The 57,454-nt window shown below is 49.6% G+C and carries 53 protein-coding genes (1 of these 53 cut by a window edge); 39 read left to right on the top strand and 14 right to left on the bottom strand.

Annotated elements, in window-relative coordinates:
* Positions 1 to 66: 66 nt before the first annotated feature.
* From V7P87_RS03125 to argH, 8 genes are all read left to right on the top strand, one after another.
* Positions 67 to 270, top strand: coding sequence for a hypothetical protein (locus tag V7P87_RS03125; RefSeq protein ID WP_333796124.1), 204 nt, complete (start codon positions 67 to 69; stop codon positions 268 to 270).
* A 33-nt stretch (positions 271 to 303) separates the two neighbouring features.
* Positions 304 to 897 carry a hypothetical protein gene (locus tag V7P87_RS03130; RefSeq protein WP_333796125.1) on the top strand — a complete coding sequence of 198 codons (594 nt, stop codon included), beginning with the start codon at positions 304 to 306 and terminating at the stop codon, positions 895 to 897.
* A 115-nt stretch (positions 898 to 1,012) separates the two neighbouring features.
* Positions 1,013 to 2,785 carry a C4-dicarboxylic acid transporter DauA gene (dauA, locus tag V7P87_RS03135; RefSeq protein ID WP_333796126.1) on the top strand — a complete coding sequence of 591 codons (1,773 nt, stop codon included), beginning with the start codon at positions 1,013 to 1,015 and terminating at the stop codon, positions 2,783 to 2,785.
* A 410-nt stretch (positions 2,786 to 3,195) separates the two neighbouring features.
* Positions 3,196 to 4,242, top strand: a complete 1,047-nt coding sequence (argC, locus tag V7P87_RS03140) for an N-acetyl-gamma-glutamyl-phosphate reductase (RefSeq protein ID WP_333796127.1) — start codon at positions 3,196 to 3,198, stop codon at positions 4,240 to 4,242.
* Positions 4,242 to 5,033, top strand: coding sequence for an acetylglutamate kinase (gene argB / locus V7P87_RS03145; protein WP_296295532.1), 792 nt, complete (start codon positions 4,242 to 4,244; stop codon positions 5,031 to 5,033). Before argC ends, argB begins: the two co-directional genes overlap by 1 nt.
* 129 nt (positions 5,034 to 5,162) lie before the next feature.
* A complete protein-coding gene (locus tag V7P87_RS03150; RefSeq protein WP_333796128.1) occupies positions 5,163 to 6,077 on the top strand; it encodes an ornithine carbamoyltransferase in 915 nt (304 codons plus the stop codon).
* Between the two features lie 8 nt (positions 6,078 to 6,085).
* A complete protein-coding gene (locus tag V7P87_RS03155; RefSeq protein ID WP_296295537.1) occupies positions 6,086 to 7,303 on the top strand; it encodes an argininosuccinate synthase in 1,218 nt (405 codons plus the stop codon).
* Between the two features lie 96 nt (positions 7,304 to 7,399).
* Positions 7,400 to 8,779 carry an argininosuccinate lyase gene (gene argH, locus V7P87_RS03160; RefSeq protein WP_333796129.1) on the top strand — a complete coding sequence of 460 codons (1,380 nt, stop codon included), beginning with the start codon at positions 7,400 to 7,402 and terminating at the stop codon, positions 8,777 to 8,779.
* A 101-nt stretch (positions 8,780 to 8,880) separates the two neighbouring features.
* Here argH and V7P87_RS03165 read toward each other — a convergent pair whose 3' ends face one another.
* On the bottom strand, positions 8,881 to 11,289 hold the full coding sequence (locus V7P87_RS03165) for a penicillin-binding protein 1A (protein WP_333796130.1): 2,409 nt from the start codon (positions 11,287 to 11,289) through the stop codon (positions 8,881 to 8,883).
* 294 nt (positions 11,290 to 11,583) lie between these two features.
* Between V7P87_RS03165 and V7P87_RS03170 the strand changes: the two genes are divergently transcribed.
* The 9 genes from V7P87_RS03170 (at position 11,584) to V7P87_RS03210 (ending at position 20,698) form a co-directional block, all read left to right on the top strand.
* Positions 11,584 to 12,663, top strand: coding sequence for a pilus assembly protein PilM (locus tag V7P87_RS03170; protein ID WP_333796131.1), 1,080 nt, complete (start codon positions 11,584 to 11,586; stop codon positions 12,661 to 12,663).
* Complete coding sequence (locus tag V7P87_RS03175; protein ID WP_333796132.1) at positions 12,651 to 13,262, top strand: PilN domain-containing protein; 612 nt, start codon at positions 12,651 to 12,653, stop codon at positions 13,260 to 13,262. Before V7P87_RS03170 ends, V7P87_RS03175 begins: the two co-directional genes overlap by 13 nt.
* On the top strand, positions 13,259 to 13,849 hold the full coding sequence (locus V7P87_RS03180; protein WP_333796133.1) for a type 4a pilus biogenesis protein PilO: 591 nt from the start codon (positions 13,259 to 13,261) through the stop codon (positions 13,847 to 13,849). Before V7P87_RS03175 ends, V7P87_RS03180 begins: the two co-directional genes overlap by 4 nt.
* Positions 13,849 to 14,385: a pilus assembly protein PilP gene (locus tag V7P87_RS03185; RefSeq protein WP_333796134.1), complete on the top strand. Its 537-nt coding sequence runs from the start codon at positions 13,849 to 13,851 to the stop codon at positions 14,383 to 14,385. Before V7P87_RS03180 ends, V7P87_RS03185 begins: the two co-directional genes overlap by 1 nt.
* Before the next feature lie 16 nt (positions 14,386 to 14,401).
* A complete protein-coding gene (locus V7P87_RS03190) occupies positions 14,402 to 16,462 on the top strand; it encodes a type IV pilus secretin PilQ (RefSeq protein WP_333796135.1) in 2,061 nt (686 codons plus the stop codon).
* Positions 16,463 to 16,621: 159 nt separating this feature from the next.
* Positions 16,622 to 17,140, top strand: coding sequence for a shikimate kinase AroK (aroK, locus tag V7P87_RS03195; RefSeq protein ID WP_260655951.1), 519 nt, complete (start codon positions 16,622 to 16,624; stop codon positions 17,138 to 17,140).
* Between the two features lie 24 nt (positions 17,141 to 17,164).
* Complete coding sequence (gene aroB / locus V7P87_RS03200) at positions 17,165 to 18,244, top strand: 3-dehydroquinate synthase (RefSeq protein WP_333796136.1); 1,080 nt, start codon at positions 17,165 to 17,167, stop codon at positions 18,242 to 18,244.
* Positions 18,245 to 19,843 carry an AAA family ATPase gene (locus tag V7P87_RS03205; protein WP_333796137.1) on the top strand — a complete coding sequence of 533 codons (1,599 nt, stop codon included), beginning with the start codon at positions 18,245 to 18,247 and terminating at the stop codon, positions 19,841 to 19,843.
* 15 nt (positions 19,844 to 19,858) lie between these two features.
* Complete coding sequence (locus V7P87_RS03210) at positions 19,859 to 20,698, top strand: Dam family site-specific DNA-(adenine-N6)-methyltransferase (RefSeq protein WP_333796138.1); 840 nt, start codon at positions 19,859 to 19,861, stop codon at positions 20,696 to 20,698.
* 13 nt (positions 20,699 to 20,711) lie between these two features.
* Here the strand turns inward: V7P87_RS03210 and V7P87_RS03215 are convergent, their stop codons facing one another.
* From V7P87_RS03215 to V7P87_RS03225, 3 genes are all read right to left on the bottom strand, one after another.
* A complete protein-coding gene (locus V7P87_RS03215) occupies positions 20,712 to 20,903 on the bottom strand; it encodes a DUF2970 domain-containing protein (protein WP_333796139.1) in 192 nt (63 codons plus the stop codon).
* Positions 20,900 to 21,175 (bottom strand): hypothetical protein, encoded by a 276-nt coding sequence (locus tag V7P87_RS03220; RefSeq protein ID WP_333796140.1) that lies wholly within the window; start codon positions 21,173 to 21,175, stop codon positions 20,900 to 20,902. The genes V7P87_RS03215 and V7P87_RS03220 overlap by 4 nt, the downstream gene beginning before the upstream one ends.
* Positions 21,176 to 21,339: 164 nt before the next feature.
* Positions 21,340 to 22,089: a TorF family putative porin gene (locus V7P87_RS03225; protein WP_333796141.1), complete on the bottom strand. Its 750-nt coding sequence runs from the start codon at positions 22,087 to 22,089 to the stop codon at positions 21,340 to 21,342.
* A gap of 240 nt (positions 22,090 to 22,329) precedes the next feature.
* On the opposite strand from V7P87_RS03225, the gene rpe reads away from it, so the two are divergent.
* On the top strand, positions 22,330 to 23,004 hold the full coding sequence (gene rpe / locus V7P87_RS03230; protein ID WP_442967922.1) for a ribulose-phosphate 3-epimerase: 675 nt from the start codon (positions 22,330 to 22,332) through the stop codon (positions 23,002 to 23,004).
* An 89-nt stretch (positions 23,005 to 23,093) separates the two neighbouring features.
* Complete coding sequence (trpS, locus tag V7P87_RS03235) at positions 23,094 to 24,104, top strand: tryptophan--tRNA ligase (RefSeq protein ID WP_333796142.1); 1,011 nt, start codon at positions 23,094 to 23,096, stop codon at positions 24,102 to 24,104.
* Between the two features lie 117 nt (positions 24,105 to 24,221).
* Here trpS and plsY read toward each other — a convergent pair whose 3' ends face one another.
* Positions 24,222 to 24,830 carry a glycerol-3-phosphate 1-O-acyltransferase PlsY gene (gene plsY, locus V7P87_RS03240; RefSeq protein ID WP_296295567.1) on the bottom strand — a complete coding sequence of 203 codons (609 nt, stop codon included), beginning with the start codon at positions 24,828 to 24,830 and terminating at the stop codon, positions 24,222 to 24,224.
* Between the two features lie 138 nt (positions 24,831 to 24,968).
* On the opposite strand from plsY, the gene folB reads away from it, so the two are divergent.
* From folB to V7P87_RS03260, 4 genes are all read left to right on the top strand, one after another.
* Complete coding sequence (gene folB, locus V7P87_RS03245) at positions 24,969 to 25,322, top strand: dihydroneopterin aldolase (protein ID WP_333796143.1); 354 nt, start codon at positions 24,969 to 24,971, stop codon at positions 25,320 to 25,322.
* Positions 25,322 to 25,804, top strand: coding sequence for a 2-amino-4-hydroxy-6-hydroxymethyldihydropteridine diphosphokinase (folK, locus tag V7P87_RS03250; RefSeq protein WP_333796144.1), 483 nt, complete (start codon positions 25,322 to 25,324; stop codon positions 25,802 to 25,804). Before folB ends, folK begins: the two co-directional genes overlap by 1 nt.
* Positions 25,805 to 26,021: 217 nt before the next feature.
* The gene (locus tag V7P87_RS03255) at positions 26,022 to 27,146 is read left to right on the top strand and encodes an efflux RND transporter periplasmic adaptor subunit (RefSeq protein WP_333796145.1); all 1,125 of its coding nucleotides are present in this window, start codon (positions 26,022 to 26,024) and stop codon (positions 27,144 to 27,146) included.
* 40 nt (positions 27,147 to 27,186) lie between these two features.
* Positions 27,187 to 30,273: an efflux RND transporter permease subunit gene (locus tag V7P87_RS03260; protein WP_333796146.1), complete on the top strand. Its 3,087-nt coding sequence runs from the start codon at positions 27,187 to 27,189 to the stop codon at positions 30,271 to 30,273.
* A 96-nt stretch (positions 30,274 to 30,369) separates the two neighbouring features.
* Here the strand turns inward: V7P87_RS03260 and V7P87_RS03265 are convergent, their stop codons facing one another.
* Positions 30,370 to 31,632: a multifunctional CCA addition/repair protein gene (locus V7P87_RS03265; RefSeq protein ID WP_333796147.1), complete on the bottom strand. Its 1,263-nt coding sequence runs from the start codon at positions 31,630 to 31,632 to the stop codon at positions 30,370 to 30,372.
* A 77-nt stretch (positions 31,633 to 31,709) separates the two neighbouring features.
* On the opposite strand from V7P87_RS03265, the gene V7P87_RS03270 reads away from it, so the two are divergent.
* Both V7P87_RS03270 and V7P87_RS03275 read left to right on the top strand, forming a co-directional pair.
* Complete coding sequence (locus tag V7P87_RS03270) at positions 31,710 to 32,666, top strand: ExeA family protein (protein ID WP_333796148.1); 957 nt, start codon at positions 31,710 to 31,712, stop codon at positions 32,664 to 32,666.
* Positions 32,667 to 32,669: 3 nt separating this feature from the next.
* Entirely contained in the window at positions 32,670 to 33,596 is a 927-nt protein-coding gene (locus V7P87_RS03275; RefSeq protein WP_333796149.1) for a general secretion pathway protein GspB, read from the top strand.
* Between the two features lie 106 nt (positions 33,597 to 33,702).
* Here the strand turns inward: V7P87_RS03275 and V7P87_RS03280 are convergent, their stop codons facing one another.
* From V7P87_RS03280 to putA, 3 genes are all read right to left on the bottom strand, one after another.
* A complete protein-coding gene (locus V7P87_RS03280) occupies positions 33,703 to 34,809 on the bottom strand; it encodes an HD-GYP domain-containing protein (protein ID WP_333796150.1) in 1,107 nt (368 codons plus the stop codon).
* On the bottom strand, positions 34,784 to 35,002 hold the full coding sequence (locus tag V7P87_RS03285) for a hypothetical protein (RefSeq protein ID WP_333796151.1): 219 nt from the start codon (positions 35,000 to 35,002) through the stop codon (positions 34,784 to 34,786). The genes V7P87_RS03280 and V7P87_RS03285 overlap by 26 nt, the downstream gene beginning before the upstream one ends.
* 93 nt (positions 35,003 to 35,095) lie before the next feature.
* Complete coding sequence (putA, locus tag V7P87_RS03290; RefSeq protein WP_333796152.1) at positions 35,096 to 38,875, bottom strand: bifunctional proline dehydrogenase/L-glutamate gamma-semialdehyde dehydrogenase PutA; 3,780 nt, start codon at positions 38,873 to 38,875, stop codon at positions 35,096 to 35,098.
* A gap of 132 nt (positions 38,876 to 39,007) precedes the next feature.
* On the opposite strand from putA, the gene V7P87_RS03295 reads away from it, so the two are divergent.
* Positions 39,008 to 39,484: a winged helix-turn-helix transcriptional regulator gene (locus V7P87_RS03295; RefSeq protein WP_306519604.1), complete on the top strand. Its 477-nt coding sequence runs from the start codon at positions 39,008 to 39,010 to the stop codon at positions 39,482 to 39,484.
* 115 nt (positions 39,485 to 39,599) lie between these two features.
* Here V7P87_RS03295 and V7P87_RS03300 read toward each other — a convergent pair whose 3' ends face one another.
* Positions 39,600 to 40,415 carry a substrate-binding periplasmic protein gene (locus V7P87_RS03300; protein WP_333796153.1) on the bottom strand — a complete coding sequence of 272 codons (816 nt, stop codon included), beginning with the start codon at positions 40,413 to 40,415 and terminating at the stop codon, positions 39,600 to 39,602.
* Between the two features lie 396 nt (positions 40,416 to 40,811).
* Here V7P87_RS03300 and V7P87_RS03305 point away from each other — a divergent pair, with 396 nt between their 5' ends.
* The 5 genes from V7P87_RS03305 to V7P87_RS03325 all read left to right on the top strand — a co-directional run bounded on the left by V7P87_RS03305 (position 40,812) and on the right by V7P87_RS03325 (position 44,588).
* Entirely contained in the window at positions 40,812 to 41,258 is a 447-nt protein-coding gene (locus V7P87_RS03305; protein ID WP_333796154.1) for a DoxX family protein, read from the top strand.
* A gap of 111 nt (positions 41,259 to 41,369) precedes the next feature.
* Positions 41,370 to 42,065 (top strand): pirin family protein, encoded by a 696-nt coding sequence (locus tag V7P87_RS03310; protein ID WP_333796155.1) that lies wholly within the window; start codon positions 41,370 to 41,372, stop codon positions 42,063 to 42,065.
* Positions 42,066 to 42,243: 178 nt separating this feature from the next.
* Positions 42,244 to 42,975, top strand: a complete 732-nt coding sequence (locus V7P87_RS03315) for a TSUP family transporter (RefSeq protein ID WP_333796156.1) — start codon at positions 42,244 to 42,246, stop codon at positions 42,973 to 42,975.
* 84 nt (positions 42,976 to 43,059) lie between these two features.
* Positions 43,060 to 43,938 carry a LysR family transcriptional regulator gene (locus tag V7P87_RS03320; protein WP_333796157.1) on the top strand — a complete coding sequence of 293 codons (879 nt, stop codon included), beginning with the start codon at positions 43,060 to 43,062 and terminating at the stop codon, positions 43,936 to 43,938.
* 80 nt (positions 43,939 to 44,018) lie between these two features.
* A complete protein-coding gene (locus V7P87_RS03325; RefSeq protein ID WP_333796158.1) occupies positions 44,019 to 44,588 on the top strand; it encodes a DUF4287 domain-containing protein in 570 nt (189 codons plus the stop codon).
* Positions 44,589 to 44,738: 150 nt separating this feature from the next.
* On the opposite strand, the gene V7P87_RS03330 is transcribed toward V7P87_RS03325, so the two are convergent.
* A complete protein-coding gene (locus V7P87_RS03330; RefSeq protein ID WP_333796159.1) occupies positions 44,739 to 45,452 on the bottom strand; it encodes a TIGR04211 family SH3 domain-containing protein in 714 nt (237 codons plus the stop codon).
* Between the two features lie 147 nt (positions 45,453 to 45,599).
* Here V7P87_RS03330 and V7P87_RS03335 point away from each other — a divergent pair, with 147 nt between their 5' ends.
* Positions 45,600 to 46,634, top strand: a complete 1,035-nt coding sequence (locus V7P87_RS03335; protein WP_333796160.1) for a CYTH domain-containing protein — start codon at positions 45,600 to 45,602, stop codon at positions 46,632 to 46,634.
* Complete coding sequence (gene glnE / locus V7P87_RS03340) at positions 46,631 to 49,453, top strand: bifunctional [glutamate--ammonia ligase]-adenylyl-L-tyrosine phosphorylase/[glutamate--ammonia-ligase] adenylyltransferase (RefSeq protein ID WP_333796161.1); 2,823 nt, start codon at positions 46,631 to 46,633, stop codon at positions 49,451 to 49,453. Before V7P87_RS03335 ends, glnE begins: the two co-directional genes overlap by 4 nt.
* Here the strand turns inward: glnE and V7P87_RS03345 are convergent.
* The 3 genes from V7P87_RS03345 to tolC all read right to left on the bottom strand — a co-directional run bounded on the left by V7P87_RS03345 (position 49,395) and on the right by tolC (position 52,512).
* Positions 49,395 to 50,042, bottom strand: coding sequence for a TcpQ domain-containing protein (locus V7P87_RS03345; RefSeq protein WP_333796162.1), 648 nt, complete (start codon positions 50,040 to 50,042; stop codon positions 49,395 to 49,397). The genes glnE and V7P87_RS03345 overlap by 59 nt on opposite strands.
* A gap of 141 nt (positions 50,043 to 50,183) precedes the next feature.
* Positions 50,184 to 51,107 (bottom strand): LpxL/LpxP family Kdo(2)-lipid IV(A) lauroyl/palmitoleoyl acyltransferase, encoded by a 924-nt coding sequence (lpxL, locus tag V7P87_RS03350; protein ID WP_333796163.1) that lies wholly within the window; start codon positions 51,105 to 51,107, stop codon positions 50,184 to 50,186.
* A 103-nt stretch (positions 51,108 to 51,210) separates the two neighbouring features.
* Positions 51,211 to 52,512 (bottom strand): outer membrane channel protein TolC, encoded by a 1,302-nt coding sequence (gene tolC, locus V7P87_RS03355; protein ID WP_333796164.1) that lies wholly within the window; start codon positions 52,510 to 52,512, stop codon positions 51,211 to 51,213.
* A gap of 115 nt (positions 52,513 to 52,627) precedes the next feature.
* Between tolC and nudF the strand changes: the two genes are divergently transcribed.
* From nudF to V7P87_RS03385, 6 genes are all read left to right on the top strand, one after another.
* The gene (gene nudF, locus V7P87_RS03360; protein ID WP_333796165.1) at positions 52,628 to 53,263 is read left to right on the top strand and encodes an ADP-ribose diphosphatase; all 636 of its coding nucleotides are present in this window, start codon (positions 52,628 to 52,630) and stop codon (positions 53,261 to 53,263) included.
* A gap of 6 nt (positions 53,264 to 53,269) precedes the next feature.
* Positions 53,270 to 53,731: a DUF1249 domain-containing protein gene (locus V7P87_RS03365; protein ID WP_296295625.1), complete on the top strand. Its 462-nt coding sequence runs from the start codon at positions 53,270 to 53,272 to the stop codon at positions 53,729 to 53,731.
* Entirely contained in the window at positions 53,731 to 54,528 is a 798-nt protein-coding gene (locus V7P87_RS03370; RefSeq protein ID WP_333796166.1) for a metallophosphoesterase, read from the top strand. The genes V7P87_RS03365 and V7P87_RS03370 overlap by 1 nt, the downstream gene beginning before the upstream one ends.
* Complete coding sequence (locus tag V7P87_RS03375; RefSeq protein ID WP_333796167.1) at positions 54,525 to 55,100, top strand: YqiA/YcfP family alpha/beta fold hydrolase; 576 nt, start codon at positions 54,525 to 54,527, stop codon at positions 55,098 to 55,100. Before V7P87_RS03370 ends, V7P87_RS03375 begins: the two co-directional genes overlap by 4 nt.
* An 81-nt stretch (positions 55,101 to 55,181) precedes the next feature.
* Positions 55,182 to 57,074, top strand: coding sequence for a DNA topoisomerase IV subunit B (gene parE / locus V7P87_RS03380; RefSeq protein ID WP_296295631.1), 1,893 nt, complete (start codon positions 55,182 to 55,184; stop codon positions 57,072 to 57,074).
* A gap of 145 nt (positions 57,075 to 57,219) precedes the next feature.
* A protein-coding gene (locus tag V7P87_RS03385; RefSeq protein WP_333796168.1) for a tetratricopeptide repeat protein crosses the window boundary here: on the top strand, positions 57,220 to 57,454 show its start. 1,100 nt of this gene lie beyond the right edge of the window; only the first 235 of its 1,335 coding nucleotides appear in the window; its start codon is at positions 57,220 to 57,222; its stop codon lies off the right edge, out of view.

A 57,454-nucleotide genomic window follows, 5' to 3' on the forward strand; every position in this document is an offset into this window, starting at 1 on the left:
CGGAAATGGGCACAAGTATTCAGAGAAGTCTAACAAATAAACTTACAAATTAGGGATTTACTCACTATGCAAATCAATGCACAATCAGGCATCAACGCGCCTTTATTTGACGTTCAAACGAAAAAAAATACAGCGTTAGAAAAACAACCCTTACCAGCAGCACAGGACAAAGTCACTTTGTCTGCTGAAGCATTAGCACTGGCAAGTGGTGGCGGTCAGGTACAAACTTTAGGTGGCAGCTGGCCAAAATGGCCAACCATTCCAGCCTAATAAGTTGAGGTTGTAGTGCATGAAATAAAAAGCATGGCTGTAAATATTGCCATCACACTTTGTTGTGTTGTGTCTTTGGCAGCCACTTTTTATTTCAAGCTGGACCAGATCGAGCTCCTTGCTGTGGCTGTCAGTTCCATCTTGCTGATAGCACTGTTTTCCCACAAAAATCATAATATCTACCCAATCCTTGCCATTGTGCTTTTTATCCGTTTTGCTGAGTTTTTGCTGGGGTTCTTATTAATAGATTCGCTGGCCCTGACTTATTTGCTGATCACAGGACTGGTGGATTTACTTTTTGCATTTTTGCTGGTGCATTATCATATGGATCCTGCGCTGCATAAGTTATTGAAATCACAGCCGCAGCGTGGCCATTACCCTCAGGTTTATCTGATTGCTTTCCTGCTGGCGTTTTCCTCTTTGTATTACGTATTGGGTTCGGCAGAGCTGATGATCCATTTAATGGATAAAAATTTCTTTGGTGGCCAAGTGCCGTTTTTCTTTAGCACAGGCCCTATGGTGGCAATTGTGATCCGGCTACTTGTTGATTTAACGGTCTGGAGTTTATTACTGGCGCCTGGTCGTATTCGGTTACCTGCCAGGGTACAACGCTGGCTCAATCCTTAAGCTACAACAGCCATTTTGCATGCCTTGGACTAAAGTAGCCTTATAAATCAAAAATTTCCGCTGTATTTTCGGTTATGCTTGCAGCTTCTGACCATGGTTTTTTCAGGAGCGGTTTATGTCTCATCGCGCTTATCTGTTTTCTCTTCGGATTGGTCATGCCTTACGCGACACTGCGGCAGAAGGTTATGGCCGGCAGCAACTGACAAAAGATCTGCTGGCTGGCCTGACTGTTGGTATTATTGCCATCCCTCTTGCTATGGCACTGGCGATCGCCAGTGGGGTGCCCCCTCAATACGGCCTTTATACCGCTATTATTGCCGGTTTTATCATTCCGTTATGTGGTGGGTCACGTTTTAGTGTGTCCGGCCCTACCGCCGCTTTTGTGGTGATTTTGTATCCGGTGGCACAAAAATATGGCCTTGGTGGTTTGCTGATTGCGACCGTCGGGTCCGGTGTGTTGCTGGTGATGATGGCGATGCTGCGGCTCGGTCGTTTTATTCAATATATTCCCGAAGCTGTGACCCTGGGTTTTACCGCTGGCATAGCGGTAGTGATAGCTACGTTGCAAATCAAAGACTTATTTGGTTTGCAGCTGGCGACCATGCCCGAACACTATATTGAAAAATTACATGCGCTGATGCTGGCGGCCGATACGGCCCACTGGCCCAGTATGCTGGTGGCTGCTGTCACTTTATTGGTGATGTTTAAATGGCCGGCACTTAAGTTACCGGTACCGGCGCATCTGCCTGCGGTTCTCTCAGGTACCCTTGCTGCTTTGTTGCTGAACTGGTTTGAGTTGCCGGTGGAAACTATCGGCAGCAGATTCCAATACACCATGCAGGATGGCAGCAGCGCCAGTGGTATTCCGGATATGTTGCCAAGTTTCAGCTGGCCCTGGCAACAACCGGGCGCTGATGGCCTGTTATTGGCCTGGAGCTCGCAGATGGTCAAAGATCTGCTGGCGGCGGCTTTTGCCATGGCGATGTTGGGGGCAATTGAATCTTTGTTATGTGCTGTGGTGCTCGATGGTATGACAGGGCGGCGCCACAGTGCCAACAGTGAGCTGTTGGGGCAGGGCCTTGGCAATATCATAGCGCCGTTTTTTGGTGGTATTACTGCAACTGCGGCTTTGGCGCGTTCTGCCGCTAATGTGCGGGCTGGCGCCCAGTCGCCTGTGGCAGCTATGGTGCATGCTTTGGTGGTGCTACTGGCGCTGTTGTTATTGTCCAAATGGCTGGCGTATTTACCGATGGCGGCGATGGCGGCGTTGTTATTGGTTGTGGCCTGGAATATGAGTGAAGCAGGCAAAGCGCTGCACCTGATTAATACGGCGCCACGCAGTGATATCTGGGTCTTTACCGTGTGTTTTTCTTTTACCGTGCTGTTTGACATGGTGATTGCTATTACCAGCGGCATCATTATTGCGGCGCTGCTCTTTGTAAAAGAAGTGGCAGAGATGACCAAGGTCACAGACGTGACTGAAAGCCCAAAACTGGTGCCGGAAAAACTGGCGGAAGGTCACAAGGTATTTCGTATCAGTGGCCCGCTGTTTTTTGCCGCGGCCGACCGGGTATTTGGGGAGTTGTCGCAGCTCAGTAAAAACCAACAAAGTGTGGTGCTACTGATGGACGGTGTGTCGCTGCTGGATGCCGGTGGTTTAGTGGCGCTGGATAAATACATCAGTGCCTGCGACAAAATAAACTGTCATATTATGTTAGTGGACTTACAGTTTCAGCCGCTGAAAACTTTGGCCAAAGCGCGGATCAGGCCGGTTGAAGGCTTATTGTCGTTTTACCCCACCTTGCATGAAGCTTTGCGGTTATTACCGAAAAAAGAGCTGCATCCCGAGCATAGTCTGCAGAGCACCTTAACCGAATCAGGGCTCTAGTTTTGTATCGTCTTGCTGATCACAGCCTTTGTTGTGATCAGCAGGCTTTGATACTGCAGTTCTGACTTCAGTTGCCTGCAATAAAATTCCAGCCAAGCCAAGCCAAGCCAAGCCAAGCCAAGCCGTTGTTGCCCGTCATTCTGTGGTGATTTACCTCAGCCATACTGCACTTTGTGTTCAAATCACTGCGACTCTGTGCCTTTGGCACAGATCGAAAATTCAGTGAATTTCAGCTAGCCTTAGCCGCAGGTAAAAAGCTTGCCCTGGAATTATTGATTTTGGTGATTAATCAATATTAATTCACAAAAACAGCATAATAATTCTTGAAAATGCATGATTGACCCAGTACACTGGCCGCAGTTTGTCGCGAAACCAGTTTTATTTTCGCTTTTTTTGGAGATCGACCACTGATGTCGTCTGTAGTGTCTGACAAAACCCAAATCCGTAGTGCAGTACTTGGTGCTGCAGGTTATAGCGGCGCCGAACTTTGTGCGCTGTTAACCAGAAATCCTCACTTTGAGCTCTGCTTTGCTTACGCCTCTGCCGGCCGTAAAGCAGAGCCTTTTTCTTCGTTATACCCACGCTTCCAGCAACAAGTGGATGTGTTGGTTGAGCCCTGGACAGATGCCGAAATTGGCCGTATCCAAGGCAAAGTTGATGTGGCTTTTTTAGCCTTACCGCATGAAGCCAGTGAAGAAGTGGCGCCACTGCTCATGGCCGCCGGTATTGTGGTGGTGGATTTATCCGGTGCCTTCCGCTTAAAACAAGCGGATTTATATCCAAAATATTATGGTTATGAACATCAGCATCCGGCTCTGTTAAATGAAGCTGTTTATTCACTGATGGAATGGCTGGATAAGCCATTACCCCAGCTGATTTCAGTGCCTGGTTGTTACCCCACAGCGTGCTCGCTGGCGTTATTGCCTTTGTTAAACGCCGGTTTAGTGGCAGATAGTTGTATTCCGGTGATCAACGCCACCAGCGGTGTGTCGGGTGCAGGTCGTAAAGCGGCGCTTAATACGTCGTTTTGTGAAGTAGGTTTAAATGCTTATGGCTTTTTTAAACACAGACACAGACCGGAAATTGAACAAAATTTAGGTCGCAAAGTGGTGTTTACACCCCATTTGGGCAATTTTAAACGTGGCATTCTGGCCACTAGCGTAGTGACATTAAAATCCGGTGTTAGTGCAGAACAAGTGAAAGCCGCTTTTGTGAATGCTTATGCCGATAAACCGCTGGTGCGGTTAACCGCCACCTCACCCAATGTGGCTGATGTGGAAGGCTCACCATTTTGCGATATTTTCTGGCAACAGGACGGTGAGCAACTGGTGGTGGTGTCCGCTATCGATAACCTGCTCAAAGGTGCTGCAGCTCAGGCGATGCAGGCAGCCAACGTGAAGTTTGGCAAGCCGGAAACTGCAGGTTTATTTGCCTTTGAAAAAGCAGGAGCCCTGTGATGAGTGAGCAAACCCAACACAACGCAAAAACGCCCCTGGTATTAAAAATGGGAGGCCGGCTGCTGCAGGATAATCAGGCGTTAGATGCTTTATTAAAAGTAGTGGCACAACTTTCCAGCCAATACCCGATAGTGCTGGTGCATGGCGGTGGTGATCAGGTGGACAGCTGGCTGGCAACCTTTGGTTTTAGCACCCAAAAAATTGATGGTCAGCGCGTTTCGCCAAAAGAGCAAATGCCGGTGATCGCAGGGGCTTTGGCCGGTGCAGTGAACTGTTTAATGGTGTCACGCGCTCAGCTGCAGGGTTTACGGGCTGTAGGTTTAACCCTGGCTGCCGGGCAAAGTCTGAAGTTTGATGTGAACGAAAAACTGGGCGCTGTGGGTATTGCCAAAGCCAATGACGCAACTTTGTTGAACACCTTGCTCAGCCAGGGGTTTGTGCCAGTGTTTAGTTCTGTTGGCCAAAGTGACAACGGCGATTTATTGAATGTAAATGCAGACTTAGCTGCAGCCGCTATTTGTCAGTTGGTGCAGGGTCAGCTGGTGTTATTAACCGATGTGCCTGGCATTCTGGACGGCGAAGGAAAGCTGATTAGCGCTTTAGATGGTAAAGCAGCGCAGGCGCTGGTCGACAGTGGTGTGATTAAAGGTGGCATGAAAGTCAAACTGGATGCTGCGCTTGAAACTGCCGCTGCACTGCGACGATCCATCGTTGTTGCCGGCTGGCAGCAACCTGATGATTTGTTAAAACTGATGCAACAACAAGCAGTAGGAACCTGCATCAGTGAATAAGGGGCTAGATCGTTGTAATAAAACGCCCTCAATCCCACTGAAATCCGCTTTCACGAAGGTCTGAACTACTCGGCCTTCGGGCCGATTTCCCCAATAAGGAAGCCGCAGCGCGGTCAGACAGTGTGAGTTATGAGTCAATTAAAACAGCTGTTATGTTTAGCTGAACTGGATCAACAACAATTAGCGGGCTTATTAGCTTTAGCCCTGGATATTAAACAAAAACCCGCCAACTACAGCAACGCGCTTAAAGGCAAAAGTATTGCGTTGTTGTTTGAAAAACCCAGCTTACGGACCCGCGTCAGTTTTGATGTAGGCATCAATAAACTTGGTGGTCACAGTGTGTATCTGGACCAGCAAAACGGTGCAATGGGCGTGCGCGAGTCGGTCGAAGATTTTGGCAGCAATCTCGCTTGCTGGACAGATGCGATAGTGGCGCGGGTGTATTCCCAGCAAACACTGCAAAAACTTGCTCACAGCAGTAAAAAGCCAGTGATTAACGCACTCAGTGACTTGTATCACCCTTGTCAGGCGCTGGCTGACTTACTGACGTTAAAAGAGCAGTTTGGTGACGTCAGTAAGGTGCATCTGGCTTATGTTGGTGATGGCAATAACGTGTGTCATTCGCTGATGTTAGGGGCGGCCATTATGGGCATGACTTTAACTGTGGTTACGCCACCGGGTTTTGGCCCTGACGCGCACGTGCTGCTGCGGGCTCAGGCGCTGGCGCAACAAAGTGGCGCTAAGCTGACGTTGAGTCAGCATGTGTCTTCGGCGGCCGGTGCAGATGCACTTTATACCGATACCTGGATGTCGATGGGCAATAAAGCCGATCCGGCACAGGTTGAAGCGGCTTTTGCCCCTTATCAAATCAATACGGCTGTGATGCAGCGGCTGGGCGTAAAGAACTTTATGCACTGCCTGCCTGCCCATCGTGGCCATGAAGTCACCAGCGAAGTGCTCGACAGTGACTATTCTTTGGTGTTGCAGCAGGCGGAAAACCGTATGCATGCGCAAAATGCTGTTTTAGTAAGTTTATTTGCCTGAGGCCGAACATGAATAATGCAAAACAAAATGTGAAAAAAGTAGTACTGGCGTATTCCGGTGGTTTAGATACTTCGGCCATTGTGCCTTGGCTCAAAGACAACTACGACTGTGAAGTGATTGCTTTTGTGGCAGATGTCGGCCAGGGTGCGGAAGATTTAGCCGGTGTTGAAGAAAAAGCCATTAAATCCGGTGCCAGCAGCTGTTATGTGGTGGATTTACGCGAACAGTTTGTCAAAGAAGTGATTTATCCAACCTTAAAAGCCGGTGCTGTATACGAGGGCCAGTATTTACTGGGCACTTCGATGGCGCGGCCTATTATTGCCCGTGCTCAGGTGGAGCTGGCATTAAAACTCGGTGCTGACGCGCTTTGCCACGGCTGTACCGGTAAAGGTAACGATCAGGTACGGTTTGAAGGGGCTTTTGCTGCTTTAGCGCCTCAGCTGAAAGTGATAGCTCCTTGGCGGGAGTGGGAATTTAACTCCCGTCAGTCGCTGCTTAATTATCTGGCAGAAAAAAATGTGCCGACCACAGCAACAGCCACCAAAATTTATAGCCGTGACGCCAACTTATTTCATATTTCACACGAAGGCGGTGAGCTGGAAAACCCATGGAACGAACCCTCTGAACAGGTCTGGATGTGGACCAAATCGCCGGAGCAGGCGCCGGATAAAGCACAATATCTGCAGCTGAGTTTTGAAAAAGGCGAACTCACTGCCATTGACGGTAAAACTGTGGGCGCCATTGAAGCTATTGAACAATTAAATGCTATTGGCTCTGAGCATGGTGTAGGCCGTATCGATATCGTCGAAAACCGTTTGGTTGGGATGAAATCCCGTGGCTGTTATGAAACACCGGGCGGCACCATTATTGTGGCAGCGCTACGTGCGCTGGAATCCCTTGTGTATGACCGCACCTCACTGAAATACCGTGAAGAGGTCGGTTTGGAAGTGGCGCAGCTGGTGTATGACGGCCGTTGGTTTACCCCTTTAAAAGACGCTTTATTTGCCGCTTCCAATTCGCTGGCGGAACAACTGACCGGTGATATTGTGGTGAAACTTTATAAAGGTCAGGTGACTGTTGCCAAACGCCGTTCACCTAACAGCCTGTATTCAGAAGCTTTTGCCACTTTTGATGGTGATGAAGTGTATAACCAGAAAGATGCCGCCGGTTTTATCCGCTTGTATTCTCTGGCCAGCCGTATTCGGGCGCTGCATACCAAAGGTTAAACTGCCAAAATTCCCGGTACGCCAGATTGCACGCCGGATGGATGATACAGCGGTTTCGGCCGCTGTTTTTTTATTGAGTAATTTGAGGATACAGTCATGGCCATGTGGGGCGGACGTTTTCAGGAAGCCAGTCTGGATGAGTTCCGGGCTTTTAATGACTCATTAAGTTTTGATTATCTGTTGGCGCAGCAGGACATTGCCGCGTCGCGCAGTTGGGCTATTGGCCTGGCCGAAGCTGGCATTATCACAGCAGAAGAAGCAGCTTTATTGGATGGTGCTTTGGCTGAACTGGCGCTTGAGGTTGAAGCCAACCCTGAATTGCCGCTGCAAAGTCAGGAAGAAGATATTCACAGCTGGGTTGAAGCTAAACTGGGTGAAAAAATTGGTCATGCTGCCAAAAAGCTGCATACCGGCCGCTCGCGCAATGACTTAGTGGCTACCGATCTGCGGCTTTGGAGCAAGCTCAATACCGGTTTAGTGCGTGATGCCCTCAAATCTGCAATCGGCGCTTTATTGGCATTTGCCGATAAACATCAGGCGCTGGTGATGCCGGGTTTTACTCATTTACAGCGAGCGCAGCCGGTGATGGTCAGTCACTGGGCTTTGGCTTATGTTGAAATGTTCCGCCGTGATTTAAGCCGGTTGGACGATGCACTGAAACGGATGGATGTATGCCCGCTCGGTTGTGGAGCTTTGGCCGGCACCGGTGTATTGCTCGACAGAGTCACACTGGCGCAACGTTTGGGTTTTGCAGAAGCGGCGCGTAACAGCCTGGATGCAGTGTCGGACCGGGATTATGTAGTAGAGCTGTCAGCAGCGGCCAGTTTGTGTTTAACCCATTTGTCGCGTTTATCTGAAGATGTGATTTTCTTTTGTTCAGGCGAAGCTGGCTTTTTTAAATTGGGAGATGCTATTTCTTCCGGCTCTTCGTTGATGCCACAAAAGAAAAACCCCGATGTGTTTGAACTGCTGCGTGGCAAAACCGGCCGGGTGCTTGGGCATTTAGTGGCTATTTTGCATGTATTGAAAGGTTTGCCGCTGGCTTATAACAAAGATATGCAGGAAGACAAACAAGGCTTTTTTGATTTGATGTCTACCTGGCAACAATGTTTATTGGTGCTGGCAACAGTGCTGCCGCATTTGTCGGTTAATGCCGGCCAATGTCGCCGTGCCGCTGAGCTTGGCTACAGCAATGCCACAGATCTGGCCGATTATCTGGTCAGTAAAGGTGTGGCTTTTCGCGATGCACACGAGCTCTCCGGTGAGCTGGTGCTCAAAGCTTCAGCCCAGCAAAAACCGCTGGAAGCTTTATCACTGAGCGAATTACAGGCAGTATCAGCGCTGATTGGCGATGATGTGTATGCTGCACTGACCATCGAAGCGGGTCTTGCCAAAAGAGCGGCTTTGGGCGGCACTTCACCACAACAGGTTGCGGCTGCACTCGCGGCTGCACAAAGCTGGTTTGCGGCGTTATAAAACCCGGTAACCGCAATAAAAAACCGGCATTTATGCCGGTTTTTTTGATGTTGTAGCACCCACAGATTTTCAGCGCTCAGTGGCACTAAAAATCAGGCCATTTAACGGAAAATATCAATTTCCGCAGGTTTTTGCTGATCTGCAGGTAAGTCAGGATTGGTTGGCACCGCATATTGGGTTGGTTCAGTGCCCTGACGGAAAAACTCAAAACTGCTGCTGTTGTCAGTGGCCTGGCTTAATAAGCCGGTTTTGTTGTCAATCCGCACCGACACTATGCCGACGGGAGCTGGCGGGAATTTTTCCGGCAGATCTTGGAGCGCAAGTTCGGCAAAGTTTTGCCAGACCGGCAAAGCAGTGCGGGCACCAGACTCGCCACCGGCAACTTGATCGACCCCCAGATTGCTGTTCCAGGCGGTTTTACCCAGCACACTTTCAGCATCATCAAAACCCACCCAGCTGGTGATCACCAGATCCGGGGTAAAACCAGAGAACCAGGTGTCTTTCACATCATTGGTGGTACCGGTTTTGCCGGACAAATCACGGCGTTTTAACGCCTTCAGATTTTTCGCAGTGCCGTCCCAGCCGTCGCCCCCCCAAATGGCACTTTTCATCGCTTCAGAAATTAAAAATGCGTTTTGGGCAGAAATCACTCTGGGAGCAAATTCAGCTGTGGCTTTTATATCAGTGTCGGCTGGCGCTGTTGTGTCCGCATCAGCAGCCTGGGCCGCGGCTTGCAGTGTGGCTTCGGCTTGCGCCACAGCGGCACAGTCATCACACACCTGTACAGGTTTATGCTCATAAATCAGATTGTTCTGATCATCCAGAATTTTGGTAATGATATAGGGTTTCACCAGATGACCGCCGTTGGCAAACACAGCATAACCTGTTGCCAGCTCCATCGGCGTTAATGAAGCTGAACCTAACGCTAAAGTCTGGTTGCGCGGTAAATCAGATTTGTGAAAACCAAATTTGGCCAGATGATTGATGGTGTTATCAATTCCAACACCGCTGATAAGCCGCACCGACACCACGTTTTTTGATTTAGCCAAAGCTTCACGCAGGCGGATAGGGCCGTCGTAAACGTCAGGTGAGTTTTTTGGCCGCCATGCGGTGCCTGAGCCTGCGTCCCATTCATGAATAGGGGCATCATTAATAATGGAAGCCAGGGTATAACCATGCTCCAGCGCTGCCGAATAAATAAAGGGTTTGATACTGGAACCGACCTGGCGGTTGGCCTGGGTCACCCGGTTAAACTGAGTTAAACCAAAACTGTAGCCGCCAACCAGCGCCCTTACCGCGCCATCTTTTGGATCCAGTGCAACCAGCGCACTGCTCGCTTGTGGCAGCTGGCTTAAGCGCCAGTTACCTTGCTGTTCACGCACATAAACCAGCATGCCGGGTGCCAGGATCTGGCCAGCATTTTTCGGTGGATTGGCCTGACGTTCGTTGCTGATATAAGCGCGAGCCCATTTCATACCATCCCAGTCCAGCTCAATTTTACGGCCACCAGCCAGCATTAAAGCGGCAGACTTTTGCTGCACTTCAGTCACCACAGCAGGCTGCAATTTTTCAATAGCATCCTGTTCATCCAGATAGGCCAAAATGGCTTCATCCGACAAACGTTTGTCTTCGGTAAAACTAAAGCTGCCGTCTGGATTATCCTGTTTTGTGGCAGGCCAGACGACGGCTACGGGGCCACGGAAACCATGGCGCTCGTCGTAGTTATGCAGATTTTGTTGCAGTGCAGCAACAGCGCGGGCCTGCTGCGCAGAGTTCACTGTGGTAAATACCTGGAAGCCTTTGGAATAAGCTTCTTCTTCACCATAAGTGTCTACCACTTCCTGACGGACCATTTCAGCTAAATAAGGAGCTGAAGCGGTAATTTGCGCACCATGCAATTTGGAAACAATAGGTGCCTGCACAGCTTCATCATGTTGTTGTTGTGTGATGTAACCTACTGTCAGCATACGGCCCAGTACTATATTACGGCGGGCGCGGGCGCGACTTGGCGAGCGTACCGGATTTAATACTGAAGGTGCTTGTGGCAAGCCGGCAATAATAGCAATTTCAGATAAAGTCAGATCCTGAATATTTTTACCAAAATAAACCTGGGCTGCAGCACCTACACCAAAAGCACGTTGACCCAATTCAATCCGATTCAGGTACAACTCCAGAATTTCATCTTTGGTCAGCAGCTCTTCAATATGAAATGCCAAAAAGATTTCTTTTATTTTGCGGATTATTTTCTTTTCCCGGCTCAGGAAAAACAATCTGGCTAACTGTTGGGTAATGGTACTGGCGCCCTGACTATAATCGCCTGTGGTGGCAACCACAGTGGCAGCGCGGAACACGCCAATCAGATCTATGCCCGGATGTTCGTAAAAACGCGCATCTTCGGTCGCAAGCACCGCCTGGATCAATAAAGGTGGTATTTCATTGATCTTCAGAGGGATCCTGCGCTTTTCACCAAATTGTGAAATGAGCTCACCGTCCTGACTGAAAACGCGCATAGGCGTTTGCAGCCTGACATCTTTGAGTGTTTCCACACTTGGCAGGTCATCTTTCAGATAGATATAGCTGCCAAATATCAAAGTTACGCCAAGGATCGCGCAGCTGACGGTGATAATTACCAGTTTTTTAAGCCAAGACACTGAATAGCCCCAATTTTTACTCCCATTTACCAAAATAGGCTGCTAGTATAAATTTATTAGCAGTCGTTAAAGCGCTTTAGATCCGTTTTAAAAACGACTAAGCTAGAAATCAAAACCATAATAATCATAAATTTGATACGGCCGCAGGAAGCTATGATAAATCGCCTGTTTCATACAAAAAACCCTTTAATTCTGGGGGTAGACATTGGTGCCCACACCGTGAAGGCTGTATTACTCAGTCAGCATGGTCCGCATTATAAAGTAGAAGCCTTTGCAATTGAACCTATGATTAAAGGATCGATGAACGAGCGCGAAATCCAGGACATCGAAGCCGTAGGCAACGTCATCAGTAAAATCCGCAAAAAGATTCCAAAATCAGTGAAGTTTGCTGCTGCCGCTGTGTCAGGTTCGACCGTGATCAGTAAAGTTATTTTTATGGATGCAAATTTATCTGATAACGAACTTGCCAGTCAGATAGAAGTTGAGGCTGATAGCCTGATCCCGTATCCGCTTAGTGAAGTGAGCATGGATTTTGAAAAACAGGATCTAAATCCAAACGACCCCTCTAAAGTAAACGTGTTGCTCAGTGCAGCACGTACCGAAAGTGTGCAAACCCGTGTCAGTGCTCTGGATCAAGGTGGATTCACCGCCAAGGTCATCGATGTAGAAAGTTATGCTTTAAGCCGCGCTGCCGAACTTTGTTATAAACAGCTCCCCAGCGATGCCAAATCCAAGCTGGTTGCTGTGGTTGATATCGGTGCCACTATGACTTTACTTAGTATCATGGAAGGCGGCAAAACGCTGTACACCCGTGATCAAATGTTTGGTGGCGAACAATACACCCGCAGTATTGTTTCTTATTATGGTAAAACTTACGAAGAGGCCGAGCAGGCCAAAGTAAATAATGATTTACCGCCCAATTATACCTTTGAAGTGCTTGCCCCGTTTCAGACCATGTTGTTACAGCAAGTCCGGCGTGGTATTCAGATGTATCTGACCACTTCAGGCCGTGACAATATTGATTACCTGTTGATTTCCGGTGGTACCAGTTTAATTGAAGGTGTGGATAAGTTACTCACCGACGAGCTGGGTATTCATACTGTAGTGGCCAATCCATTCTTAAATATGGAAACTGCCACTTCGGTTGACCGTGAGTTACTCAATCAGGTTGCCCCCCAATTGATGGTTGCCAGTGGTCTGGCGTTACGGAGTTTTTCGACATGGCATATATAAACCTATTGCCGTGGCGTGAAGCGCAGCGGAAACAACAACAAACACAGTTTATGACGATGCTCAGCATGGCGGGCATCTTAAGTTTTGCTGCAGTGTTTGGGTTAAGTGCAGTGTATAGCGCCAAAATTGAAGGTCAGAACAGCCGCAATGCCTATTTGCAGGGTGAAATTACAGTACTGGAACAACGTATTGTTGAGATCCGCGAGCTGGATGAAAAGAAGAAAAACCTGCAAAAGCGGATGGAGCTGATCGCCCAGTTGCAAAGTAGCCGGAACCTGGGAACCCAGATCATGGATGAAATTGCGGCCGTGGTGCCTGCCGGTGTGTATTTGTCCAATCTGCAAAAACAAGGTCCTTCTTTGCTATTGGTGGGAAAAAGCGAATCAAACAACCGTTTATCTAACATGATTCGTTCTGTTGAAAGTTCTGAGCTGTTAAAAGACCCGTTGCTGGAATTTATCGAAGCGGGTAAAGACCAAAGTCAGATCCTCAGTGATTTTAAAATTCATCTGACGGTAAAAGGTTTTGAAGCGGTGCAGGGTGAAGCCAAACCGGCGGCAGTGAAACCGGGCACTCCAGCACAGGGGACAGCAAAATGAGCATGAATTTTAATCTGGACGAACTGAACAACCTTGATATGTCGGATATGGGCTCTTGGCCTTTAGCCGGTAAAGTCATAGTGATATCAGTGCTGGCCATTCTGATTGCCACTTTAACTTTTTTCCTGCTGGTTGACGACAAAATAACCCAACTGGAAATTTCAGAAGCCAAAGAACAAGAATTACGTCAGGTATACAGAGTGAAATACGCCTCAGCGGTGAATCTGGAACTGTATAAAAAACAAATGGTAGAAATGGAGCAAACTTTTTCTTACCTGTTAAAACAGTTACCGGCTACCCATGAAACTCCTGGTTTGCTTGACGACATTACCTATGCTGGTACTTCTACCGGTTTAACTTTTGTCAAAATTAACTGGTTGCCTGAAATCGAAAAAGATTTCTACACCGAACTGCCGATCAAAATTGACGTTGTCGGTGATTATCACCAGTTTGGTAACTTCGTCAGTGAAGTTGCCAAGCTGCCGCGTATTGTTTCCCTGCATGACTTCTCCGTCAGCACAGACAAAGAAGAGCGTCTGGTCTTTAACGTGGTGGCAAAAACCTATCGGTATAAGGAGGCTCAATAATGCGTCGTTCCTTACCGGTATTAATCAGTTTGTTTTTGTTACAGGGCTGTTATGATGATTTGACCGATATTCAACAGTTTATGAATTCAGTTAAAGCCAGTACACCAGCAAAAATACCGCCGCTGCCTGAAGTAAAACAGTTTGTGCATATCAGTTATAAATCAGCAAACGGCCGCAGCCCGTTCAGTGCGCCGCGGCCTGAAGCTGTACAGGAAAAATATGCGCAGATCCAGGACTGTTTGAGTCCGGATCCGTCAAGGCGCAAAGAACCGTTAGAAAAATACGCTCTGGACAACCTGAAGATGCGTGGCACTTTGGGTGATCAGGACGATATCTGGGCTTTGATTGAAGCCTCGGACAAAACGTTACACCGGATCAGTAAAAACAATTACCTGGGATTATTCCATGGTCGTGTGATTAATGTGGATCCGGCGCAAGTGGAATTACTGGAACTCATTCCTGATGGTGCAGGTTGTTGGAAAGAACGAACCACAGTACTGCAGATGGCTGAACCAGCAGCTGTAGCCAGCAAATAAGGTATGCGAGAGAAGCATGGAAAATACAACTAAAACAATGAAAAAAGTACCGGTCAGCCGTCCTTGGTTACTGGGTTTGCTGTTGCTGTCTGCCTCTCCGGCGATGGCAGTTCCGCTGCTGTACGATGTACGTTATAACCCGTTAAGTACAGGCGAAACTGAAATCGAATTTGTGTTCGATGAAGAATTACAGACCGAACCTTCGGTACAGGTGCTTAACGATCCGTCGCGGATTGAACTGACCTTCGATGAAGCCGATTACGAAGAAAAGCTGGCTGAAGTAGTGATTGATAAAGCCGGTGTGCAAAAAGCCAAGTCTGAATTTTATAACGAGGGTTTTAAAACCTCGGTATACCTTGATTACCTGAAGCTGTACCGCACCCGTGTGAAAGGTAACGTGTTTTATCTGCAGATTTCTGACAACCCAACCGAAACAGGTCCTGGTCAGAGTGCCGATGTAACTCCTACTTATATCAACAAAGTGAATGCCATCGATTTTCGTCGTGGTGAAAAAGGCGAAGCCCGGGTGCTGGTATTCTTAAAAGAGAACACAGCTGCGGTCGATGTGTCTGAAAAGCTTGGCAAAATTGTGGTGGAATTCCACAACACTGACATTCTGGAAGAGTTGTTGTATCAACTGGATGTAATGGACTTTGGCACTGTGGTTAAAGGCATTGAAACCTTTAAAGAAGGTGCTTTAACCCGTTTGGTGATTGAGCCGACCGAAGCCTTTAAGTTTAACTATCAGCAAGTTGACAATATTTTCAGCTTAAGTGTGGAAAAAGACGAATCTGCCGTTGGTTTTATGGCCGGTGGTAAAGAATATAAAGGTCGTGCTATCTCTTTGAACTTCCAGGATATTCCGGTTCGTACCGTGTTGCAGATCATCGCAGACTATAACGGTTTTAACCTGGTGACCAGCGACTCAGTCAACGGTAATATCACCTTACGTCTGGACGGTACTCCCTGGGATCAGGCGCTTGATATCGTACTGAAAGTCCGTGGTCTGGATAAGCGTATGGACGGCAACATTCTGATGGTGGCGCCAACAGACGAACTTGCTGAGCGTGAAGCCAAAGAATTACAGGCCCGTAATAAAGTAGAAGAACTGGAAGCTTTATACTCAGAATTTATTGCGGTGAACTATGCCAAAGCGGCTGACTTAGCCAATCTGCTCAGCAACAAAGACGCTTCGTTACTCACAGCCCGTGGTGTGGTGTCGGTTGACGACAGAACCAACACTATTTTGTTAAAAGACACCGCCAAGGCCATTGAAAACGTGCGCCGTTTAGTCGAACGTTTAGACGTGCCGGTGAAACAGGTGCTGATTGAATCCCGTATGGTGACGGTAAAAGACAGTGTGGCGGACGAACTGGGGATTCGCTGGGGTTTTAACGACCAGCAGCTGACGAAAGGTGTGGGGGGCAGTGCTATAGCTGCCAACCAATTGGCCAATGGCGTGATCCCAACGTTGGACAACAGATATAACGTGAACCTGCCAACAACGGGCACAACAACTGCTGGCCGTATTGGTTTCCATATTGCCAAGTTAGGCGACGGTACGCTGATTGATTTGGAACTGTCGGCGCTGGAAGAAGAAAACAAAGCTGAAATAGTAGCTTCACCTCGTATTTCGACGGCCAACCAGAAAAAAGCCCGCATTGAGCAGGGTGTGGAGATTCCTTATGTCCAGTCGGCCTCAAGCGGTGCCACTACAGTTGAATTTAAAAAGGCCGTCTTAAGTCTGGAAGTCACACCTCAGGTCACGCCGGATAACAAAATTATTCTGGATTTGGTGGTGACGCAGGATACCGAAGGTAAAATTGTTCCTACAGCCACTGGTAACGCTGTGGCCATTGATACTCAGCGTATTCAGACCCAGGTGTTGGTGGATAATGGTGAAACCATAGTACTGGGTGGTATTTACCAGCAACAAACCGTTAATACAGTGCAAAAAGTACCTTTCTTCGGCGATATTCCATACGTTGGCGCTATGTTCCGCCGCTCACTGGATAAAACCGAGAAGAAAGAACTCCTGATTTTCGTCACGCCAAAGATATTGACTGAAAACAAATAATGTCTTGCTCTGAGCTTCACAGGACCCGGCCGGGTCCTGTGAAATTTAGCTTGCTAAGCTATCGGCAAAACTGACATAATTCAGCGCTTCAAATTTTCGTGGGAGCTTTTAGGTCCTGACATCAACCCTCATTTAGTTAGCTGATTAGCATTACGACATATGGCAGAGAAACGCAATATCTTCCTTGTTGGCCCTATGGGCGCAGGAAAAAGTACCATTGGCCGTCATTTAGCAGAAATGCTGCATCTCGACTTCTACGACTCAGATCAGGAAATTGAGCGCCGTACCGGTGCAGACATTGCCTGGGTTTTTGATTTGGAAGGCGAAGAAGGCTTCCGCATTCGTGAAGAAAACGTCATTGAAGATCTGACCGAACTGCAGGGCATAGTACTGGCCACTGGCGGTGGTTCAGTGTTAAGCAAAGAAACGCGTAACCGTTTATCAGCACGTGGCATTGTGGTTTATCTGGAAACGCCGATTGAAAAGCAGGTTGCCAGAACCCAACGTGATAAACGTCGTCCATTATTGCAAACTGAAGAAGCACCACAACATGTGCTGGAACGCCTGGCTGCTGAGCGTAATCCGTTGTATGAAGAAATCGCCGATTTCACCATCCGGACTGACGAACAAAGTGCCCGTTCCGTTGCCAATCAGATTGTTGAACAACTGGGTTTTTAATTTTTCCAGCTAAGGGGACTGTCGATGGAAAAAGTTGCCGTTCAACTTGGCCAGCGCAGTTACCCGATTGTTATTGCGCCTGACCTTCTCACCAGCGCGCAGCAGGTGCCGGAGCTGTTGATGCTCTGGCGCTACAAAAAAGTTGCGATTATCTCCAATCCTACTGTTGCTGCTTTATACCTGCCACAAATCCGAACCTTGTTTGCCGGCCAAACAGTCACAGAAATTTTGCTTCCTGATGGCGAAGCTTATAAAAATCTGCAGTCTTTTGAGCAGGTGAATTCATTTTTGCTGGAACAGCGTATGCCACGTGACGGGCTGTTAGTGGCGCTTGGTGGTGGTGTGATTGGTGATTTAACCGGTTTTGTTGCAGCCTGTTATCAACGTGGCACCGCATTTTTGCAGATCCCAACCACTTTGTTATCTCAGGTTGACTCTTCAGTTGGCGGCAAAACGGCCGTCAACCATGCACTTGGCAAAAATATGATTGGTGCTTTTCACCAACCCCAGGCCGTGCTGATTGATACCCGGGTTTTAGCCTCATTACCGGCGCGTGAATTCAGCGCAGGTATGGCTGAGGTGATTAAATATGGTTTGCTTGGTGATATGGCCTTTTTTGGCTGGCTGGAACAGCAACAGCAGGCCATTGTTGCGCTCAAGGAGCCGCAACTCAGTCAGATGATCCGTCACTGTTGTCAGATGAAAGCCGATATTGTCAGCCGCGACGAGACAGAACAGGGTGAACGTGCCTTATTAAATCTGGGCCATACCTTTGGCCATGCCATCGAAGCCTGGTTAGGTTATGGTGAATGGTTACACGGTGAAGCTGTTGCCGTTGGCATGATGATGGCATTTGAACTTGCTGCCGCCCGTGGTTGGGTACAGCCTGAGGATGTTGTCAGAGTCCGCAATTTATTATTGGCTTTTGCTTTACCCGTAAAGCCGCCGGCCGGTATGAAGATAACGGACTTTCTGCCTTATATGAAAACCGACAAAAAAGTAAAAGACGGCCATATGCGCTTTATCTTGCCAAAATCGCTTGGGGTCGCCATCATCGTTGACGATGTCACAGAAACAGAATTACAGCAGGTTTTTGCCGGATAAATGTCTGAATTACAACAAAAGTTAACTCATATGAAAGGCTTATTGCCTTCACAGCGGCAATGGCTGGAAAGGTTAGTGTTCCAGCTGGAGTTTAATCCTTATCAGCGCATTCATATGGTGGGCGGGCCTGGCACCGGCAAAACCACTTTAACGCTGGCGATTGCCGATTTGTTATCCAGTCAGTTTAATCTGGCACTGATTAAAGCCGAACCTGAATTAACCGCAGCCAGGGTGCGCCAACACGTGCTGGAGCACTGGTTCGGTGTCTGTAAAGACTCAACTAAACCGATGATCCAGCTGGTAGGGGACAGAGAGCTTACCGAACCACTGGCCTTAGTGATTGATCAGGCTGAATATCTACCCGCTGAACTCTGGGCTGAACTAGCACAATTACCTTGTCTGGTGATCGCTGCTACCGAACATCCGGCTGATGCTGCAGAGCTGAATCTGCCGTTGCCGGCGCTTGGCCTGGAAGACGCTCAGTTATTGCTCGAAGGCAGTGGTTTAAATACCCTGACTGTTGCTGATCGGATGGATACAGCGCTTGGCAATATGCATATTTTGCTGGACCCTTCACTGGCGCGTCGGCCAACACCAAAAACAGAAATAAAAACTGCGTCGCTGGCGAAACCTTTGCTGGTATTTACCGGCGGTATGGCACTGATTGCGGCTGTGGTGTTTTTTTGGTTCTGGACCGAACAGCAACAGCAACCTGCCGGTTTGGGTGAGCTGACTTATCTGCCGGAAGAACAAGAGGTAGCGCCCGCTCCAGTGGCTACAACAGCGGTGCCTGCAGCAAATAAAGCTGTGGTGGAAAAGCTGGTGGGTGAACTGGAGCAGGTGGGCAGTAAAACTGCGTCGTCCAGTGCAGAAGGAATGGCCAAACCCGTTGATTTTGCTGCCGCAGAGCAAGGGCTGGGTGTTGCGACCGGGCAGCCGGCAATTGAAGCCTCTGTCGAGCCTGAGCTTAAGGAGAATTCCTCAGTATTGGCCGAAGATAGCAGTCCAGCAGCTGCAACAGAAGAAGCTCAAACAGTCAAAAACGAACAGCCGCACTCTGTTCCGACCCAGGTACCTGACTTAACTCAGGGCAGCGCCGAACAAGCGCAGCCACAAGCAAAACCACAGCAGCAGCTTGCCCCTGAAGCTGAGTTATCTGTTGCTGATGAAATGACCGAAGAAGTCGCAGGTCAACCACAGCGCAGAGCCCAGACAATGGCAGAGCCGGTCGCCGAGCCGGAAGAGGATTTAGTGGCACAAGCCCAGGCTGAGCTGAAGAAAGCGCCAGCGGCCACCCAGCCAAGTGCCGGTGGTTATGCTTTCCAGGAATCTGAGTTATTGTCGATGTCTGGTATGGCATTACAGCTGGTGGTGTTTTCAAACGAAGCGGCGTTAAAGTCATTTTTGGCTTCGGAGCCATCTTTGCAAACCTACACCTATCAGCGCACAAAAAATGGTCAACGTCAGTTGGTGGTGGTGATGGCGCCATTTGCGGACGCGGTGGAAGCCAAAGCGCAGATTTCGGCTTTACCTAAAGCGCTGCAACAGGCTTTTGTAAAACCACTGGCCGATATTCATAGTGAAATCAGTGTTCAATAAGCAGGCAGGTTCACTTTGAATAAAAATCCGGTGAAAAAGCAGCGCGCTTTTTTGAAGTGGGCGGGCGGCAAATATAACCTGATGGAAGCTATTGTCGGGCATTTGCCGGATGCAGATGTGCTAGTTGAGCCTTTTGTCGGTGCTGGGTCTGTGTTTTTAAACACCAACTATTCCCGTTATCTGCTCAACGACATCAATGCTGATTTGATTCATTTGTATCAGTTTTTACAGCAAAAACCCCAGCAACTGATTAACGACGCCCGGTTATTATTTGCTGAAAGCAATAATGAAAAATCGGCATTTCTGGCATTGCGCCAATTGTTTAATCAAACAACAGATCCTTATCAGCGTTCGTTATTGTTTTTATTCTTAAACCGGCATTGTTATAACGGTTTATGCCGTTATAACCAGTCCGGCCTGTTTAATGTGCCTTTTGGTAAATATAAAAAACCTTATTTCCCGGAAGCTGAGCTGGAAGCTTTTGCTGAAAAGGCCAGCAGAGCCACTTTTGTTTGTATGGACTACCAGCAGTTGTTTGCCCAATTGCCTGCCAAAGCTGTGGTGTATTGCGACCCGCCTTATGTACCTTTGTCAAAAACGGCCAGTTTTACTTCTTATGCCAAAAACAGTTTTAATCTGGACGACCAGGCGGATTTAGCGAATTTGTCGGAGCAAGCGCAGCAGCGTGGCCATTCGGTGCTGATCAGCAACCATGACACCAGCTGGACCCGGAAAATTTATCAGGGCGCCGAGTTACATTCGATTCAGGTGGGACGCTCTATCAGTCAGAAGGGTAGTACCAGGGGTAAAGTGGCAGAGCTGTTTGCTTTGTATAAAAGCACTGCAGCGCGTTGAAACTGTTCGGCTTTTAGTTTAACACCAGTTTGACTGTGATCAGCAGCACAGCCACAAACAGCAGAGTGGTAATAATACCGGCCACTATATAAGGCACAGGGCTGCTGCTGTTAAAGTCTTGCTGACGTTGTTGTTCAGATTGAACCCCAATGAAGGCCCCAGCCACAGCCTTAAACAGTTGTTTCAGGCTGGGTTGCCGTTTCATGATGCTGATTTGTGGTGGAAACGGCTGAGCAATTCCAATAAATCAATAAAATGGAATTGGGTAGAGCGGCTATGGCCACTAAACCAGGACGACCAGCTTGGTTGGGGGGCCTGATCACATTGCACCGTAATTTGTTCGATGCCTTGCTCAGAGATTAAAATGGTTTTATTGCACGAGGCAATATGGGGTTCACTTTGTGCCGGCAATAACAACACCACTGCGCTTAATCCAAGCAGCAGGCCGGTCATTTTGAGTAGAGTTGGTGTTTTCATCAGTCGCAGATCCATCGGTTGACTGGCGAATAATACAGCAGTGATTGCAATTGAACAAGCCATTGCTTTGTTTTCCCAGATAAGGGAGCTGATAGCCAGACTGTATGTTTAACGTCTCACAGCAACTGTGACTAGTGCTGCTGTGAGAGCGTTTTATCTTCAGATCAGAAGCTTTTGGTTAGGGTAGCAACCAGGCGGCCATCGCAGAGGTTGCATTGAGCTGAACTGTCGATATCAGTGTCTGCGTATTTCAGTGCGATGGAGGCACCAAGCAGCGTGGTGCTGGCACCAATGCTCCAATCCAGATAACCATCCCCAGACACAGGGCCAGCCGCCAGGAAAGTGCTGTATTGGGTGTTGTTTTCAAACTGGTTATAAGATGCATGGAACTGCAATGTCAGATTATCAAGCAGTGTGTAGTTATAATCAGCGGAGTAATAATAATAAGTGTCAACGTCAGTGCCAAAATAGTCGTTGGAATAGGCCAGGCCCAGGGTTAAATCTTTATAAATAAATTTGCCGTAGGCTTCATAAAAATTAAATTGGTCGGTGTCGTTGTCACCATTTGGGTAACGATATTGCATCACACCCAGATCCGTACTCCATTCATCAGACAACTTACCTGTCCAGCCGGCCAACAAATCCAGCTCCATCGAACCCTGACCAAAACTGATATTTGAGCCCCAGGTGGACAGATAAAAACCACTGTCGGTATTTAAGGTCAGGCCGCCCTGTAACGCCATACCTTCGTTGGTTTGGGAAATACCACGGAACAAATAGTCGGAAGTCAGGCTGATATTGCCGCTGAGCGTGGGTTCAGCCTGACTGGAAAAACTATGGCTTGCCAGCAGCAATAATGTTGAGGTTAATGCAATGGAACATGGCTTCCGTAACGGTGTTGCAGTTTTTTTCATGTGATTTGCCCTTATCTGAAAGTATCACTTTTGGCTATTCCATTTTTATGCCATAGAAAAATATTTATAGGATTCAATGGTCTAGTGTAGCTGTATATTTGACAATTGCCGCTACTGCGCACATTTGGTGCGTAATTGCCTGTTTTATGGGCGCTTTGTGACAGGCAACGGCTGCTTTGGCGGCACAAATCGGTTACATTAAGCGCCAATTTTTATTTGCCATAAGCGGAGATAAGTCTGATGCAACCATTTTGGCTGGCGCCTTCAATTTTATCGGCTGATTTAGCCAGGCTGGGTGACGATGTAGCGCGCGTGCTCAGCGCAGGCGCCGATGTGGTGCATTTTGACGTGATGGACAATCACTATGTGCCCAATCTGACTTTTGGCCCTATGTTATGCAGCGCTTTGCGCAATTATGGTATTACCGCCCCAATTGACGTGCATTTAATGGTAGAACCGGTGGATGCACTGATCCCGCAATTTGCCAAAGCCGGTGCCAGCATTATTACTTTTCATCCTGAAGCTTCCAAACATATCGACCGCAGCCTGCAGCTTATTCGCGAACAGGGTTGTCAGGCCGGTTTAGTGTTTAACCCGGCGACGCCTTTAAGCTACCTTGAACATGTGATGGATAAAGTGGACGTGATTTTGCTGATGTCGGTGAACCCGGGTTTTGGTGGCCAGAGTTTTATTCCATCAACACTGGATAAACTGCAAAAAGCACGGCAACTGATTGATCAAAGCGGCTTACCTATCCGGCTGGAAGTGGACGGTGGTGTGAAAGTCGAAAATATCGCCGAAATAGCCGCTGCCGGCGCCGATATGTTTGTGGCAGGTTCGGCCATTTTTAGCCAGCCGGATTACGCTGCAGTGATTGCACAAATGCGCGCTGAACTGGCCAAAGTTGCCCGTTAAGCACACTGTCATTTCAGTGGTTGCAGGGTATAATCGCGGCAATTTTTTAGTTTGATCCCAAGGTTTGGATCATCAGTAACGGATTTTTTATGACAGCAAGCAAGAAACCCATTGTATTAAGCGGTGCTCAGCCTTCGGGTCAGCTCACTATCGGCAATTATCTTGGTGCTTTGCGCCAGTGGGACCGCATGCAGGACGATTATGACTGTCTGTATTGTATTGTGGATTTGCATGCCATTACCGTACGCCAGGACCCAGCGGCCCTGCGCAGTGCATCACTGGATTCTCTGGCCTTGTATCTGGCTTGTGGCATCGACCCGGAGCGTTCAGCAGTGTTTATGCAGTCACATGTGGCAGAACACAGCCAGTTAGCCTGGGTATTAAACTGCTATACCCAGTTTGGTGAATTAAGCCGGATGACACAGTTTAAAGATAAATCTGAGCGTCATAACAATAACGTTAATGCCGGTTTGTTTACCTATCCGGTGTTAATGGCTGCTGACATTCTGTTGTATCAGGCTAATCAGGTGCCGGTTGGTCATGATCAAAAACAACATCTGGAATTAGCCCGTGATGTGGCCATGCGTTTTAACGCTTTGCATGGTGATGTATTTACGGTGCCAGAACCTTATATTCCCCCTGTTGCAGCCCGGGTGATGAGCTTGCAGGAACCAACAAAAAAGATGTCAAAGTCGGACGAAAATCCATGGAACTTTGTTGGTTTGCTGGAAGATCCAAAAATGATCAGCAAAAAATTCAAGAAAGCCATGACCGATTCGGAAGATCCACCAAGGGTGTATTTTGATATCGACAACAAACCTGGTGTGGCTAACCTGCTGAGTATTTTGTCAGGTGTGACGAACAAGTCGGTGGAAGCACTGGTGAATGAATACGAAGGCAAAATGTATGGCCATTTAAAAACTGACGTGGCTGATGCAGTCATTGCTTTGCTGGAGCCGGTGCAACAACGGTATGCACAAATCAGGCAGGATCAGCAGCTGATGAATGACGTGATGCGTGCCGGCGCTGCCAATGCCCGGCAGCGTGCAGTTGCAACCTTAGCCAAGGTTAACGAAGCTGTTGGTTTTGTGATGCCATAACCGATTGATGAATAAATAAAAAAGGAGGCTATGCCTCCTTTTTTATTTGTTGTAGCGTCTGCTTTTAAAAAAGCGCACAACACCCGGCTTTAAACGGGTCAGCATTGCCTGACATATTTATTCTTTTGGTCTTTTGGTTTTATCCCAGACCTTAGATTCATTGCCTTGCCATAAACGCACAATATTCTGCCGGTGCCGGATCACAATCAGAATGCTCAACATCAAAACCGGAATTGTATATAAAGGTTTAATGAACCAAGTAAAAATTGGAGCCAAACTGACAGTAACCACTGCAGCAAAAGACGAATAACCGGTAGCACCGACCAGAATCATCCAGGTTGCAATTAATAAACCCGCCAGATCAAGGCCTATTGGCATCATGGTGCCAAAAGCAGTGGCCACAGCTTTACCACCCTGAAAGCCAAAAAATACCGGATAAATATGCCCAAGGCAGGCGCAGATGGCGATCATGCCCAGGTAAAAAGCTTCGATACCGAGAAAATAAGAACCCCAGACCGGGATAGTGCCTTTGAGCACGTCAAACACCAGCACCAAGACAGCGGGCAGCGTACCGCCCAGACGCAGCACGTTGGTGGCTCCGGGATTGCCGGAACCATGACGGCGCGGATCAGGCAGCCTGAACAGCTTGCTGACAATAACGGCTGATGAAACCGAACCGCACAAATAAGCAGCTATCATCATCAGGCCGATACTGGTTGTTATCAATGGATTTCCTCAACACCTGGTTTTGCGTTAAGATCGCGTCGGATTTACGAAAGCGGTCAGATTATCGGCTTTTTTACGCTTTGCCTATCCGACCAGCCTACCTGAACCCTAAGATAACGCAATGCGGAACCCGATATAATGGATATGGTTTTTATCAAACAGTTACAAATCGATACGGTGATTGGTGTTTATGAGTGGGAAAAAACCATCACCCAACGCCTCGAACTGGATTTGGAACTGGCAACTGATATCCGTCAGGCCGCTGCCGGCGACGATATTCGTCTGACGCTGGACTATGCCGTGATCAGTGAAAAAGTAACGGCGTTAGTCTGTGCACAACCGCTTGAACTGATTGAAACAGTCGCTGAAAAAGTAGCTCAAATGTTATTAACCGAATTTGCCACGCCGGCGGTGCGGGTGCGGGTTTGTAAACCCGGGGCTGTGCCAGCTGCCGCCAATGTCGGTGTTGAAATTTGCCGGGGTGCCTGGTAATGGCGCAGATTTATATCAGTGTCGGTACCAATCACAACAGAGAGCACCATATCAGGATGGCGGTGAAGGAGCTACAGCAGTTTTTTACCGATCTGCAATTATCATCGGTGTACGAAAGTGAAGCTGTCGGTTTTAAAGGGGATGCCTTTTACAACATGGTGATTGGCGCCAATACTTCGCTGAGTGTGGCCGACTGTGTAGCGGTATTTAAAGCCATTGAAGATCGGCATGGCCGGGTACGGGGCGGTGAAAAATTTTGTGGCCGTACCCTGGATTTGGATTTGTTAACCTACGATCAGGTAATTTGCCAACAACCGGTGGAATTGCCCCGGGGTGAAATTACCGAAAACGCCTTTGTGCTTTGGCCTTTGGCGGAAATAGCACCAACAGTGTTACACCCAGTGCTGACTGTCAGTTATCAGCAACTGTGGCAGCAATATCAAAAACAGCAGAAAATCTGGCCTGTGCCTTTTCAGTTTTAGCCCAGCTGTCATCCATCACGGCAGCAACAACGTAAACAGGAGGTTTCGATGTTAAGGCGTCTCACAAATAGTTACAAATCTGTATTAAAAACATCCAGGCTGCCGTCTCGAGTTTGACGGCAAGCTATGGTATTTTATACAGCTGTTTAAAGAGAATCATTGTTATTTCTCTGCCTCAATTCTTTTAACGTTCGACATAAGCAAACTGGCGACCCGAATGAAAGCACTTAAATCTATCCTGATTGCGTTTGGCCTGCTGCTGTTGGTATTGGCAATTGTTGCCGGTATTAAAGCTGAGCAGATTTTTACCATGATCAAAAATGGTGAATCTTTTGTCCCGCCCCCTGAGTCTGTCAGTGTGTATCAGGCCAGGCTGCAAAGCTGGCCACAAACCTACACTGCCATTGGCACAGTGGAGGCCGATGAAGGCATTACCATTTCAGCCCAGGTGCCAGGCAAGGTAAAACGTATTGCCTTCCAAAGTGGTGCTTATGTGCAGGCTGGCGAAGTGTTGGTTGAGCAAGAGGCGGTTAACGAAAAAGCTCAGCTGGACGCCGCTCAGGCCAGGTTAAAACTGGCACAAGCCAGTTATCAGCGTCTGGTAGAACTGCGTAAACGTAATATCGCCAGCCAAAGTGAACTGGATACCGCAGTGCAGCAGGTTGAGTCAGCCAAAGGTGATGTGGACGACTTACGCGCTACACTGGAGAAAAAACAAATCCGGGCACCATTTGATGGCCGGGTGGGTATTCGTCAGGTTGATTTAGGCACAGATTTACAGGTGGGTACTGCCATAGTGTCCCTGCAGGCCACCAACAGAGTGCGGGTGAATTTCCCCATTCCACAAGGCTGGTTGTCAAAAATCAGTCGTGGTTTAGATGTCAGTGTGGCCGTTGGTGATGCTGAAGGTTCAGTAGTGTCCGGCAAAATTACCGCCATTGGCACTGAAATTAACCCAACGACCCGTAACGCAACAGTGCAGTCTTCATTAGACAATGCCGACAATAAACTGATGCCGGGCATGGCGGTATCAACCACTGTGACTTTAAGCGAGCCGCTTCAGGTGTTAGCTGTGCCTTCTACCGCCATTATTTATGCGCCTTTTGGTGACACTGTTTTTGTCGCCGACAAAGATGAGAAAACCGGTGCGCTGAAAGCCAGACAGCAGTTTGTGCGGTTAGGCCAATCCAGAGGTGATTTTGTCGAAGTGCTGGATGGTATTAAAGCCGGTGAAAGTGTGGTCAGTGCCGGCGCTTTTAAACTCTTTAACAATCAGGCGCTGGTGATCACCGACAAACCAACGCCGGAATTTAAAACTGAGCCAACACCGGCGGACAGTTAAGCCAATTTGCCGCAGACACTGCCATTTTTTCAGGTGAATAATGAATATTACCGATATTTTTATTAAAAAACCGGTGCTGGCCATAGTGGTCAGCCTGCTGATTTTATTGGCCGGTTTTCAGTCGCTCAGCAACTTGTCAGTGCGCCAGTATCCGCGTAGTGACATTGCTGTGATCAAAATTACCACTGTGTATGTCGGTGCCAACGCTGAACTGGTGCGGGGTTTTATTACCACGCCGATAGAGCGTGCCATCGCCTCGGCCGGTGGTATTGATTATGTGGAATCGCAAAGCACTATGGGCGTGTCCACGATCAGTGCCCATCTGCATTTAAACTATGATCCGCTCAAAGCCATGACCGAGATTACCGCTAAGGTTAATCAGGTGCGCGGTGAGTTACCACCGGAGGCCGAAGTGCCTTCCATTGCCATCGAAGCGGCTGACAGTCAGTTTGCTTCGGCTTATTTAAGTTTCAGCTCCGACATTCTGGAGCAAAACCAGATCACCGAATTTTTAACCCGCTCGGTACAGCCGCGGTTAATTGCCGTTTCCGGTGTGCAAAAAGCAGAAATTCTTGGTGGCCGCACCTTTGCCATGCGCATCTGGTTAAAACCGGAAAAAATGGCTGCTTTTAACATTACCCCAACCGAAGTTCGACAAGCGCTGGCCAATAACAATGTGCAGGCCGCCATTGGCACCACCCGCGGCTCTTACACCCAGGTAAATTTAAGTGCCAATGCCGACATGAACAATGTGGAAGACTTCCGCCGTTTGGTGGTGCGTCAGAACAGTGAAGGTGTGGTGCGGCTGCAGGATATCGCCGATGTGGTGCTGGGCGCAGACGACTACAGTGTTGAAGTCAACTATTCAGGTCAGACTGCGGTGTTTATGGGCGTTTTTGTGGCGCCTAATGCCAATAGTCTGGAAGTGATTAAAAAAGTCACCGAAGAGATGGACGCCATTAAAGCCGAATTGCCGGCTGGTTTAAGTGGTGAAGTGTCTTATGACGCCACTAAATATATCCAGGCTGCTATTGATGATGTGATTAAAACCCTGGCTGAAACCCTGATCATTATCATTATTGTGATTTTCCTGTTCCTAGGTTTTAGCCGCTCTGTGCTTATTCCGGTGATTGCGATACCGCTGTCGCTGATAGGCGCGTTATTTATTATGAAAATCTGTGGTTTTTCGCTGAACCTGCTGACGTTGTTATCCATAGTTCTGTCGGTTGGTCTGGTGGTGGACGATGCCATAGTGATGGTGGAAAACATTGAACGCCATATCCAGGAAGGTTTAAAACCTTTTAAAGCAGCCATAGTGGCGGCGCGCGAGCTGGCAGGTCCTGTGATTGCAATGACAGTGACCCTGATGTCGGTTTATGTGCCTATTGGTTTACAAGGTGGCTTAACCGGCACCCTGTTCCGCGAATTTGCCATTACGCTGGCCGGCGCTGTCGCCATTTCCGCTGTAGTGGCTATTACCCTGTCGCCGATGATGGCGTCCAGAATGTTAAAACCCCACACAGAGCTTAAAGCGCCGCTGTCGAAAATTTTTGACCGTTTTAGTGTGTTTTACAGCCGTAAACTGAATCAGACCTTGCAAAACCGCTGGGGCGTGTATTTGTTCTGGATTGGTATTACCGCTATGACCATCCCGCTTTATAGCATGTCAGCCAAAGAGCTGGCGCCGACAGAAGATCAGGGCGTTATTTTTGGTATTGTTGATTCATCGGCCAATGCCACTATCGACCAGTCGGCGTTTTATGGCAAACAGGTGAATCAGGTATTTATGAAGGTGCCTGAAACCGACTTTACCTTCCAGATCAATTTCCCAACCGGTGGTTTTAGCGGCATGGTGGTGAAACCCTGGGGTGAGCGTGAGCGCACTACAGCCGAGATTTTGCCTTCGGTGCAGGAAGAACTCAGCAAAATTGCCGGTGTGCGTATTATGCCTATTACCCCACCAGCTTTACCTGGGGGGGGGCAGTTCCCGGTAGAGTTTGTGATAGCTTCGACCGCCGACTCGCGGGAAATTTACGATTATGCGCTAAAAATGCAGGAGCTGATGACCAACAGCGGTATGTTTGCCTTCCCGCCTATGCTGGATATGAAAGTGGATCAGCCTGAATATCAGCTGCATATCGACCGTGAAAAAGTGGCCGATTTAGGCCTGGATATGCGTACTGTGACCCAGGATCTCGGCACCTTATTGGGCGGGGGTTATGTCAACCGCTTTAATATGGCAGGCCTGAGTTACAAAGTGATCCCCCAGGTGAAAAGAACAGGTCGTTTAACACCGGATGACTTGAGCAAACTGTATATTACGGGGCCGGATAACAGCATGATCCGGCTCGATCAGATTGCCACTATGACACACAGCACTGTACCGCGCAGTATCAACCGGATGCAGCAGCTCAATGCAGTCAAAATCAGTGGTGTGACCTTAAAACCGCTGGATGAAACGCTGAAGTTCCTGGAAGCTGAGGCGGCAAAAATTCTGCCATCGAGCTACACAGTGGATTACACCGGTGAATCCAGGCAGTTAAAACGTGAAGGCAATACTTTCCTGCCGGCCTTTTTAACAGCACTGATGATGATTTTCCTGGTGTTGGCGGCACAGTACAACAGCTTCCGCGACCCTGTGGTGATTCTGGCAGGTTCAGTGCCGCTGGCGATGTTTGGTGCGCTGGTCTTTACCTTCCTGAAAATTCCGGCGCCTATTCCGCACTTTACCGACGCTTTTACCAGCACGCTGAATATTTATTCGCAGGTGGGTTTAGTGACGCTGGTAGGCCTGATTGCCCGAAACGGTATTCTGGTAGTGGAATTTGCCAACAAGTTGCAGGAAGAGGGCATGAGCAAAATTGAAGCTGTGCGTCAGGCCTCGGTGCTGCGGTTGCGGCCTGTGCTGATGACCAGTATTGCCACTGTGGCCGGTCACACCCCGCTGATTTTTGCCGAAGGCGCAGGCGCAGAAGCCCGCAACTCTATTGGTATAGTGTTAGTGCTCGGCATGACTATCGGCACTATTTTTACACTCTTTGTGTTGCCGTCTATTTACGTGCTACTGGCCAAAGATCATCAGGCAGACCACGTAAAAGAAGAAAAATTGCAGGCCGATGCGGTGTAACGACAGTGCTGAAGTTGCAATCACGATAAAAAACGGAGCCTGATGGCTCCGTTTTTTATCGGTTTGTTTTTCTTGCGCGCTGTTTTTTTATGTGTTTTATCGATTTTCAGGCTGTGTATGACCAGCTGCAGTGTTGATGGTCTGCATGCTGTGGCTGATGGCTTCCAGTCTGGCCTTTGCGACCGCGCTGCGCATAGCCTCCCCTTGAAAACCTGCTGCGACCAGCGCTTTGATATCCACGGTTTTGGCCGCTGCTGCCAGGGCGCGTAAATAATCCGCCTGTGGATAACAGGCCTGCTCAAAACCGGTGCGGCCACGTAAATCGGCAATACAACACAACAACAACAATTCCAGCCGCTCTGGTTTACGCCATAAATCAATGCTATCAAACAGCTTTTGGATGGTCACAGCGCGCAGCTCTAAAGCTTTGTGTACCAGCTGATGGTATTCACTGGCCAGCAGTGCTAAATCCCGGCAGTCATTTGGAATACGCAGGCGTTGGCACAGGTTGCTGATCAGCGGCAAGCCCAGTGTTTCATGGCCATGGTGCGACGGCCAATGCTCTGGTGGTGTGACGCCTTTGCCAAGGTCGTGGCATAAAGCGGCAAAACGTACATCTAGCCGCTCTGACAACAACGCAGCCTGCTGCAGCACCAACATGCTGTGAATACCGCTATCAATTTCCGGATGCCATTTGGGCGGATTGGGAATGCCCCAGAGTTTATCCAGCTCCGGCATCAGCACCGCAAGGGCACCCACTTCATGCAGCAGCTCAAAATAAGCGGCCGGTGTTTGCTCCAGCAGCGCCCTGGAGGTTTCCTGCCAGACCCGCTCAGCCGTCAGATGTTGCATCTCACCCTGCGCTACCAGCTCGGACATCAGTTGTTTGGTGTCGTCAGCCACGGTAAAACCCAGCGGATAAAAACGGGCATAAAAACGCGCGACCCTAAGCACCCGCAATGGATCTTCAACAAAGGCCGGTGACACATGGCGCAGTATTTTGGCCTGAAGGTCGGCCTGGCCACCATAAGGGTCAAATAACTCGCCATTTGCTTCGTCGCGCGCCATTGCATTAATGGTTAAATCCCGGCGCATTAAATCCTGCTCCAGTGTGACATCGGGCGCAAAATAACAGGCAAAACCGGTATAACCCTGGCCTTGTTTACGTTCGGTGCGGGCCAGCGCGTATTCCTGTTTGGTTTTGGGATGTAAAAACACCGGAAAGTCTTTGCCGACACTCTGATAACCTTGCGCCAATAATTGCTCCGGTGTGGCCCCGACAACCAGATAGTCGTTGTCTTTTACTTTCAGGCCCAATAACTGGTCGCGCACTGCGCCGCCCACAAGATATATCTTCACATGCTTTCCTGACTGCGGTTTTTTTGCCATTATAACCGGCCAGCAACAATTGTCGCGTCAGTCACAGTCAGGATGTTATGTACACCGGATTTTTTGGCCTGAACAGCCAGCCGTTTTCAATCGCGCCCAACCCGGAATTTATGTATTTAGGGGCCCGTCATACCGAAGCTTTGGCGCATTTGCGTTATGGCCTGGGCGATGCCGGTGGTTTTGTATTGTTAACCGGCGAAGTCGGCACCGGTAAAACCACGGTGTCACGTTGTTTAATGGCTGAGCTGCCGGAAAAAACGCAGGTGGCTTTTATTCTCAATCCCACCTTGTCTGAGCTTGAACTGCTGGCGGCCATTTGTGACGAGCTCAAGATCCGTTATAAAAAAACCGACGCCAGCTTAAAAAACCTGACCGACAAAATTACCGCCAAGTTATTAAAAAACCATGAGGCGGGGCTTAATACCATTTTAATTATTGATGAAGCGCAGCATCTGCAACCGGCGGTGCTGGAGCAATTGCGGCTTCTGACCAACCTCGAAACCAATACCAAAAAGTTGTTGCAGGTGATTTTAATCGGTCAGCCTGAGCTGCAGCAGCTGTTACAACGCCAGGACTTACGCCAGCTGGCGCAGCGTATTACCGCCCGTTACCACTTAATGCCGCTCACCCTGATGGAAGTGCAGCATTATGTGCAACACAGGTTGCAGGTCGCCGGTTGCAGCAGGCCGGTATTTACCGACGGTGCTTTAAAAAAATTGTTTATGTTATCCGGTGGTATTCCACGGTTGGTGAATCTGATTTGTGACCGTGCTTTGCTCGGGGGTTATAGTCAGCAAAAAGCGTTAATTGACGCAGCGCTGGTGCAACAAGCGGCAGCGGAAATTCTGGCGGTGCGTCAAACCGAGCCTGCCAAAACCACCCCTTGGTGGTTCTGGGCCTTGCTGTTTATCGGTTGTATCGGCCTGGGCGCTTTGCTTGCTATTGGCCTGGATCTTGGTCTGAATTCTGTGCCAAATCCGGGCCCGGATAAATCTGGAAGTTAAGTTATGTCGTTATTGATGGAAGCGTTAAAACAGCAACAGGGCCAGCAGCCCATGCCAGCCCAGCCTGTTGCTTATACCCAGCCTGCGTCGGCACACAATGCACAGGGCTGGAAAATGCTGGCTTTGCTGTTGTTGGTGCTGGTTGGTTTATTGGCCGGTTTTTTACTGGCGCAATATCTGCAAAAACCGCCGGTAGCCGCTGTGGCACCTGTGGTGCAACCGGCCAGTGCCGGCCAAATTCTGACTGACTTACTGACAGTACCGCCTGGTGCGGCCAGCACAAAAACCGAAAACACGGCGGATGACAGCAGCGCAGATCAGAGCAGTGAAACGCACAGTAGTGAAGAACCGCAACTGCTGGTGTCGGCACTGCCCCGTCAAAAGCGACAGGCGCAACAAGGACTGGATGAACAGGTAGCGCTGCTGGCTGGCGAACGCAGTGGGGCAATTCACCAAAATGATGCTGTGGATACTGAGTTTGCTGATGAATTTCAGGCTCAACCACAAATGGCCGAAGCCAATCCGGCGGATGAAGTGGCTGAGATCCCCGCTCAGCAGCCGGAACTCAGTGCCAATGAAGTGTCGGATGAGCTCAAAAGCAAATTTGCACTGGCGCTGGAAGAAACAGGCTCAGCGCCAAGACGGCAGTCGGTGACTGACCATGCGGCGCCGGCACGGGATATTCATAGTCTGGATGAGCTGTTAAAACGGCAAATTCCGCCTTTGCGTTTTGAAGCCCATGTGTATGCCACTGAACCCAGGCAGCGCTGGGTGAAGGTCAATGGCAAAGATTTGCAGGAAGGGCAGTGGGTCACAGCCGATATTCAAATTAAAGAAATTACGCCGCAGTACGTGTTGCTGCAAACCGGCCGGCAGCTATTTAGCATGGAAGCGCTGAGTGAATGGTCGTACCGTTTACCAGGGCGTTAATGCGGGCTCTTGCTCGGCAAAGCTTTGCAGTTTTTGCCCTGACGTGGGGCAAGTAACAGATAGGCTACAGCCCGCTTTGTATGGCTTATTAACAGCCTGGTATCGGCTATAGATAGTGCTGCAACTCCAGCTGATATTTTTTTAAATCAGCGCAGGATTCAATGACCTCTTCACTTTGTTTACTTAAATCCAGCAGCTTGGCCGGCAAATGATGGCGGTGCAGGCTGTGATAAAACAGTTTTAGTTTGGGTTTATCCGGATGCACACTGTGATTTTCCAGCACCAGCCCAAGTTTGCCCGATTTAAGCCGTACCACAGTGCCAGGGCTGTACAGGCCAACACATTGTAAAAACTCAGCACAAAGTTCGCTGTCCAGCGTTTTACCTTCGGCTTTTTTCAGGCTGGCGGCAGCCTGCAGCGAGTTTTTACCAGCCGCTGTGAGTTTGCTGTAACTGTTGACAATAGCCAGCATTTTGCCACCCAGACTTTGCTGCTGCGCCAGGCTTAAACAATGTTCTTCAATCATTTGCAGCAGTTCAGCCGGGCAATCCGGTTGTTGTTGTAACATCGGAATGCTGTAGCTTGTGGCATCAGAATCCAGATAAGGCTGGTTTGGGTAGAGTTGTTGCAGAAGCAAAGCGCCGCTGTCATGTAACAGTGCGGCCAGCGTATAAAGCTGGGCTTGTTCCGCCGGTAATTTGAGCCTTGCGGCAAAAGCTGCCATTAAACAGGCGCAGCTTAAACTGTGTTGTAACAAGGCGTCATTTTGCTGGCTGACCTGCTGCAAAAATAACAAGGCCTGACTGTTACGTTTGGTGCTTTCCAGCAAACGGTTGCTGACGCTCGACAGCTCATGAAAATCCAGCTCCTCCTGCTCTAACAGCTTCGGAAAACTGGCCTGCAGACTTTGTGTGCCGGCGCTAAACGCCAGTTCAGCTTTATTTATTTCCTGCTCAAAACTAATACGGGGGGGCTTTGCAGCTGCCGTGGTTTTGGGCTCTGTGGTTGCTTCAGTTGGCGCAGGGGCTGCTGGCAATTGTTTGGCGGGGTCTATCGCAACTTCCAGCACGCCTTTTTGTTTTAGCAGCGCCAAAGCTTCCGGGCTTCGCACCCAACCGGCGTCTTTCACCACAATGTCGCCGCGCTGCCGGGTCACAGCCACCACATAACTGCCCAGTTGAAGTTCATCAATGGCGACCCGCTGCAATGCCATGACGCCGCTGTCCTTGAATAAAAAGAAGAATTTTGCTGAACATAGGCTGCTTCAGCGTTAAATGCAATGGCCCGAAGGGCGCGGGTTGAAAAAATTCCCGCCACAGGCTGTTGCCTTCTGCAATTGCGGCAATTGCAGCTACATTCACGCTGTCCCCTGGCGACCTGTATATCACCGGCAATTGCTCCTGCATTGCCGGTGTACCATAGGTCCCTGCATATAAAAAAAGCCCGAAGGTGAACTTCGGGCTTTTTGACCTTGTTAAGCGGGCTATCGCCTGTGTTGATTAACCGGCGTTATCGCTCATGGTCATTAATGATGCGTTACCACCTGCTGCTGTGGTATTTACAGTGACAGTTTTTTCGGTGACTAAACGATGAATTAACCGTTCGTCTGCCGGTGTGGTAATAAGCGGCGAAATTGCGCCATCGCGGGCGGCAATCAGTTCACCGGTCAGCGCCTTGACGGCACTGCCAGCTTCGACAATAGCCGCAGCAATAATGTTATTGCTGATAAGCGCCTTTAATTGTGACAGCTTCACCACATTAAACAGCGTTGGCGCAAGGCCGGCGTTGAGCAGCACTTTACGACAAGCATCGGCTTCAGCAACAAACTGATCTTCAACTGCCACCACCACAGCGTTACCTGTGGCCAGTGCCGTCATCAGGCTCAGCATCCAGTATTTAAAGCAGGCGCTTTCATCACGCACTGCAGCCACTACACCCCGGGCTTCCAGGAACAGCTGGTTTGACTCCCCTGTAGGGCCTGGCAAGGTGACAGGCGCAGCCAGCTGCTTTTCAATGTCATTGAGTAAATGACGGGCCGACTGGATCACCTGCTCTAAGTCTTGCTCTTGTTTCACCACCACAGAGTTAGCAGCGAGCTGCGCCAGGAACTGACGAATGACAGAGCTGCGGCTATTGATATCGAGCGCAGCCCAGGCTGGTTGTGCCTTTTTCGCTTGTTGCAGTGTGCTGTGAAGCGCTGAATCGTTGCTGCTGGCACTTAACAAGGCCTGACGTTTGCTGTCGGCCAGGGTGGCTTCGGTCACATTCAGGTTGTCTTTGACCAAACGGGTTAAGTAGAAAGGACCACCAGCTTTAGGGCCAGTGCCTGATAAACCACAACCACCAAATGGCTGCACGCCCACCACAGCACCAATCATATTGCGGTTGATGTAGATGTTACCGGCTTTCACTTCACGCGCGACCTGAGCTGTGACTTCAGCAATACGGCTATGTACACCCATGGTCAGGCCATAACCTGTGGCATTAATTTGCGCAATCACGTTATCCAGTTCATCGGCTTTAAAGCGGATGATATGCACCACAGGGCCAAATACTTCGCGCTCTAATAAGCTTAAGTTTTTGATCTCATACAAACGGGGTGCAAAGAAAAAGTGGCCTTCGCCCGTTGGTGCTTTGCAGGCGTAATGTAAAGTGGCTTTGCCTTCCAGGTATTGCACATGGTTATTCAGGCCGGTTAAGGCTTTTTGGTCGATCACAGGGCCAACATCTGTGCTTAAAAACGCCGGGTCGCCCACATGCAGCTCCTGCATCGCACCTTTAATCATGTGAATGATTTTATCGGCCACATCTTCTTGCAGGAACAACACCCGCAGCGCCGAGCAGCGCTGACCGGCGCTCTGGAAACCTGAAGACACCACATCGTCCACCACCTGCTCCGGCAGGGCAGTAGAGTCAACAATCATACAGTTCTGACCACCGGTTTCGGCGATCAGCGGCACCGGCTCACCACCACGTTCAGCCAGTTTGCGGGCGATCCAGCTGCCGGTTTCGGTGGAGCCTGTGAACATCACCGCCTGAATACGTAAATCCGGCACCACATGTTCACCTACAGCGCGGCCTGGGGCAATCACCAGCTCGACCACACCTTGTGGCAGGCCGGCTTCACGCCACAGCTCAATAGCACGCACTGCAATTAAACTGGTTTGTTCGGCAGGTTTAGCCACCACAGTGTTACCTGCAACTACAGCGGCCGACACCTGACCTAAGAAAATGGCCAGTGGGAAGTTCCATGGGCTGATACAAAGCACCACACCACGGCTCTGTTTTGGTGTTGCAAACATTTCTTCAGCGCGCGCTGCGTAATAACGGCAAAAATCAACGGCTTCACGCACTTCGGCCACGCTGTCGCCCACTGTTTTACCCGCTTCTTTCACACAAATAGCAATCAGCTCGTCGCGGTTGGCTTCCAGTGCATCAGCCAGTTTACGCAGGCTGTCAGCTCGCTCTGCCACAGGTGTGGCTGTCCAGGCCGGGAAAGCGGCTTCTGCGCTATCCACCAGTGCTTTCATTTGCTCTGGCGTAGCGTGCTGTTGATAACCAATAATTTCGGCATGGTTGGCCGGGTTACGCACCACTTTAGCGCCTTCAACTGCAGGCTGAGCCGTGGCTTTGGCCAGCCAGTTATTGAGGTTAGCGCGCAGTGGTGTTAAGGCGTCAATTTCAGTTAAATCAATACCTTTGGAGTTTTTGCGTTCGCTGCCATACAGATTAATCGACAACGGGATCTGGGTATTGCGTTTTTGTTTCCAGCCACGCACTGTTTCCACCGGATCTTTGAGTAAAGATTCCACCGGAATATTTTCATCGACAATGTTATTCACAAAGGAGCTGTTGGCGCCGTTTTCCAGCAGGCGGCGCACTAAATAAGCCAATAAGTCGGAATGTTCACCAACAGGTGCATAAATACGGCATGGTACTTTGTCATCGGCTACTACCTGGTCGTACAGTGCATCACCCATACCGTGCAGGCGCTGGAATTCATAACCTGTGCGGTCCGGTGCCATTTCTAAAATAGTGGCGACTGTGTAGGCGTTGTGGGTGGCGAACATTGGATAAATACTGTCGCGGTATTCTAATAACTTACGGGCACAAGCCTGGTAAGACACGTCTGTCGAAGGTTTGCGGCTAAATACCGGGAAATCGTCATGGCCTTCGGTCTGGCTGATTTTTACTTCAGTGTCCCAATAAGCGCCTTTGACTAACCGCACCATCAGCTTGCGGCCTACTTTCACCGTCAGCTCACGCAGCCACTCCACTAAGTGAATACAACGTTTGGAATAAGCCTGAATGGCCAGACCAAAACCTTCCCAACCGGCTAAATCGGCGTCTGAGAACACGGCTTCGATGATATCCAGTGACAAATCTAAACGGTCGGCCTCTTCAGCGTCCACAGTAAAGCTGATGTTGTAACCTTTGGCGGCCAAAGCTAACTGTTTTAATTTGGGTACCAGTTCGTTCATCACGCGGTCGCGGTGGGAAAACTCATAACGCGGGTGAATGGCTGAAAGTTTTACTGAAATGCCAGGGCTCTTAAAAGGACCGCGGTTTTGTGCTGCTTTACCAATGACGTTAATGGCCATCATGTAGCTTTGGAAATAACGTTCGGCGTCAGCCATAGTGCGGGCGCCTTCACCCAGCATGTCGTATGAATAGGTAAAACCTTTGTTTTCCAGCTCAATAGCACGTTCTACCGCTTTGTCGATGGTGGTGCCCATCACAAACTGGGTGCCCATAATTTGCATGGCATAACGCACTGCCTGACGGATCACCGGCTCGCCTAAACGGCCACAGGTACGTTTAAGTAAACCAAACTGGTGTTTTTTCTGCTCGTCGCTGTAGTTCACCAGCTTGCCGGTCAGTAACAAACCCCAGGCGGAGGCGTTGACAAACAACGACTCGCTGTTGCCTAAGTGCGCGCTCCAGTCACCTTGTGATAATTTGTCGCGAATAAGGCGATCGGCAGTATGGCTGTCCGGCACCCGCAACAGTGCTTCGGCCAGACACATCAGCACCAGACCTTCTTCGGTCGATAACGAGAATTCGTTCAGCAGTGCATCAACGCCACCTTTACCTACCTGGGCTTTACGGATATTGACCACCAGCTGGCGGGCTTTTTCCCAGGCGCGTGAACGGGCCTGCACGCCGATATCGGCCAGTGGTAACAATAAATCCAGAACTTTTTCTTCGTCAGCGCGGTAAAAGTTGCGCAAAGTTTGGCGCAGCGGGTTGGTTGCGGTCAGATCGCCGTTAAATAACATAATAATGATCCCGGTTGATGCAAAAATAAATGCTGCATTCTAGTGAATACACAGCCGTATTTGGTGGTTTAATTCCAGCTATAACCCTATATAATTCTGTTTAAGTTTAAATAAACCAGAAAAAATACGGTTATGAGCCAAAGTGATAAAGCCAGAACACTCGACAGGATAGACCGCACAATTTTAGACACTCTGCAAAAGGATGGTCGGATTTCCAACGTGGAACTGGCCAAAAGAGTGAATTTAAGCCCAAGCCCTTGTATTGACAGGGTGCGCAAGCTGGAGCAGGAAGGTTTTATTGAAGGCTACGGCGCCAAGTTATCAGCGTCCAAACTCGGCATGGGCACAGCGGCTTTTATTCAGGTCACCTTAGACAGAACCACGGGCGCGGTATTTGACCAGTTTCGCGACGCTGTGGTGAATATTGCCGAAGTGGCGGAGTGCCATATGGTGGCCGGCGGTTTTGATTATCTGCTGAAATTACGGCTGTCCAGTATGGAAGCCTATCGTGCTGTGCTGGGCCGTATTGTGGATTTACCCGGCGTGTTACAAACCCACACCTATGTGGTGATTGAGAAGGTGAAACAGGATTCGGGTTTGCCTTTGTAACATTGTGCAGTGGTGTTTTTGCACTGTGCCTGCTGTTGTTGGTTATTTTGGCAACCTGAGGCATGGCACTGATGCCGGCCTCAGGCGCTTTGCTGTGAAAGTATTGAACAGCGGACTAAAAACTTAATAATTGCCCTTCGATACTGCTATGAATTTGTTCCTGCGCCAGCCGTTGTTGCCAGCTTTTGCTGATGGCGGTCAGTTCACCACTTTGTTGTAACTGCTGCGCTGCCTGTTGCCAGCGTGCCACTTCGCTGGCCGGGCTTTGCCGCGACATTAATAACCAGACTTCAGTTTCAAAAAAGTGCAGTGCTGCACGGTATTCAGCCGTTGCCACCCCGGCTTCGCGCAGCAGGTATTGCATGCCCTGAGGTTCAAAAGCAATGGCATTTAACCTGCGACTGCCAAGCCTTGCCAGATTCTGGGCATGGCTGGATGAACTTTGTAAATTGGTAAAACCCTGCGCCAGCAGCCATTCTTCCCGCACATCACCACGCACCACCCCAATACTTTCCAGTGCTCTGGCATCATTCAGATGCTGCAGTTGTTGTGGATCATCACTGCGCATATACAACACCCATTTTTTGCGCGCCAGCGGCATGATCCAGTGATAATTATTTTCCCGCTCCAGGGTGCGGGAAAAACCATACAACAACACATTAGGCTGGCGTGAGGCTGTTAATAAAGCTCTGGATTCCGGCATCAGCTGAATATGGCTGCGATCACCACTGATTTTTTGTAAAGCCCGCACTATATCTGTGGCATAACCTGTGAGCCGGCCATGACTGTCCAGATAACTGGAAGGCGGCTCGACCACGGTAATGATCTGATGTGCTGTTGTGGTTTTGCTAAGGTCGGCGGCCAGTACAAAATGCGGAAACGGAACAAACAACACAAGACTGCAAAATAACGGCAAGGCAAAGTGGCACATAAAGCAAATCCTTCTGCTTAGGGACTGATTGCAGTTTAGTGGCGAAAAATGGAACTGGACAGGGCCGACCCACTGGTAAGATGTCAGGGGGCGTTTTTGAGGGGAGTGACAGTCTTGTTGCGCTGGCCGAATTGATAGCCTTGCCCTGTGATGCCAGCACCTGCAGTGTGGCCCGGCCGCACCATGTCGCAGACGTTAACTAAAATCACCCCCGTCTTAGAACCTGCCGCCCTTTGCAACACCACCCTATGAAATTCTAAATATTAGAATCTAATGTCAGATTTAATCCAATTTATTAAATTAAATAAGCCATCTATAGTTACACCATCGACAGGACGATGACTGTCGAAACTAAATAACGCAGTCATTTTTAACGAATTTTATAAGGTGGAACCCATGAACAATTCAATGCTGAAAAACTTATTAACAACTGATGCTGGTTATGGTGCTTTATTGCTGCGGGTGCCGGTGGGCATTATTTTTGTCGCCCACGGTGCGCAAAAGCTGTTTGGCTGGTTTGGTGGTTATGGCCTGGAAGGCACAGGCGGTTGGATGGAAAGTATTGGTCTGGCGCCCGGTGTGCTGATGGCTTTTCTGGCTGGTGCTGCGGAGTTTTTTGGTGGTCTGGCGCTGATTGCCGGCTTTTTAACCCGTCCTGCTGCTTTTGCACTGAGTATTGCCATGCTGGTGGCCATTTTTAGTGTGCACTTTGCCAACGGCCTGTTTATGAGTAACAACGGTTACGAGTTTGGTTTGGCCTTGCTGGCGGCCAGTGCTTCGTTAATGTTCAGCGGTGCAGGTAAAGCTTCTTTGGATGAGTTTCTGGCCGCCAAACTGAAATAACAGCACCACCAAATCAAAAGTTTTAAAGATCAGCCTGGCCGCCCGTCAGGCTGATCATGTCACTGGCCCCTCAAGGCTAACTGGCCCGGTAACAGGGCAGAGGAGTTCCTGATGTTTGAAATTATTCGTGCCAATGAGCGGGGCGCCGCCCATTTTGGCTGGCTGAAGAGTAAACACACTTTTTCTTTTGGCAATTATTACAACCCAGAACAAATGGGGTTTTCTGCCCTGAGAGTGATTAACGACGACGAAGTGGCGCCTGGTGCGGGTTTTCAAACCCACAGCCATCAGAATATGGAAATTATCAGTTATGTGTTAAGTGGCACCATAGCGCACAAAGATTCGGCCGGGAATGAAAAAACCTTGCCGGCCGGTGAGTTTCAGCTGATGAGTGCCGGCCGTGGTATTTCCCATAGTGAATTTAATGCCAGTCACAGTGACAAACTGAAGTTTTTGCAAATTTGGATCCAGCCGAATCAGCAAAACGGTGAACCCGGTTATCAGCAAAAAGACTTTGGCGAAGCTGTGGGCTTAACCCCGGTGATCACGCCGGACGGGCGCGATGGCACTTTGCAGATCAAACAAAATGCCAGCCTGTCGCAGCTGATTTTGTTGCCACAACAGCAGCTGGCGCTGCCTGTGCAACCTGGCAAAGCTTATTATCTGCACCTGATCAACGGTGAGTTGCAGCTCCTGAGCCAGACGTTATTGCCGGGGGATGGGATAAAAATGCTGCAACTGGCTGAGCTTGCTGTAAAAGCCGGAAGCGATCACGTGCGGGCACTGTTTTTTGAATTGCCGGCTTAAGCTGGGTAAAGTCTGATCATAAAATCAGACAGCTAAGCAACAGGGCCGCTGCAGTGCACCTGTCTTGTTGTTTGGCGAAGCCGGTTACATAGACAGGTTACAGAGGCCGGTTGTATCAGCCGGCTTTACCGCTGAGAGTCATCAGTTGCTGCAGTAAAAAAGCACAGGGGCCTTACAAATGACGTTGGAAATGGGCTTGCTGCTGGCTTTGGTGGTGCTGTTATCCGGCATCTCCAAAGCGGCTTTTGCCGGCGGTCTGGGTTTATTGGCGATGCCGCTGTTGTTATTGCTGTTTGATGCCAACACAGCGCTTGGGTTGTTATTGCCGCTGTTAATCATGCTGGACCTTTTTACCATCCGCCGTTATTGGCAGCGCTGGAACTGGATGGTATTACGCCAGTTATTGCCGGCCGCAGTGCTTGGCGTGGCGGTGTCGGCGTTATTGTTAGGGGCGCTTTCGGCCGCAGAGTTACAGTGGGTGATAGGCGCTGGTTCTGTGCTTTTTGCGCTGCGCTATTTTAGCGGCCTGCAAAGTAGCGTGTTGCTTGCCAGCCGGCCTATGGGAGTACTGATGGGGTTTATCAGTGGGGTAAGTTCTACTTTGTTACATGCCGGCGGGCCGCCGCTTGCCATGCATTTATTGGCGCGCAAACTGCCTTCCGCTGAATATATTGCCACTTCGGCGCTGTTTTTTGCGCTGCTGAATCTGTTAAAACTGCCGGCTTTTATTGTGCAGCAACAACTGAACTGGACCTTGCTGCTGTGGGCTTTGCCTTTTATGCCCTTGTGTTATGTCGCTATCCGGCTGGGTTATTGGTTAAAGCAGCGCCTTGAGGACAAACATTTTTTACCTTTAGTGCATCTGTTATTGCTGCTGGCCGGGCTGAAGTTATTATGGCCGACAGGTTAAAACCAAAGCTGATGGCTGCTTAGTTTTGTGGCTGAGCTGATTGGGATTTGTTATCAGTACAGCAGAATTATCAGGAGTAGAATGATGGCACGTTCCACCATAGAACAGTGGCGCATGTTTAAAGCTGTGGCCGAGCAAGGCGGTTTTCAGCAAGCGGCCGATGTGATTTATAAAAGTCAGTCCAGCATCCACCATGCGGTGCATAAAATGGAAGAGCTGCTTGGTGTGACCTTATTTCAGACCGAAGGGCGCAAAACCCAGTTAACGGCGGCCGGTGAGCAGTTGCTGCGCCGGGTGAATTATTTGCTGGCTGAAGCTGAACGAATGGAAAACGTGGCGCTCAATTTAAAAAGTGGCGTGGAGTCCAGTTTGCCAATAGCGGTCGACGAGGCTTTTCCACGCGATGTGTTGTATCAGGCGCTGGCGGCGGTTTCCAGCGAATATCCGCTGATCCGCATTGAGCTGATGGAAACCATTTTAACCGGCGCCAATGAGTTGCTAAGCCAGGGCAAAGTGGAAATTGCGTTATCACCTTTCACCCTGCCGAATAATTTGAGTGAAGATATTTGTCAGGTGGAATTTATTGCAGTGGCGGGGGCGGCGCACCCGCTGAATGTGCCCAAACGCATGCTGAGCCTGGAAGAGCTAAAAAGCTGCCGGCAAATAGTGCTGCGTGACTCGGCGCTGGAGCAGAAAAAAGATGTTGGCTGGCTTGGCTCTGAGCAGCGCTGGACCGTCAGTCATGTGGGTACTTCCATTGAATTACTGCGCAAAAACTTAGGTTTTGCCTGGTTACCACGCACTGCAGTTCAACCTTATCTGGATGACGGCTCTTTAGTGCCGCTGCAGTTACCACGCGGCAGCAGCCGCAGCAGCAGTTTTTATCTGAATTTTAATGACGCCGACACTTTAGGCCCGGTAGCCCGCTGTTTTATTGGCCATTTAAGGTATTTATTGCCTTAGCACCAGACTAGTTTGTTTGTACTTTGCGACTGAATGTTTTATACCCAAAGCGGCACTTCAGGCAGAGGCAGGACTATTCAATGGCAGATTTACAACAGGCGCTGGCAACACAGCTGGCCAATATCGAAAAACGCAGTGGCAAAACACTGGCTGAGCTTGCGGTTATTATTCAGCAAAGTGGTTTGCAAAAACACAGTGAGCTGGTGGCCATGCTCAAAACCGAACTGGGCATGGGCCATGGTGATGCCAATACACTGGTGCACACAGTGCGTCAGTCGGATGGCCAGTCAGCTGCGGCAACGCTGAGCGACACACAGGTGCTGGATGCTTTATATACCGGCGCTAAAGCACAGCTCAGACCTATTCACAACCAATTACTTGAGGTTCTTGCCCAATTTGGCGATTTTGAGGCTGCGCCGAAAAAAACTTATGTCAGCTACCGGCGGAAAAAACAATTTGCCATGATAGGACCTGCCACTAACACTCAGCTGGAAATAGGGCTGAATATTAAAGAGTTGCCGCAAAGCCCACGCTTAAAAGTGTTGCCGGCCGGGCAAATGTGTAATTTTAAACTGCGCTTAAGCACAGTGGCTGAAGTGGACGCTGAGCTGATAGGCTGGTTACAGGCCGCTTATCAGGCGGCTGGTTAACACCGGGTGTAATACCTGATTTAACAGCGGCCCGCTGCTTTGCCAAATATAAAGTGAGCCAACAGGCTCCCTTTATATGTAAACCGCAACTTGGTGCCATCACAGTTTTTCTTTTGAGATGAAGATAATGCGGCTCTTTTGGGTTTAATGTTACATCCAGCGGTCTTTACGACGGCGGTTTGGCATAAATACCGGTAAAATTAAGCCTAGTAATAAACCAGCCGCCAGAATACCGCCGCCTATCACCATTTTATTCTGTGCCAGTTCCGGGTTTTGTTCAGCCAGTTGTTTGGTTAGGGCAGCTGTGGTTTGTTTGGCCAGTTCCGCTTCTTTTATGGCCTGATCCCGTGCAGCTTCAGCATCGGTCAGCGCAGTTTGCATACTGCTGCGTTCCTGTTCAAACTGCGCCACCATCATTTCCTGCTGACGCAGCTGCTGTTTTAAACTTTCCAAGTCAGACTTGGGGCTGGCGCTGTAGGTAATATATTCACCACTGAGCCAGCCTTCGGTGCCGGCGTCATCACGAATTTTAATAAAACCATTGGCCGGGTTCTGACCGATATAAGTGACATTTTCACCGGCGCGAACTGTCGAAATAGTGCGGTATTCATTGCCCGGACCTGAACGTACCGGCGTGCTTAAAGTGTCGATAATAAACGCAGGTTTTTCATTGCTGGGTTTGGCCGCGGTTTGGGCTTCAGTGCTGACTGGTTGCGGATTATTCACTTCAGCCCTGGTTTCTGTGTTTTTTTCAGTGGCTGTTGGCGCCGCTACTTCGGGACTTGGTGTGGTTTGTTGTGACAACACCACTGGGCTCAGTGTCAGGGCAGCACCCAATAACATAAAACGGCATAAATCAGACATAAATTGTTCACATCCAGCATCAGACAGCAATAATGCCTTGGATCATAGGGAGTTGTTAACGGCTTGACAAGCAAAAACACTTGCTGGCTCAGGGCTTATATCCTATGTTGCCGACATCAAGCAAAGCCAGAGCACAAAGAGCAGCAGATGAGTATCGAAGTGGAATTAAAGTTATGGCTGACTGAAGCCATGTCGCCTTCTTTATTGAGCAGAATCCAGCAAAGCTGGCAGCAACTGGCGGTCAAAGTGGAATTAGCGGAGCCTGCCCAATTACTGAATGCTTATTTTGAAACGCCGGATCAGTGGTTTCGCCGGCACGACAGTGGCCTGCGCAGCCGATTAAAAAAAGGCCGTTTTGAACAAACCATCAAGCTGGCCGGCCAGCAGCAAGGCGCGGCCCACATCAGGCCTGAATATAATGTGCCTTGTGACTCAGTGTTGCCAAAGTTGTCGGCTTTTCCGGCTCATATCTGGCCAGAAGGTACAGCTGTGGATGTGTTGCAGCAGCAATTACAGGAAATGTTCCGCACCGATTTTATCCGCCACAGTGCACTGTTGACACTGGCAGATGGCACTGTGCTGGAAGCTGTGCTGGATCAGGGCGAGGTTATTGCCGGCACCAGCACTCAGCCCATTCTGGAAATGGAGCTGGAGCTGGTCAGTGGTGATGCCCGGCAGCTGTTTCAGCTCGCCAGGTTATTGTGTCAGCAGTTGCCACTGGCGCTGGGGTTTCAGTCCAAAGCTGAACGGGGTTATTTGCTGGCACAACAACAGGTGCTGAGCTGGCAGCAAAGTGGCCCTGAGCAGCCACTGAGCGCCCAGTTGCGTGCCTTGTTGCAAAATTTATGGTTGCAACAACAAAGCCATGCGCTGCCGGCTGAGCTGGCTGCTTCTTTTGTGGTCAGGCTGAAACAACAATGGCTGGATTTGCAGCAGGCTTTAGCGCAGCAGGTATTGGCGCAGCAACAGGCTTTGTCACCGGCAACAGCGCCAGTGGCGACGCTTCAGGCTTTGCTGGCCGAAGCAAAGGCAATAGCGGCAGCGCCCGGCACCGGCATGACCTTATGGTTATTGGATTTGTCCGAATTGTTGTTACAACTGCCGGCAGACTCCAAAGCGCACAGCACACAAATTTCTGACAAAAAAAGTACTGACAACAAAAGTTCTGAGGAGCAGCAATGAGCCAGGCCAGCACACTGCCCGACATGCTTAAAGCAGAAATTCAGCTGCAATATCAGGCGATTATGACGCAGTTGTCACAAGCTGAGCCTGCAGTGACATTAAACACTACGGAGCAGCAGCAATTACAACATTTACTCGGCTGCAGCAGTTTTGCCGGCAGAGTGCTGTTGCAACAACCGGCATTATTACCGGCGATTTTGCACTCTGAAACGCTGGCACCGCTGCAACTGGCGGACAATCTGACAGAAGCTCAGGTGATGACAGCGCTCAGGCTCTATAGAAACGCTCAGTTATGCCACATTCTGGCTGATGATGTGCTCCATCAGCAGCAGGTTGAGCAGTCGCTGCGGCGGGTGTCACAGCTTGCCGATGAGTTAATTAACGCCGCTTATCAGTTTGCCTATCTGGAAGTGGCACAGCAGTGGGGGCAGCCGCTGGATAGTCAGGGCCGGGCTATGCCTTTGCTGATTTTAGGTATGGGAAAACTGGGTGGCGCAGAGCTGAATTTTTCCTCCGATATCGACCTGATTCTGGTGTATCCGCAACATGGTGAAACTCAGGGCGGACGGCGCAGTTGTGACCACGCCCAGTTTTATACCAAAGTAGGGCAAAAGCTGATTGCGCTGTTGCATCAGGTGACAGCCGACGGTTTTGTTTACCGGGTTGATATGCGGTTGCGCCCTTTTGGTGACAGTGGCCCGCTGGTGCTCAGTTTTGCCGCTTTTGAAGATTATTACCAGGCGCAGGGTCGCGACTGGGAACGTTATGCCATGCTTAAAGCCCGGATTTTAAACCCGGTAGAGCCTTATGCCAGCGAGCTGCAGGCCATGCTCAGGCCTTTTGTGTACCGGCGTTACATCGATTATTCGGCCATTGAGTCACTGCGGCGGATGAAGCAGCTGATAGAGCAGGAAAACCGCCGGAAAAACCGCACCGACAATATTAAACTGGGCGCCGGTGGCATCCGTGAAGTGGAGTTTATTGTGCAAACGCTGCAGCTGATCCGCGGTGGCCGTATTCCACAGTTACAGCAGGTGTCTATTTATCTGGCGCTGCAGGCACTGGCTGACAATGACATTCTGCAACCCGAACAAATGCAGCAGCTGAAGGCCGACTATTCGGCGCTACGCCAGGTCGAGCAGCTGCTGCAGGGCATGGACGACCAGCAAACCCAGACTCTGCCGCAGGATAGGGTGTTGCGTCAGCGGCTGGTATTGGCCTGTGGGGATGCCAGCTGGCAAGCGCTTGAAGCGCGGATCAGCGCCACTATGGCTCGTGTGCATCAGCAGTTTAAGCAGGTGATCGCCCATGAGGATAAAGCCGAGCCGGAAGATTTATTAACCGGCAGACTGTTGTGGGAAAGTGAGCTGCCAACCACGGAACTGGCTGGCGAAGTGGATTGGTTAAAGCCGCAAGACGCCGCTGTGCTGATTGACAAGCTGCAGCAATTTAAGCTCGATTGCCAGAAAAACAAAGTGGGGCCGCGTGGCCGTGAGTTGCTGGCCAAACTGATGCCAATATTGTTGTCCGGGCTGGCAGCAGAACAAGTTGGCCCTGAAGTGCTAAGCCGTGTTTTGGTGGTGTTTAAACAAATTGTCAGCCGCACCGCTTATCTGGAACTGCTCTACGAAAATCCGGCAGCGCTGCAGCAACTGGTGAAACTTTGTGCCCGCAGTGGCTGGTTGTCATCCCATCTGGCACGTTATCCGATGTTATTGGATGAGCTGATTGACCCTGAGCAGTTGTATCAGGTGGCTACAGTGGCAGATTACCGCGACCGGCTCAGATTGCAGCTGCTGAGGGTGCCGGAAGATGATCTGGAGCTTTTAATGGAAACGTTGCGCCAGTACAAACAAGCGCAGCAGCTGCGGATTGCTGCTGCCGATATCAGCGGTATGTTGCCTTTGATGAAAGTCAGTGACCATTTAACCTGGCTGGCCGAAGCTGTGATGGAAAAAGTGGTGGAGCTGGCCTGGCAACAAATGGTGGAAAAATACGGTTATCCAGCTGGGCTTGGTGCCGGCAGTGATAAACAGTTTGCGGTTATTGCCTATGGCAAACTGGGCGGTCTGGAGCTGGGTTATGGCTCAGATTTAGATTTAGTGTTTTTACATCAGTGTGATGCCAATACGGAAACCAACGGTGATAAAGCAATAGATTCACGGCAGTTTTACTTAAAACTGGTGCAGCGCATTTTGCATTTATGCACCACCCGCACCGCCAGTGGTGTGCTTTATGATGTCGACACAAGGCTGCGGCCTTCCGGCAATGCCGGTTTGCTGACAGTGCATATTGAAACCTACCGCGATTATTTATTGCAGGACGCCTGGACCTGGGAACATCAGGCGTTGGTGCGCACCCGGCTGATTTATGGGGATGCGGCTATAACGCAGCGTTTTGAGCAGATCCGCGCCGAGGTGCTGGGAAAACCTCGGGACTTGATGCTTCTGAAACAGGAAGTGCTGTCGATGCGGCAAAAGCTCAGGGAGCATCACGGGTTGGACAATACCGAAGTTAAACACACCGCCGGTGGGGTGGTAGATCTGGAGTTTATCAGTCAGTATCTGGTGCTGGCTTATGGCGCCCAATATCCGGCGCTTTATCAGTACAGTGACAATATCCGCATTCTGGATGCTGCTGCTGCCTGCGGTATGATGTGCCTTAGTGAAGCCAGCGCTTTGCAGCAGGCTTATCAGGACTTAAGGGGGGTGAGTCACAGGTTAACGCTGGAGCCAGCCGATTTAACTGATATGCCGAGTCTTAGTTCGGCTTTGGCACAGGTGCAGCAGAGTTGGCAACAGGTGTTTGCAGAGCCATAGCGGCCTCATTCAGCGCGCGGCAGTTTTGCTGCAAAAAGTTATTGGTTTTGTCCGTCATTACCGCAGCGCGCTCTTTTGGACACATATACAGCAGTACGGGTTTTTCAAAATCCGGAGCTATTGCCGAAGCAATTTCTTTCAGGGTTTTTAAATAATCGCCTTCACTGTGGAAATAATGCTTCACCACATAATCGCGTGGCAGGGTCCAGATCAGTTCAATATCTTCGGCGCTGGCATAAGCAATTAAATCTTCACGGATTTTATTGCCGGCTTTAAAACGGCGCTGCATGATTTTGCCTGTCCAGCCATCTTCGAGCGGTGGCACTGTGTTGGTGCGGGCAGCCAGGGTTTCAGCCAAAGAACCGCTGGTATCAGTCAGGCTGATAATAAATTCTTTGGATAAATCTTTGGTGGCGTCCAGTGAAAAGCGGATTTGTTCATAAAAGTTGGTAAATTCCTGCGCCGCCGCCATTTTGACATGACCGGTGGTATGGGTGGTGTTTTTAAACAGCTCTGGTTTGCTCAACAGGAAAACGGCCAAGGCTATTAAAATAGCTGCTGCAGATAAGTGTTTGATCCAAAACCACATAATTTTAATCTCCCGCACCAGAGGCTGCTGTCATACTAGTCAAAGTCGAAGACGGTGCCAACTAATTTTCAAACTGCCGCTGCAGGCTATTGTTTTATCCACAATAGCCCGGGTTTTGCGGCAGCCTGGACAAAATGCCTGCTAATAAAAACCTTTATCTTCCGGGTTGGGCCTGGTTTTAAAACGCCGGTGTAACCACATATATTGTTCCGGATGTTTTAACACCGCCTGTTCCACCCATTGATTCACCCGGCTTACATCGGCACTGTCATCACCGCTTGGGAAATTTTGCAGTGCAGGCAAAGCTTCCACCAGATAACCACCGCCATCAGGCAGGGTGCTGGTATAAATCGGCACCACACTGCAGTTGGCGGCATTGGCAAATAACAAGGTGCCTGTGGTGCTGGCGGTTTGGGCCACGGCAAAAAAAGGCACAAACACTGCCCGGTTCGGGCCATAGTCCTGATCCGGCAGATAAAAACACACTTCACCTTCGTTCAGTGCCTGGATCAGGCCTTTGACATCTCTTTTGCCAATCATGTATTTGTTGCTGCGGCTGCGGCCGCGATACATAAAATATTCCATCACCGGATTATTGTGTGGCCGGTAAAAACCAACACTTGGATGGGTCAGGCCAAAAGCCCGGCCGGCAGCTTCCAGATGCAGCATATGGCTGGCCAGCAATAACACCCCTTTCCCTTTGGCAAGCTCAGCCTGAATATGTTCATAACCTTGAAAATGAGCCAGCTTTTTAAAACGCCAGTCCGGCCACCACCAGGCAATAATGGTTTCCACAGCGGCGCAGCCACTGTGTTCAAAATTCTCAAGCAGCAGCTGTTGCCGCTCGGCAGCGGTTTTTTCCGGGAAGCATAGTTCCAGATTACGTGCCGCCACTTTACGGCGTGATTTCAGTACTTTGAGCATCAAGCGGCCGAGGCTCCTGCCTATGGCCATTAACCAGCGGTACGGCAACCAGCTCAGCACATAAGCCAGTGCCAGGCCAAACCACAATAACCAAAAACGCGGATGCAACATCGACCACTGAAAAGGTGGGGCTTTAATCACAACAGATCCTCGACAGAAAAAACCGGGGCATTGTAACGGAAATCAACAGACAAAACAGGAGGGGGACAGGTCCAGCCTGTTGGCCGGACCTGTAGGGAGCAGATTAAGCGCTCAGTGCTTTGTTCACTAAATCTAAATCGGCTTCGGTCAGGGTGCCGGCCGCTTGTTTTAATGACAATACAGCCAGGATGTAATCGTAACGGGCTTTGGTCAGATTACGGCGTGCATCAAACAGGTTGCGGGTGCTGATCAGCACGTCAACAATAGTCCGGGTGCCTACTTCAAAACCAGCTTCGGTGGCTTTTAATGCACTTTCTGCAGAAACTACGGCTTGCTCCAGTGCTTTAATACCGGCAATAGCGGCACCCACGTTGTTGTAGTTCACGCGGATTTGACGCAGCACAGAACGATGACCCAGTTCTAAATCTTCACTGGCAACCACGTAGTTGGCACGTTGTACATCTTGTCCGGCAACTGTTCGGCCACCGCTATAGAGCGGCACTGACAACCCAAGTTTTAGATAGTCAGTATCTTTTTGCAGTGTATTACTGGTGTCGCTTAATGATTTTTGCGCAGTTAAATCCACTGTCGGATAATGACCGGCATCGGCGATATCAATGTTATTTTGCGCAATTTCCAGCGCCAGCTTCCGCGCTTTTAAATCCAGGTTGTTTTCTTCTGCAATGGCTACCCAATCAACGGCATTCGCTGGTTGTGGTGCTGTTGCTTTAAAAGCAGTGGTGTTTAGCGCTGCCAAATCGGAATGATAAACACCGGTAATTTCCTGCAAAGCTTCTTTGGCATTTTCCAGTGCATTGGTGGCTGAAATTTCACGGGCCACCACGCTGTCGTATTGGGCCTGTGCTTCATGTACGTCGGTGATAGCAGTTAAACCCACAGCAAAACGTTGTTTGGTTTGCTCCAGTTGACGTTCTACCGCACGTTTTTCTGCCACCACGAAGGTTAAATCGTCGTTGGCACTTAATACATTAAAATAAGCCTGAGATACACGCACAATCAGCGCTTGCAGCGCTGCATTGTAATAAGTCTGACCTTGTAGTGCCTGTTTTTCCGCAGTGGATAAACGGGACCAGTCACCCCAGTTAAAGACGGTTTGCTGCAAGGTAATGGCATTGCCATAGCTGGTACCCATACTGCCACTTGTCTGGTTGGTGCTGGTTTTGCTTTTGGTAATATCTGAGCTGAAACTGATGCTTGGTAAAAAATTAGCTTTGCTGATATCCACAGCTGCCACTGATGCGTCACGCTGAGCAGCAGTTTTTAATACTTGTGGGTCTTTTTTTAATGCCAGTTGATAAACATTTTGCAGATTTTCAGCGCTAACTTGCAGGCTCAGCACACCAAGAGCAGCACAAATCAGCGAATTTAATAAGGTTTTCTTCATAACCCAATCCTATGGAAAACTAAAAGTGAACGAATAATATCGTGTTAGCGTACACTAAGTCACAATTAATGCGTAAAAGTTATACGCCCAAATGTAACAGAATGTGAGACCGAATATGTCTGAAATCAAGGGCATCCATTATCCGGCATTTACCCGGGACGATTTGCAGATTATCGACCAGCACACCGTTTTTCAGGGTTTTTTCCGGATCAATCAGTACCGGATCAAACACAAACTCTTTGCCGGTGGCTGGAGTGAAACTTTCAGCCGTGAGATGTTTGAACGGGGCCACGCTGTCGTGGTGCTGCCTTATTGTGTCAAAACCGACAGTCTGGTGCTGGTTGAGCAGTTCCGGCTTGGCGCAGCAGCAACCAGTGCAAGCCCATGGCTGCTGGAAGCTGTGGCTGGCATGATAGCCGAAGGTGAAGGTTTTGAAGAGGTGGCGCGCCGTGAAGCGCAGGAAGAGGCGGGCCTGAACCTGGGCCGGTTATGGCCGATGCTGAGTTATTTAAGTAGCCCAGGCGGCACCACAGAGCGGATCCATTTATATCTGGGGGAGCTGACCGGCGAGGTGAGCACGGGCGTCTTTGGTTTGCCCGAAGAGCATGAAGATATCAAAGTGCATGTTGTCAGCCGTAAGGATGCTTTGGCGCTACTTCACAACGGAAAAATTGATAATGCGGCAACGCTGATTGCACTACAATGGTTGGAATTACATCTGGCACAGGTGCGTGCCGCGTGGGAGTCGTAAACGCAGATGTCGCTGGCGTCCAAAAAAACAGCTTACAAACCATATGTTCCTGATTTTCTTACTTTATGTGAGCGCAATTACGCACAACTGCGTTTTTTATTGCCGGGTCAACAGGCGGCAGTTTCACCGCGTATTGGGGACAGTCAGGTGATCCAAATTACCGAGCAGGAAGGTTATCGAATTCGTTTGCTGGAGCTGTGCAAATTTACCACCACTATCCGAATTGAACATTTAAGCCAGTCGGTGGCAGCCTGGCTCAGGCCACAGTTTGAAGTGCGGTTATACCATGACGCCCGTCTTGCTGAAGTTGTGGCCTGCCAGCAAATCCGCCGTTTTAAAGCTGTGTACGATTATCCTAATACCGAAATGATGTTGCCTGATGAAAAACGGCAGATTAATTTGCTGCTGCGCGACTGGCTCACCTTATGCCAGCGTCAGGGGTATCGCCGGGTTGAGACACTGAATTGATGTTGTTGAGTTATACTTTTGCGCCGCAAGCCACTTACCGCTTGTTACAACTTTCCGACTGTCACCTGCTCGCTGACAAACAAGGCGAATATCAGCAGATCCAGCCTTATCAGCACCTTGCGCTGTTGTTACAGCGTTATCCGGCTGCAGATTTTGACGCAGTGATTTTAACCGGCGATTTAACCCAGGATCACAGCCTGGCTTCTTATCAGCATTTGGCTGAGTTGCTGTATCACTGGCAACAACACAAAGCGACACCGGTATTTTATCTGCCGGGCAACCATGACGATCCGGCCATGATGGCGCAGGCTTTTGCCAAAGCGCCTTTTTACCCCCACAGCTGGTTACATTTGCATGGCTGGACGCTGGGGTTACTTAATAGCAAAGGCCCAACGCCTGCCGGAGAATTTGATGCTCTAAGGCGCAGCGCCTTGGCGTTGCAGCTAAATCAGCTCAGCACGCCAGTTTGGTTGTTTTGCCATCATCAAGTAGCGCCTGTAGGGAGTTTTATTGATACGCTGGGGCTGCAACAGCCTGAATTATTCTGGCAGTTATTGGCGCAATATCCGCAAGTTAAAGGCTTGGCACATGGCCACTGTCATTTTGCCTACGAGCGGCTGGATACTGTGCCGCAGGCGACGGGCAGGCAGCTGCAGATTGTCGGTTGTCCGGCAACTTCAGTACAATTTAAACAAACAGCAGACTGGCAAACCGAAGATTTGGGGCCACAAGCTTGTGTCTGGACTTTTTCCGCCGGTGAAATACCGGCCGTTTCCTGGGAGTTTATCGGGCTGTGAGTAGTAAGTTAGTGGTGTATTTACACGGTTTTGCCAGTTCGTCGCAGTCAGAAAAAGCGCTGCTTACCGCCGATTATTTTGCCCGCGAGTTACCACATCACCGCTTATTAGTGCCGGATTTGCCTTATACCCCGAACGAAGCCATGGCCTGTTTGCAAGACTTGCTGCAAGAGCAAAGGCCGGATGCAGTGATAGGTAGTTCGCTGGGAGGCTTTCTGGCCACAGTGCTGGCAGAGCAGCACCAGTGTTATGCCGCGCTGATCAACCCGGCGGTACGGCCGCATTTATTACTCGCGAAACATCTGGGTCGTTATTACCATCCGGTCAGACAGCAGCATTATGAGGTTACTCAAGACCATCTGCCGCTGCTGGCGCAATTAGCACCGGCCAAACCCAAAAATCCGGCGCTTTATCAGGTGTTATTACAAAGTGGTGATGAAGTGCTGAATTATCTGGACGCGGTCGATTTTTACCAGCATTGTCAATTAGATGTACAAGAAGGCGGCGATCACAGCTATCAGGGGTATGCCAACAGGCTGCCGGATATTGTCAAATTCTGCCAATTAGCGTAAAACACTGGGGATCAATACAGTGACTTTGCTCCAGCCGTTTTTATAAAGCGGCTGGCATGCCCACAGCAGCCAGAGAACAGCATGACTGAACAACTTTATAATGCCGATTCGATTGAGGTACTGACAGGTCTTGAGCCTGTGCAGCGCCGTCCGGGGATGTACACCGACACCACCCGCCCGAACCATATGGGGCAGGAAGTGATTGATAACAGCGTCGACGAAGCGCTGGCTGGGCATGCTGATCAAATTCAGGTGATTTTACATCCGGATCAATCACTGGAAGTGATCGACAATGGTCGTGGTATGCCGGTGGATATTCACCCGGAAGAAGGTGTCAGTGGGGTGGAACTGATTTTATGCCGCCTGCACGCCGGTGGTAAATTCTCCAATAAAAACTATCAGTTCTCCGGTGGTTTGCACGGTGTGGGTATTTCGGTGGTCAACGCCTTATCTACCCGGGTCGAAGTGGCGGTGCGCCGTGACGGTAATGTCTATGAAATGGCCTTTGAACATGGTTTTAAAGTATCGGAACTAACCATTACCGGCACTGTCGGCAAACGCAATACCGGCACCCGCGTGCGCTTTTGGCCGGATCCGAAGTATTTTGATTCCAATAAGTTTTCAGTCAGCCGGTTATTACATGTGCTCAAAGCCAAGGCCGTGTTGTGCCCCGGCCTTACCGTCAAATTTGAAGACAAAGTTAACGAGCAAAGTTACAGCTGGTGTTATATCGCCGGTATCCGGGATTATTTAGTTGATGCCGTCAAAGACATGGTGGCCTTGCCAGAAGCGCCTTTTACCGGCAGTTTTGCGGCCAGCCATGAAGCGGTGGAATGGGCTGTGCTCTGGTTGCCGGAAGGTGGTGAGCTGGTCACCGAAAGTTACGTGAACCTCATCCCAACTGCCCAGGGCGGTACCCATGCCAACGGTTTACGCCAGGGGTTGCTGGAGGCTTTGCGTGATTTTTGTGAGTTCCGCAATTTATTACCCCGTGGCATTAAGCTGACGCCGGAAGATGTGTGGGACCGTTGTAGTTATATTCTGTCGCTGAAAATGCAGGAACCGCAGTTTGCCGGCCAGACCAAAGAGCGTTTATCCAGCCGTCAGGCCGCCACTTTTGTCACAGGTGTGGTCAAAGACAGCTTTAGTTTATGGCTGAATGAACACACAGAAATTGCTGAGGCATTGGCAGAATTTTGTATTAACAACGCACAAAAACGTTTAAAAGCGGCGAAAAAAATTGTGCGTAAAAAAGTCACGGCGGGCCCGGCTTTGCCCGGCAAACTGGCCGACTGCAGTGCGCAGGATGTCAGCCGTACCGAATTGTTTTTAGTCGAAGGGGACTCGGCAGGCGGTTCGGCCAAACAGGCGCGCGATCGTGAGTTTCAGGCGGTGATGCCGCTGCGCGGTAAAATCCTCAATACCTGGGAAGTCGAGTCAGAACAAATTCTGGCGTCGCAGGAAGTACACGATATTTCGGTGGCCATTGGGATGGATCCCAACTCGGCCGATTTAAGTCAGTTGCGTTATGGCAAAGTTTGTATTCTGGCCGACGCCGATTCGGACGGTTTGCACATTGCCACCTTGTTATGTGCGCTATTTATGCAGCATTTCCGCACTCTGGTCGAGCACGGCCATGTGTTTGTTGCTATGCCCCCTTTATACCGCATTGATATTGGCAAAGACGTTTATTATGCCCTTGATGAAGAAGAAAAAAATGGCATTTTAGACAGGCTGGAAGCGGAGAAAAAACGCGGCAAAATAAATGTACAACGTTTTAAAGGTCTGGGTGAAATGAATCCGCTGCAGCTGCGTGAAACGACGATGGATCCAAACACCAGACGGCTGGTGCAGCTGACCATTGACGATGTGCAGCAAACTTTTGACATGATGGATATGCTGCTGGCGAAAAAACGCGCCAATGACAGACGCGACTGGCTGGAAATGAAGGGAGATCGCGCCGTCATTGCGTAGTGCCAGGTTCTGGGTATACTGCCTGTGTTTTTGTGTAAATACGCAACGGGGATGCATCATTATTCTTATGAAAAGCCAAAGGTTGTGGGTCGTCTTTTTGTGGTTGTCTGCCGTGTTTTTGCTGCCTGCACAGGCCGCAGACGAGGTGAAACTACCAGACTGGCTACTGCAGGTACAACAGCATAAATATAAAAAACCGGAAGCCATGTTGCAGCTGGCTCGTCAGCACGAAGCCGAATTTGGCAGCTGGCCCACACAGTTGCAGGCGGCCTGGTTAAACGAGTTATCGTTGATATATGAAGTACTGGGCCGTTACCGCGATCAGCTCAGCGTGGCCGAGCGGGGTCTGGCGTTAACCCACAATGAGCAAAGCAAAGTAC

The organism is Rheinheimera sp., assembly GCF_036782235.1.
In the GTDB taxonomy this organism is placed as follows: Bacteria; Pseudomonadota; Gammaproteobacteria; order Enterobacterales; family Alteromonadaceae; genus Pararheinheimera.

Bases quoted from the DNA above. Each gene is read 5' to 3' on its own strand.
- V7P87_RS03260 (WP_333796146.1), top strand. From the start codon at position 27,187: ATGAATATTACCGATATTTTTATTAAAAAACCGGTGCTGGCCATAGTG.
- aroK (WP_260655951.1), top strand. From the start codon at position 16,622: ATGGCAGAGAAACGCAATATCTTCCTTGTTGGCCCTATGGGCGCAGGA.
- V7P87_RS03225 (WP_333796141.1), bottom strand. From the start codon at position 22,089: ATGAAAAAAACTGCAACACCGTTACGGAAGCCATGTTCCATTGCATTA.
- rpe (WP_442967922.1), top strand. From the start codon at position 22,330: ATGCAACCATTTTGGCTGGCGCCTTCAATTTTATCGGCTGATTTAGCC.
- V7P87_RS03190 (WP_333796135.1), top strand. From the start codon at position 14,402: ATGGAAAATACAACTAAAACAATGAAAAAAGTACCGGTCAGCCGTCCT.
- V7P87_RS03185 (WP_333796134.1), top strand. From the start codon at position 13,849: ATGCGTCGTTCCTTACCGGTATTAATCAGTTTGTTTTTGTTACAGGGC.
- V7P87_RS03205 (WP_333796137.1), top strand. From the start codon at position 18,245: ATGTCTGAATTACAACAAAAGTTAACTCATATGAAAGGCTTATTGCCT.
- V7P87_RS03130 (WP_333796125.1), top strand. From the start codon at position 304: ATGGCTGTAAATATTGCCATCACACTTTGTTGTGTTGTGTCTTTGGCA.
- dauA (WP_333796126.1), top strand. From the start codon at position 1,013: ATGTCTCATCGCGCTTATCTGTTTTCTCTTCGGATTGGTCATGCCTTA.
- V7P87_RS03275 (WP_333796149.1), top strand. From the start codon at position 32,670: ATGTCGTTATTGATGGAAGCGTTAAAACAGCAACAGGGCCAGCAGCCC.
- V7P87_RS03295 (WP_306519604.1), top strand. From the start codon at position 39,008: ATGAGCCAAAGTGATAAAGCCAGAACACTCGACAGGATAGACCGCACA.
- folB (WP_333796143.1), top strand. From the start codon at position 24,969: ATGGATATGGTTTTTATCAAACAGTTACAAATCGATACGGTGATTGGT.
- V7P87_RS03325 (WP_333796158.1), top strand. From the start codon at position 44,019: ATGGCAGATTTACAACAGGCGCTGGCAACACAGCTGGCCAATATCGAA.
- V7P87_RS03150 (WP_333796128.1), top strand. From the start codon at position 5,163: ATGAGTCAATTAAAACAGCTGTTATGTTTAGCTGAACTGGATCAACAA.
- argC (WP_333796127.1), top strand. From the start codon at position 3,196: ATGTCGTCTGTAGTGTCTGACAAAACCCAAATCCGTAGTGCAGTACTT.
- argH (WP_333796129.1), top strand. From the start codon at position 7,400: ATGGCCATGTGGGGCGGACGTTTTCAGGAAGCCAGTCTGGATGAGTTC.
- V7P87_RS03370 (WP_333796166.1), top strand. From the start codon at position 53,731: ATGTTGTTGAGTTATACTTTTGCGCCGCAAGCCACTTACCGCTTGTTA.
- V7P87_RS03305 (WP_333796154.1), top strand. From the start codon at position 40,812: ATGAACAATTCAATGCTGAAAAACTTATTAACAACTGATGCTGGTTAT.
- V7P87_RS03310 (WP_333796155.1), top strand. From the start codon at position 41,370: ATGTTTGAAATTATTCGTGCCAATGAGCGGGGCGCCGCCCATTTTGGC.
- V7P87_RS03270 (WP_333796148.1), top strand. From the start codon at position 31,710: ATGTACACCGGATTTTTTGGCCTGAACAGCCAGCCGTTTTCAATCGCG.
- aroB (WP_333796136.1), top strand. From the start codon at position 17,165: ATGGAAAAAGTTGCCGTTCAACTTGGCCAGCGCAGTTACCCGATTGTT.
- V7P87_RS03215 (WP_333796139.1), bottom strand. From the start codon at position 20,903: ATGAAACGGCAACCCAGCCTGAAACAACTGTTTAAGGCTGTGGCTGGG.
- V7P87_RS03315 (WP_333796156.1), top strand. From the start codon at position 42,244: ATGACGTTGGAAATGGGCTTGCTGCTGGCTTTGGTGGTGCTGTTATCC.
- V7P87_RS03175 (WP_333796132.1), top strand. From the start codon at position 12,651: ATGGCATATATAAACCTATTGCCGTGGCGTGAAGCGCAGCGGAAACAA.
- trpS (WP_333796142.1), top strand. From the start codon at position 23,094: ATGACAGCAAGCAAGAAACCCATTGTATTAAGCGGTGCTCAGCCTTCG.
- V7P87_RS03280 (WP_333796150.1), bottom strand. From the start codon at position 34,809: ATGGCATTGCAGCGGGTCGCCATTGATGAACTTCAACTGGGCAGTTAT.
- V7P87_RS03365 (WP_296295625.1), top strand. From the start codon at position 53,270: ATGTCGCTGGCGTCCAAAAAAACAGCTTACAAACCATATGTTCCTGAT.
- argB (WP_296295532.1), top strand. From the start codon at position 4,242: ATGAGTGAGCAAACCCAACACAACGCAAAAACGCCCCTGGTATTAAAA.
- nudF (WP_333796165.1), top strand. From the start codon at position 52,628: ATGTCTGAAATCAAGGGCATCCATTATCCGGCATTTACCCGGGACGAT.
- glnE (WP_333796161.1), top strand. From the start codon at position 46,631: ATGAGCCAGGCCAGCACACTGCCCGACATGCTTAAAGCAGAAATTCAG.
- V7P87_RS03285 (WP_333796151.1), bottom strand. From the start codon at position 35,002: ATGCAGGAGCAATTGCCGGTGATATACAGGTCGCCAGGGGACAGCGTG.
- V7P87_RS03255 (WP_333796145.1), top strand. From the start codon at position 26,022: ATGAAAGCACTTAAATCTATCCTGATTGCGTTTGGCCTGCTGCTGTTG.
- folK (WP_333796144.1), top strand. From the start codon at position 25,322: ATGGCGCAGATTTATATCAGTGTCGGTACCAATCACAACAGAGAGCAC.
- V7P87_RS03180 (WP_333796133.1), top strand. From the start codon at position 13,259: ATGAGCATGAATTTTAATCTGGACGAACTGAACAACCTTGATATGTCG.
- V7P87_RS03155 (WP_296295537.1), top strand. From the start codon at position 6,086: ATGAATAATGCAAAACAAAATGTGAAAAAAGTAGTACTGGCGTATTCC.
- putA (WP_333796152.1), bottom strand. From the start codon at position 38,875: ATGTTATTTAACGGCGATCTGACCGCAACCAACCCGCTGCGCCAAACT.
- parE (WP_296295631.1), top strand. From the start codon at position 55,182: ATGACTGAACAACTTTATAATGCCGATTCGATTGAGGTACTGACAGGT.
- tolC (WP_333796164.1), bottom strand. From the start codon at position 52,512: ATGAAGAAAACCTTATTAAATTCGCTGATTTGTGCTGCTCTTGGTGTG.
- V7P87_RS03300 (WP_333796153.1), bottom strand. From the start codon at position 40,415: ATGTGCCACTTTGCCTTGCCGTTATTTTGCAGTCTTGTGTTGTTTGTT.
- V7P87_RS03170 (WP_333796131.1), top strand. From the start codon at position 11,584: ATGATAAATCGCCTGTTTCATACAAAAAACCCTTTAATTCTGGGGGTA.
- V7P87_RS03220 (WP_333796140.1), bottom strand. From the start codon at position 21,175: ATGAAAACACCAACTCTACTCAAAATGACCGGCCTGCTGCTTGGATTA.
- V7P87_RS03165 (WP_333796130.1), bottom strand. From the start codon at position 11,289: ATGCGCGTTTTCAGTCAGGACGGTGAGCTCATTTCACAATTTGGTGAA.
- V7P87_RS03320 (WP_333796157.1), top strand. From the start codon at position 43,060: ATGGCACGTTCCACCATAGAACAGTGGCGCATGTTTAAAGCTGTGGCC.
- V7P87_RS03345 (WP_333796162.1), bottom strand. From the start codon at position 50,042: ATGTGGTTTTGGATCAAACACTTATCTGCAGCAGCTATTTTAATAGCC.
- V7P87_RS03125 (WP_333796124.1), top strand. From the start codon at position 67: ATGCAAATCAATGCACAATCAGGCATCAACGCGCCTTTATTTGACGTT.
- V7P87_RS03330 (WP_333796159.1), bottom strand. From the start codon at position 45,452: ATGTCTGATTTATGCCGTTTTATGTTATTGGGTGCTGCCCTGACACTG.
- V7P87_RS03335 (WP_333796160.1), top strand. From the start codon at position 45,600: ATGAGTATCGAAGTGGAATTAAAGTTATGGCTGACTGAAGCCATGTCG.